The sequence below is a fragment of the Bradyrhizobium sp. LMTR 3 genome (assembly GCF_001693485.1).
In the GTDB taxonomy this organism is placed as follows: Bacteria; Pseudomonadota; Alphaproteobacteria; order Rhizobiales; family Xanthobacteraceae; genus Bradyrhizobium.
Window position 1 is genome coordinate 1 of record NZ_MAXC01000014.1, and the last position, 57,671, is coordinate 57,671.

Genomic DNA, 57,671 nt, shown 5'->3' on the forward strand with positions numbered 1-57,671 from the left:
ACTGGCTCATCTCGATAACTGCAACGAGTGTGTTATCCTGCTCAAAGGCGGTGAGGGACCTGCTGACGTCGAACGGTTGCGACATGGGGTGCTCCTTTGCGTGACCACGGCGCCCGAGGGTGTCCATCCCCTCGCCGCCGCTGACCCTGCCGCCACCCCCCTCATAGCATCTGGGTCACCCGCCTTCGCGGGTGACGACAACTGAATATGCGTCTGCATTCTCGCGACATGAATTGCCCGAGGTTTGCTGAAACTTCCCGCCCTCTCCGATGAGAGGGCGCAGGGAATGCCGGGTGCTTGCTGCACCCGCGGTCCCGTGTGCAAATGCACTTAAGAAGTGCGCACACGAGCATACAGGTACAGCCGGAGCAGCCCGGCATTCCCTGCGCGATGGGTTGACGGCTTATGCCGTGCTCTCCCTGGAGACGAATTCCTTTTGCCTCCATCGCCGGCGGATTGAAGGTTTTTGGAAACCCGGTCGGGTCTCGCAAACCTCCGCCGGCTTGACGCCAGCCACGGGCGCCAGGACCACACGGTTTTGCCGTACGCAGCTTCCTCTGCCAGAGACTTCAACCAGCCAAGTGCGTGCCGGCCGAAGTACTGGCGGAGGCGTTTAAGCGCCGTACGTCCTGCGCGCTGTGTTCGCTCACGGCAAAGCCGCCCTGCGACCCCATCCACGCGCCCGACGCTGCCGCGTCCACCGCAACCCGCCCCAACGTCAGTGACGATGGCCAACGCCCCTCTTCTCGGGACGGGATGGCCGGAGTTTTACCGGTGATTTGGGTCTGGCGCGAAGCGGAATATTTTTGATTCCAGGGCTTGACCTGATTTCTGAAAATCAGAAGTGATTTGCCCCATCGGCAGACCCGCCTGCTCAAGCCGGAGCTACACGCTCAACACATCTTCAATCCGGATCGGCAGGCTGCGCACGCGCTTGCCGGTGGCGTGAAAGACGGCGTTGGCGATTGCCGGTGCCATGCCGACGAGCGCGATCTCGCCGAGGCCTTTGACGCCAAGGGCATTGACGTGTGGATCGATCTCCTCGACGAAGTGCGCTTCGAGTTGGGGAATGTCGAGATTTACGGGCAGCAGGTAATCGGCCATATGGGCGTTGACCGGGCGGCCGTCGCGCGGATCGAGGACCGTGCGTTCCATCAGCGCCATGCCGATCCCGCCGATCATGCCGCCAATGCATTGGCTCCTCGCAAGTCGCGGATTTACGACACGGCCGATGCCGTAGGCGCCCACGGCGCGGCGCAGCCGGATCGTGCCGACATCGGGATCGACGGCCACCTCTGCAAAGACCGCTCCAAAGGAGTGCATCGAAAAGCGGGCCGCGACATCGGGGTCGCGCTGAGCCGAAGCCGTCGCCTCGACGGGGCGGCCGTCCTGAGGGCGTCTTGCGGCTTCCTCCTGCACGGCCATGCAGGCGGCGCGGATCGCAGAGCCGACCGAGGCCATCGTCCATGAGCCGCCATGGGATGGAGCCGGCGGATAGTCCGAGCGGCCAAGGCTCAAACGCACCCGTTCAACGGGCAGCCCCAGCGTCTCGGCGGCAACCTGCGTCATGGACGTGTAGGTGCCGGGACCCATGTCGCTTGCCGCAACTTCAACTTCGGCGGTGCCGTCCGGCAGCAGTCGCGCCCGCGCATTCGCAGGCGCATGGAAGGCCGGATAGCTCGCCGATGCCATACCCATGCCGACCAGCAGCCGGCCATCGCGCATCGAACGAGGTACGGGTAACCGCCGCGACCAGCCGAAACGTTCGGCGGCGAGGTCATGGCATTTCATTAGCGATCGGCTGGAGAACGGTTTGTTCTCGCCCTCATCGATCGCCGGCTCGTTGCGACGCCGCAGATCGATCGGATCGATTCCGAGCTTGTACGACAGTTCATCCACGGCACATTCGAGCGCAAAGACACCGCTTGCCTCGCCGGGGCCGCGCATATGGTTCGGGGTGCCGATATCGAGTGGCAGCAGCCGGTAGCGGGTCCGCACGTTCGGCGTGGAGTACAGGAAGGTCGTGACCGAAGTCAGGGCCTCCATGAACTCTTCGTAGCGGCTCGTCTCGCCGGTGCCTTCGTGCACAATGCTGGTGAGCTTGCCGTCCGCCGTGGCCCCGAGAGCCATCCGCTGCAGAGTGCGGGGCCGGTGGCCCGTCATGAAGAACATCTGCTTGCGCGTGAGAACGAGCTTGACGGGACGTTCCACTTGTCGCGCCGCCATGGCCGCAAGCGTCACATGCGGCCACGTCCTGAGCGACGTGCCGAAGGCACCGCCGATAAACGGACAGATCACCTGTACGTTCTCGGGCGGCAGGCCGAACACGGCCGCGATCTCGGCCTGTTCGTTGACGACGAACTGGCTCTTGCTCCACAGCGTCAGCCGATTGCCATTCCAGGCCGCGACGGTGGCGTGCGGCTCCATCGGATTGTGGTTTTCGCGCGCGATTTCGTAGATCGCGTCGACCTTCACTGGCGCGTCCGCGAGAGCGCTATCGGCATTGCCGCGCGCGGTGTCGGCCGGAAGCCTCGCATCCGGCTGCTTCCCGGCTTCCGGAACGACAGGTCGGGCTTTGGGGTCGGCAGGATCAACGAGCGGCCGCTCGGCCGTGTAGGAGACGCGCAGCGCCGCAGCCGCGCGCTCCGCCTGGTCGAGCGTATCGGCGACGACGATCGCTACCGGTTGCCCGTAGAAGCGCACCTGGTCGTCCTGCAGCACATGCAGCCGCTCGCCTGTTGCCGGATCGATATAGCTCTTGTGCGGCGCGTATGGCAGGCGCGGCGCATTGCGATGGGTGATAACGGCAACGACGCCCGGCATCTTCTCAACCGGCGCGGTCTCGATACCGGTCACGCGGCCAAGCCCCACCGTGGCACCGACGATCACCGCATAGGCCTGGCCGCCTTGGTTGAAATCGGCCGCATAGCGCGCCGCGCCCGTGACCTTGGCACGACCGTCCACGCGCGGCAGCGGGTTTCCGATCACGTTCGTGGTCATGCGGCTTCTCCCGTCATTTCAAAGGCGCGGACGATCGTCCGGGGCAGGAGTTCGAGCTTGTAGTGATTGCCCGACAAGGGACGGGCTCCTTCGAGTGCCAGCCGGGCGGCTGTTTCGAAGATTTTGCGATCCGGTGCCTTGCCGATCAGCGCTTTCTCCACCATGCGCAGGCGCCACGGCCGAGTGCCCACGCCGCCGACAGCGAGCCGCGCCTGACGGATCACGCCATCCTCGACATCGAGTGCGGCGGCGGCGGATACGAGTGCGAACTCGTAAGAGGCGCGGTCGCGCACCTTGAGATAGCGCGCCCGCCGGCTGGACGGGCCACCGGGGACCCGCACCGCGAGGATGAGCTCGCCAGGCAGCAGGGTGTGTTCGAGATGCGGCGTATCGCCCGGCAAGCGAAAGAGTTCCTCGACCGGAAAGCTGCGTTCGCCCCTCGGCCCCCTCACCTGCATCGTGGCATCGAGCGCGACCAGCGCGACGGCGACGTCCGAAGGATGCGTTGCCACGCAATGATCGCTCGTGCCCAGAATGGCGTGGCCGGCATTGAGGCCTTCGATGGCGGCGCAGCCGGAGTTCGGGGTGCGCTTGTTGCAGGGCGCGTCGTGCATCCGGAAATAGGGGCAGCGCACGCGCTGGAGCAGGTTGCCGCCGATGGAGGCCATGTTGCGCAACTGCGGCGAGGCGCCCTCGATCAGGCTTTCGGCGACAAGCGGGTGCAGGCGTTGCACGTCGGAATGGGCAGCGACATCGGCCATGCGGGCGAGCGCGCCGATCACGAGATCGGAACCCTCGATGCGGATTTCGGAAAGCGGCAGCGTGTTGATGTCGACGAGATGCGCCGGCTGCTCCACCTCCTCCCGCATGAGGTCGATCAACGTGGTGCCGCCGGCGATGAAACGTCGGCCGGACGATGCGGCGGCGATGGCGGCCTGGACGGAGGTCACCTTCTCGAGCGTGAATGGAAGCATGGTCAGGCCCTCTTGGCAGCGTCGGCGACCGCAGCGACGATGCCAGGATAGGCACCACAACGGCAGATATTGCCACTCATCCAAAACCTGATTTCATCTGGCGAAGCTGCATGGCCTTCTGCGATGCAGCCTATTCCCGACATGATCTGTCCGGGGGTGCAGAAGCCGCACTGCAAACCGTCGTGCTCGACGAACGCAGCCTGGAGCGGATGAAGCTCGCCATTCGTTTCAAGGCCCTCGATCGTCTTGATCTCAGCCCCCTCATGCATCGCAGCCAGCGTCAGGCAGGAGACGATCCGCCTGCCGTTGAGAAGGACGGTGCAAGCGCCGCAGGCGCCCTGATTGCAGCCCTTCTTGGTGCCGGTGAGACCGAGCGTCTCGCGCAGCACATCGAGCAGTGAGCGGCGGGGATCGACTTCGACAGAGACTTCCCTGCCGTTGACGACGAGCCGGACAGGGACAGTTGCGGTGGATCCGGCTGCCGGCGAGGTGCCGGTGGCGGCCGCGCGTGGCGCACTGACGGGCATCGTCGCGGCTAGTGCGGCACCACCGCCCAGAGCAAGCACTTCACGACGAACGAGACGAGGACCATCTGGCTGCTCGGCACCGGTCCCGCTGCTATCAGCAAGTTCGTGCATTTGCTTCTCCTCTCGTACACTTATGGAATACAACGGTCGAACCGCGCGTCCGGTAGCGCTCGGTGCGCGTTGAAGGCCGTGGTTGTGATTTCACAGATGATACCGCGAGAAGCGAACCGCACAATTGAGCCGGCGGTATAACTTGATGCCCGGAACTTATGGTGGGCCGTGACGGCGAGTAGAGCCGCCGCCCTACCGTGCGGCCATCAAGGCATCGACAAAGTCGCGCACGAGTTGGGACTTTGGCCGGTCGGAGGGAAGCAGCAGCAAGACCCGGACATCGACGCCTGGCTTGAATTGCTTCACCACGATTTTCGACCGATCGAAGCCGCCGATCGCATGCGGACTTGCAAGCGTAACACCCACGCCTGCGGCAACCAAAGCAAGAGCTGTGGGGGCAAAGGCGGTTTCGACAACGATTTTCGGGATTGCACCGGCAGCCGCCAACACCCCGTCAACCCTTTGCCTGAAACGGTCCTCCGGCAGGTAGGCAACGAAGGGTACGTCATGCAGGTCCATCGGCACGATGATCTTCCTGGAGGAGAGTTCATGTCCGATCGGAAGGGCGCAAAGCGCATCGCGAGCCATGAAGTTTTCATGCACGATGCCCGTCGTATCGATCATGTCTGCTGCCAGGCCCACATCAAATTGGCCAGACGCGATCAGATCGCGCACGTCGCGCGACGGCAGGACAAGCAACGTAATCCGAGCCTGCGGATGTTTCCTCCGAAATATCGCGACTGCTTTCGGTATGACCGAGTGGCTGGCCGCAAAGAGCGAAGCAATGCGAATCTCGCCAGAGCCGTGATCACGAATGCGGGCAGCGACGGCGCGGATCGCATCAATGCCGTGAAAGGCGGCCTTGACCTCCTCGTACAGCATGCGAGCTTCCGGTGTGGCGACCAGGCGATTGCGGATCCTGGCAAAGAGCGGGAAACCGACCGATCGCTCGAACTCACCAATACTCCGACTCACCGCGGGCTGTGTCACGCCCAGAACCTCCGCCGCTCGCGACGCGGTACCGCACCTCATCACCGCCGCGAACGTCTCGATCTGTCGAAGATTCATGCGGTCGAGCCCCTTTCGCGTCCTGACCAGCAATAGCGCACACCGAAGCAGTGGAACCGCCAAGCCGTTTCGAATTGAATTGAAATGGTAAACATCGCCGTAACGACGCACATCGCTTCATGAACAATCGCAACATCGACTTATTCCCGTCACGACACGCCCACGTTGAGTACGTAAGTGTGGTCTGCTGTTTCGCTTTGCACGAGTGAAGTGCTCACAAATTGTGCTGCGTCGAACATGCGGAACACGTGGTGAATTTGCGCGAACGACGGCGCCACCAACCAGCAACAGAAAACTGCAAGAGAAGAGGAGCTGTAGATGGCGGGCGTGTTTCCTGTTCAGGGATTTGGATTCCTCTCCAACTACAATGGTGCATTCGTCGCCGGTTCCGCGCTCACCGCCATGCAGGCGATCGCGGGCACCAATGCAAACTCGATCGAGCTCGCTCCACGGCTCTTCATGCAAACCAGGACGTCGAATGACGTCTTCGCCGATCCCAACAAGACCGAGAGCGACGCCAATATTCTCCAGGCCATGGCAAATGCGCAGGCGCTCGGCCTTTCGGTCACGCTGAAGCCCATGGTCTCGGCCCTCGATGGCACGCTCGCCTACGCACTCATTCCGAGCGATCCCGCTGCTTTCTTCGCTTCCTACAAGAACCACATGGTTCACATGGCTGAACTCGCCGAGCAAGCCGGCGTAACCATGCTCTCGATCGGCAATGAGCTGGGCAAACTCTCCGGACCCCAATATCGAAGCTACTGGGTCGACCTCATCGATTCCGTACGCGCCGTGTTCCACGGCGAGATCACCTATGCAGCCGCGACCGACGAAGCCATCAATGTCAGCTTTTGGGACAAGGTCGATGTCATCGGGATCAACGCTTATCCGCCGCTGACAACGACAACCGAGCCGACCGTCGAGGAGATGGTCAATGCGTGGAACAGCATGTCCACGGACGACTACTGGGCGAAGGTGATGAATCACATGTCGCCGGTCGATTTCTTCCATTCCCTTGCCTTGCAGTACGACAAGCAGGTGTTCTTCACCGAAACCGGTTATCGCAGCCTCGACGGAACCAATATCAGCCCGGGCGGCTGGGCCGAAGGCACGACGCAGGATGTCCAGGAACAATACGATGCCTTCAACGCCTTCTTTCAGGTGTGGGGATCGGAAGGCGGAAGCTGGTTCAGGGGCGCGTCGATCTGGAACTGGGATACGAACAATAAATATTCGCCGATCGGCTACTCGCCTCAAGGCAAGCCTGCGCAGGAGTTGATTACCGAATGGTACGGAGGTCAGCACCAGCCGCCCGGCCAGACGCTGACGGGTTCTCCGTCTGCCGATTTGATGGATGTCGGTGGCGGCAATGACGTGCTGTCGGGCGGGGTCGGCAACGACACGATCAAGGCAGGCGGCGGCGACGACACCATTACCGGCGGCCCCGATACCATTCCGAAACTCACGGAAACCACCGTCACGGTGACGGGCTACAGCTCCGTCGTCGACGGCGTCGGCGCCAAAATGCAGCTCCTGATCAACGGGCAGCAGATCGGCAGCACCGTCGAATTCCACGGCGCGACCGACCCATCGGGTTTCCAGACCTTCACGTTCACATTCGCCAACCCGGCCACCGTCTCCAGTCTCGATCTCGCCTTCATCAACGACATCGCCAACGCCAATGGCGACCGCAACCTTTACATCAAGGACATCACCGTCAACGGCGAGCACCTTGCTGTGTCGGAAGGCATCAATCCGAGTTCGCCGGGGACGTGGAACCTCTACCAGAACAAGTCCATCCACTATGACATGACCGGCCGCCAGGACCTGTTCTTCGGTTCGTCGACCGATAATGACGATCTGGAAGGAGGCCCGGGCAAGGACGTGATCAGCGGCGGCGCCGCGACTGACATGATCCAGGGTGGCGCGGGCAATGACACCATCAACGGCGGTCCCGGCGCCGATGTGATTCACGGCGGGGCGGACGACGACACGATCAACAGCGGCGCCGGCATCACCACGGCGACCGATCAGCTCTATGGCGACGACGGCAACGACGTCATCAAGGCCAGCACCGGCGATACCGGCGCCCTGCTCAACGGCGGCAGCGGCAAAGACCAGCTCTATGGTAGCTGGGTAGCCAATGTCCTGAATGGCGGCGACGGCAATGACTATCTCTCCGGCGGCGGCGGACCGGATACGATGCACGGCAACGCCGGCGACGACCAGCTCAAGGGCGGTCCGGCGGCAACCCAGATGTCCGGAGACGACGGCAATGACAGCTTGCAGGGCGGCACGGGCAGCGAGTTCCTGTATGGCGGCAGCGGCAACGACCGGCTGATCGGCGCTGGCGGAAACGATTATCTGGCCGGCGGCACCGGCAACGACACGTTCGTCTTTGCCCCCGGCTTCGGCAAGGACACCGTTGCCGATTTCGAGAATGCCAATGGCGTGCAGGATATCATTCAGTTCAGCAAAACGGTGTTTGCCGACTTCAGCGCGCTCCAACCGCACATGGCCGACGTCGGCACCAGCGTCGTGATCACGGTCGACGCCAACAATGCGATCGAGATTCAGAACAAGACAACGAGCCAGCTCCACGCCGGCGACTTTCTGTTCGTGTGAGGCTTATCGATCAGTTCTTCGGTGGTGACTCGAACTATCTCGGCCGTCATTGCGAGCCACCCGGTCGGCGCGAAGCGCCGCCGGATGACAGGCTCCGCGAAGCAATCCTTATCGCGGCATAACGGATGGATGGATTGCTTCGTCGCTTCGCCTCTCGCAATGACGCGGATAGTTCAGCGCCTTGCATCAGTCAGGCGTCATTCAGGACGCCAGCTTCAGCCGTTCCAGCGCTTCCTGCAGCTTTGCCTTGCGCGCGACCGCCGCCTCGCGCTTTTCCTTTTCCTCTTCGACGATCTCTTCAGGCGCGTTGGCCACGAATTTCTCATTGCCGAGTTTGGCGTCGACGCGCTTGATGTCGGCGTCGGCCTTGACGATTTCCTTGTCGAGCCTGGCCTTTTCGGCCGACAGATCGATCACGCCCTTGAGCGGCAGCGCCACGACCTCGCCGCGCACGAGCAACTGAACGGCGCCTTCCGGCGGGCGGTCTGCAAAATTGATCTCGGCCAGCCGCGCCAACCGCTTGACGATGTCGTTCCAGCGCTGCGCGCGTTCCTTTGTCTCCTCGGACGCACCCGACAGCACCACCGGGATCAATGTAGCCGGCGGGATGTTCATTTCCGAACGTACCGAACGGATGGCAGTGACGAGGTCGACGACCCAGCCGATTTCGGCCTCGGCGGCCGGATCGCTGAAATCGCCGGCATCGAGCGCGACCATGGCCGGTGCAAGCACTGGATCGCCGGGTCCTGCCAACGCCATCGCGGCGATCTGCTCGGCGGTAACCGAACTGACCTTGCGCGGCCATTCCGCCAACACCAGCAGGCCGTCGCGCTTGGCCGTGACCGCCCAGAGCTCCTCGGTGATGAAGGGCATGAACGGATGCAGCAATTTGAGGATCTCGTCGCGTGCCCAGGCGATCATGGCACGGGTCTCGGTTTTCGCCGCGCCCTCCTCGCCCATCAGCACCGGCTTTGCGAGTTCGAGATACCAGTCGCAATAGATGTTCCAGACGAAACGATAGATCGCATTCGCCGCATCGTTGAAGCGATAGCCCTCGATCGCCTCGGTGACCTCACGCGTGGCGCGCGAGGTTTCATGCGCGATCCAGCGGTTCAGCGTCTCCCTGGCATTCACAGAATCGAAGCCGTCCGGCTTCTCGCAGCCGTTCATCTCGGCAAAGCGGCAGGCGTTCCAGAGTTTGGTCGCGAAATTGCGGTTGGTTTCGACCAGTTGCGGCGAAAGCTTGATGTCGTGGCTGTGAGCCGCGCCGCGCGCCAGCGCAAAGCGCAGCGCGTCCGCACCGAAATCGTCGATGACGCCCAAGGGATCGATGACGTTGCCTTTCGACTTCGACATCTTCGCGCCCTTCTCGTCGCGAACCAGGCGGTGGATGTAGACGGTCGAGAACGGCGCGTCCTTCATGAAGTGCAGGCCCATCATCATCATCCGGGCGACCCAGAAGAAGATGATGTCCCATCCGGTAACGAGCACGTTGGTGGGATAGTAGCGCTTCACTTCCGCCGTTTCGTCGGGCCAGCCGAGCGTAGAGAACGGCCACAGCCCGGATGAAAACCAGGTGTCGAGCACGTCCTCGTCGCGCGTGATGAAGCCCTCGCGCTTGGCGGGATCCAGCGCCATCTCGCGGCCCTGCTCCGGCGTGATAACTTCCTGCTCGACGTAGTAGCCGAGTGCGTTGCCGACGGCTTCGTCTTCGGTCTCGGCGACGAACACCTTGCCGTCAGGCCCGTACCAGGCCGGGATCTGATGACCCCACCAAAGCTGGCGCGAGATGCACCAGGGCTGGATGTTTTCCATCCACTCGAAATAGGTCCTTTCCCAGTTCTTCGGCACGAAGCTGGTCGCGCCCGAGCGCACGGCCGCGATCGCCGGCTGCGCCATTGTCTTGGCGTCGACATACCACTGGTCGGTCAGATAGGGCTCGATCACCACGCCGGAGCGGTCGCCATGCGGCACCATGTGCGTGTTCGGCTCGATCTTTTCCAAAAAGCCGAAATCTTCCAGCCGCGCCACGATCTTCTTGCGCGCGGCAAAGCGATCGACATTGTGGAGCTCTTCCGCGAGCATCAGCGCGCCTTCCGGCAAGCTTCGCAGATAATCCTCATTGTCGACGAGGGCCATGCAGCCCTCGCGATCGAACACGTTGATCTGCGGCAGGCCGTGACGCTTGCCGACCTCGAAGTCGTTGAAGTCGTGCGCCGGCGTGATCTTGACCGCGCCTGAACCCTTTTCGGGATCGGCGTAGTCGTCGCCGATGATGGGGATGCGGCGGCCGACCAGCGGCAGGATCACATGCTGCCCGATCAGGTGCCCGATCCGCTCGTTCTCCGGATGCACGGCAACCGCGGTGTCGCCCAGCATCGTTTCGGGACGCGTGGTCGCGACCACGATGAAGGTCGTGGGATCGTCGGGGCTAAATGTCTTGCCCTCGATCGGATAGCGCAGATACCAGAGGCTGCCCTTGACCTCGACCTGCTGCACCTCGAGATCAGAGATTGCGGTGAGCAGTTTCGGGTCCCAGTTCACCAGCCGCTTGTCTTTGTAGATCAGGCCTTCGCGGTGCAGTTCGACGAACACTTTCACGACGGCGCGCGACAGCCCCTCGTCCATCGTAAAACGTTCGCGCGACCAGTCGCAGGAGGCGCCGAGGCGCTTCAACTGATTGACGATGGTGTCGCCGCTCTCCGCCTTCCACTGCCAGACCCGCTCGAGGAATTTGGCGCGGCCGAGGTCGCGGCGGCCCGGCTCCTGCCGTTCCATCAATTGCCGCTCGACCACCATCTGGGTCGCGATGCCGGCATGGTCGGTGCCCGGCTGCCACAGCACGTCGCGGCCGCGCATGCGCTCGAAGCGGCAGAGAATGTCCTGCAGCGTATTGTTCAGCGCGTGGCCCATATGCAGCGAGCCCGTCACGTTGGGCGGCGGGATCACGATGGTGAACGGTGCGGCATCTTTCCGTTCCGGGCGGCCGGCCTTGAACGCGCCGCTTTCCTCCCAGATCCGTGACATACGGCTTTCGATATCGGCGGGCTGGTAGTTTTTTTCGATCATGGCACTGCAATTGGGGATGTCGGGGGCGCTCTCGAGCAATCCGTCGCCGGTCCGCTTAGAGAATACGCATCAAAATAACGTGGGTCCCGCCCGGTTCTGATGTGATCGGCGCCGGGCCGGCCCCTAGAAAGCCGCCACAGCGCCTCAAGTCAACCTGACAACTTAAGTCCGGGGCAGCGGGAAGCCGCGATAACGCCGGTTTGACTGTCCGAATGGGATCGATCCGCCCGGAACTAGCGCCCGCGCGAAACCCGCTCGATTTCGGCCTTGACGATCCGCTCCACCAATCCCGGCAGATTGTCATCGAGCCAGGATTTCAGCATCGGCCGCAGCATTTCCTTGACCAAATCTTCCAGCGTCCGCGCGTTATTGCTCAGCACGGTATTGGCCAGCGAATTGAAGGCAGTTTCGACCGCGGAGACGGTCGAGCGCGACAAGATCGGCTGCTGCGGTGCTTCGAACGGCGGCGGCTCGTGGGCTGGCCGCCCCCTGTGGGACTCGCTGAACTCGATGTCGTCCTCCGGCTCGATCTTGTTGAAGGAGGCTTTCGGTGGCGGTGGCGCCGGATCCGGCAGCGCCATCTCGTCGGTGAGTTCGAACACGTCGGCTTCCGGCTGCGGCGCCGGCCTGATATCGGCCTCGGGCGTTGCCGCGTCGAGGCTCGCCAGCATCGCGTCGATGTCGTCCTGGCTGTTGCTGGCGACCGGTTCAGGCGCGGGTGCAGGCGGCGGCGGGGCCGGCGCAGGCTTCGGAGCAGCCGGCTTGGGAGCAATGGCCGACGGCGGGATGTCCTTCATCACCGGTTTCGGTGGCGGCGCCGCGGCGGCCTCCGGCTTGGCAGCGGCAGGCTTTGCCTCGTCGTCGGCAATGATGCGACGGATCGACGCCAGAATCTCCTCCATCGAGGGCTCTTGGACCTTTGCAGGCTGCGTCATCTCCGACTCCAAATCGAAACCATTTTACACCAAAGCCAAGAGGGAATTGCCGGTTCCGGAAATGCAGGCCGGGATTTTCATCGCACAAGCCTGACTTGTCCCCAGATCAAGCCCGCCCGCGGCATCGCGCGGGAGGTCTGCTCCCCTCAAAATACGACCCGGCGCGCGTCCGTGAGATGCAAAGACGCTGGCCGCGAATCGCTCAGCTCGCCCCGGAAACGGTACGTCATGGCCGTAAATGATTGCAAGCAAAGCGCCCGGCGCTTGAGGCGCCGGGCGATGATATTCGTCCCGTGTTGCGCGGGATTTACGCAGACGTCAGCGGCCGTCGGGTGTACGAACGCCGGCCCAGCTATCGCGTACCTGATGATAGTGCACGCTCGGGTCATAAACCGTCGTGGGCAGGTTAAGCACCTGCGGCGACAGACGCCCGATCGTGTTCAGCACGGAGTATGACGCCACCACGCGGTCATGCTGCGCAGTGACCAGCGCAACGCGCGCGTTCACCAGCGCCTGCTGCGCGTTCAGCACGTCCAGCGTGGTGCGCTGTCCGGCCTTGGCTTCCTCACGCACGCCGTTCAGCGCGATCTCGGACGCCTGCACCTGCGCCTGGGCGGAAGCCACCTGCGCCTTGCCGGCGACGAGCTGCCCCCATGCCGTGACTACGTTGGCGCGGGTCTGATCCCGAGTCTGATCGAGCACGAGACGTTGTTGCGCCGCCGTTTCCTTGGACTGGCGGATCAGCGAATATTCTGCGCCGCCCTGATAGATCGGCACCGAGAGCTGCGTAGTCACGGATGCGCCGAACGAGCGGTACTGGATCAGGCTCTGCTCATAGGCCTGCTGCACCGAGGCCTGCACCGTGACCGTCGGCAGCAGCGCGCCTTCGGCAACCTTCACCTGGAGGTAGCTGACATCGATGCCGAACATCGCCGCGGTGACGTTCGGGTTTTGGATCAAGCCAAGCTCGACGGCGGCCGGCAATGTCGACGGCAGGAAGCGGTCGACCGGCGAGCCCGGCGCAAGCGCTTGCGGCTCGTTGCCGATGATGCGGCGGAAGTTCGAGCGCGTCGTCGTCAGATTGGCTTCGGCGGTCAGGAGCTGCGTCTTGCCGGCGGCGAGCTGCGCTTCCGACTGCGCGACGTCGGTGCGGGTGACTTCGCCGACATTGAAGCGGTCGCGCGTCTGTTTCAGCGTCTGCTCGAGCACGCGAACGTTGCTCTTCTGCACCTCGACGATCGCGGAATCGCGCAGATAGTCCATGTAGATCGTCGCGGCACTGAGCAACACGGTTTGCTCGAGTGCGCGCAGCGCTTCGCGTGCGCCGGAGACCTGGCCCTCCGCGGCCCTGGTCCTGTTCGCGGTCTGCTGGCCGTTAAAGAGCGTCTGCGTGACGGTCCCACCGATGCTGCGCGGCGAATTGGCGCCGACAATAGGGGTTCTCACGAGATTGTCCGGGGTGCCGCCCTGCGTGCTCAGCGTATCCGTATATTGGACGCCCGCGCTTGCGGTGACCGCAACCCTGGGACGATAGCCCGACAGCGCCTGCGGCACGTTCTCGTCGGTCACGCGCACCTGCGCGCGCTGCGCGTTGAGCTGCGGATTGTTCTGATAGGCGCGCACCAGCGCTGCCTCAATTGTGTCGGCCAAGACGGGCGTCGAGCCCATACATACTAATAGAAGGGCCGAAGCCGCGGCCCCGGCAAATGCCTTCACCCCACGCATCCCAAGCAATCCAATCATTTTTGAACGCCCGGCCCATGAACATGATCGCACACGATCATTAACCGAACGTCGCTTCACTTGAAGTGAGTCCCGGCTCACCTTATTCCGCACGTAGGCCGGACGGAACACCCCCACGAGCAAACCGCCGACGAAACTCTTCACGTGGGGCAATCGGGCCACACTTCTGATTTCGAAGAGGATTTAGCTGGCCGCCGCGGGCGATTATTGGGCGTGGGAAGGGCTGAAAGGCTAGAAAACGAAGGCCGGAACAAGTTCCATGCCGGGCAGCACGGGGGCAGCGGCATCGAACAGCGTCCGGTGACCGAAATCGCCGTGCGAACAGGTCACCATGGTGGCCCGCGCCGGCTGCGACTTTGCAAAAACGCCTACCAATCGGCCACCATTCCGGAGTTGCCCGTACAGCCGTTCCGGCACGATCTCGGTTGCGCCGTTCAGCACGATGACATCATAAGGTGCGTTCGCCGGGTCACCATCGGCAGGCGCCGCGGTCCGAACTGTCACGTTTCCACAGCCATTGGCGGCCAGAATCGCCTGTGCCCTCGCCGCCAGCGCCGAATCGCTCTCCGTCGCGGTCACTTGGGTCGCGAATCGCGCGATCACGGCAGCGGCGTAGCCGGTGGCGCAGCCGACTACGAGGACGCGATCGGTCGCCCTGATCTCGGCCGCCTGCAGCATCTTCGCCAGTACTGCCGGCTTGATCAGGAAGCGCTTGGCCGAGCCCCCTTCGCTGACGTCGAGATCGAGATCCAGATAAGCCAGCGCCTGCTTGTTTTCGGGAACGAAGGCCTCGCGCGGCACCGCCAGCATGGCATCGATAATTCGGATATCGGTCACGTCGCTCGGACGCACCTGACCATCGACCATTTTCTGGCGCGGGGTCGCAAAACCGGACATAGGCGAAGACCTTGAAAGCATGCGGCGTTGCCGCCGGGGAGCTGAAACCGGGCCATCTTTGGTACAAGCTCCGGCAAAACGCAACATGCGGGCGCCTGTTGCGAGCCCACCGCCGCCGGTGCAGGAAAAGCCGCTGCTCTCGCCTACTCTATCGGGACGGCTAATCGAGCGATCAGCCGCGCCACCTCGTCCAGATGTTCGTTGTCATGTTCTTCGACGGCTTGCGCGAGCCGATGCAGGCATTCGTCGTCGCTCATGGCGGGAATGTCGCTCGGAACGATCGGAGGTGCCGCACGCGTCAGTTCGGTCACTTTGGCTGGCATCGAATCAGCTCCCGTGAAACCCGGCACCACGGAGGCTCCGGGCCAATTGAGTCGAATTGGCGGCCCGATCCAGGACCCCCATAGATGACGCAATTGCCTGCGCCCGGTTCCGTCCGCCGTCTGCCCCGGGGACGAAAGCAGCCACAAACCGTTGTAGTGCGGGGACTTTCCGGCGCTGCTTCAAGCAAATGCGCAGTCTGTGATTTGGTCCTTTGCAAGCCCGAAAGGCTTTGTTATACGCTGCCCGCTCGCGAACCTTTGTTTCGCCTATTCCTCGGTAGCTCAGCGGTAGAGCATTCGACTGTTAATCGAATGGTCGCTGGTTCGAATCCAGCCCGGGGAGCCAATCGGCCTATTTTTCCGTATCCGCCGTCCGCCTCCATCCCAAATACCCGAGAAACCCTTTAATTCGCAGGGGTTCGGGGCCGGATAGCCAACAGGGCCAACGTCCGGCGCAGGCGGCGTTTGCGGCCTGCCGTCTCGGTCACGTAGCGGAACCGTGATCCAGATCAAGATCGGCGCTTGACAGCCGCCCAAGGAATTCGAGCAATAAGTTGCTCAACCCGCTTTCTGGGCCGGACGCTTCGCGGCTGGGTCCCGCGCTTGTGTACGGTCGGCCGCCGCGATGCCGACCCGGCCGCTTGCTGCTCGGTGATCTGGAGCATGTCACCAATGAAACGCTGTCGCGCTGCTTTCGCAATCGCCGCCAGCTTGTTCGCACCAGTTGCGCAGGCCAATGATGCGTTGGAAGCCAAGGTGCGGGCCTACGTTCCGGTCGTCTCCCTCGCCAAAGTATGTGACATCAGGATCAATGACGCCACCTTGGATGACCACCGCGCCATGCATGAAGCGGTGAAATCCGACCCGAACGCCAACAAACTTGCCTATCGCCTCCATTATGAAACGCAGACGGCCTACATCAAGGCCCGCGACGGAGGTCAACGGGCCACCTTCTGCAAGGACTTCATCGCAGCCAACAGCCAATACGCCAAGGCGCGCTTCACCGCCGTGGTCGAGGACCACATGAGCGACGTCAGCACTAGTGTGCAGAAAGCGATTGCCCACAACGTCTGCGGTGCGCCCCCCGTCAAGCTGTCCAAGGCCGACTGGAAACCGTACGCGCAAATCAAAAAGATGCTTCAGATCGCGCAGAAGTTGGCCAAGGAAAACGCCGAGACGAACGGCTGGAACATCACCGAGGAAACGACGGCGGTCACGGAACAGTTCTGCGCGGCGGTAAAAACCCGATGAGCATCACCGCCGCCAAAGTCCGAGTCCCGCTGATGCGTCTTTGCGCGGCCCCGGTGGTCCCGGGGCCGAGTGCCCAGTCCGCTGTCTGCATCGTTGTCGTCTCCCATCGACATCAGGGGGTCATTGTGCATCGCGCGTCGTTAGGAAATCCCCCGGGGAGAAAATCCTGACCTCTGGGTGAGAGTTGAGATAGATCGCTCGATCTCGTGCGACAACTCCGGCGACGGCGAAGGACTGGTTGAACGATGTGTAGTACAGCATATGCTCTTGCTCTACGGGTGACGTGGCATACTCGAATTGGTCGGCGACGCTCTTTGTGCCCTGCTGAAGAGTGAGGCGGGTTGGCAGCATCGTGAAGAGCGACTCCGGTATCTCACCATTGAGCGCCTGTACGTTAGAGAACCACATCACCTGGACGCCTCCACCGTTTGGTACCCAGCTTCCGGTGACTTCCTGGTGCAACGCGAATCCGAGTTTGGCAGCGAACGTCAGAACGTGATGGTTCAACAGCGGACCGTCTGCGCGGAGTGGATGACCGTCACGAGGAATGTTCCTCCGTTTGCGAGCTAGTTTTTCCGCCGCGCGGCCCATGTACATCTCATGGAGAACTGCGGGCATGTTGTTGCTGACCGCCCTGTATAATCTCACGACGTCATCCCGAGCAGTGTCCGTTTCAACATTAGACCAGCTTCGCGCGAGCATCGCGGCGATCAAATCGGTATGACGGGTGTTGTAATTGCAGGCTTTGCAAGCTGGAAATTCTAGTCCTTTCGGGCGATGCTTTCCCACAAATACGATTTTCGGTGGCATGTGTTCGACGGTCGTCGCGACGTTCGCGCCAGCGCAATAAATGCAACCTGGCGCACCGGCGAGCATTGCCGCGAGCGTCTGTCGCTTTATTCGAGCTTGTCCCACGATTGGCACTCCGGCGATTCGAGGGTGGTAGTTTAGCTGACAACCTGATATTTTTTACCTTGTTCTTCGCGATGAAATCTTGGGTTGAACCCCATGATGGATTGCCTTCAGGATCGCCATCTGCGCCAGCATCATGATCCGCCGCTCTGCCGCGATGTCTTCGGAGGTAACCGACGATCTGGTCGGTTGCATCACGCAAGGTCCGCAGGCTGTGGCCTTCAACTGTTTTCGGATCGTCGAAGCGGTCCATCCTTAGTGGTCGGAATACGCTACTCCCTCTTAGGTCAAGAAACGGCTCTTGACGGTCGACGGCACAGTGCCTCCCCCCTCCCAATGAGGGCAAAAACGATTTGGCCGCACAAGGTGATTGTATCGTTTGCAGCCGCATTTAGCTCTGCATCCGCCAAGCGCGCCGTTCCGTGAAAACTTCAAGATCGAGGCCTACGAACAGATGTGGTCGGCGGCGACGCCGCTCTGAAACGGCCGGCACACATCATCGCCTTGATCGAATACGTCAGTGTCGGTGTCGGAGCCGACGCGCCGCTCCATCCGGCACAGGCCTGCTCAGTCATAGTCATAGGCCTCAGGGCGATGTTTCGTAGATCGCTCGCCCCGTGCGCATGATCCGCGCATCGTCCACGATCGCGATCGCGCGGCGCGCAATCGTGAAGATCGCATCAACGTCAGCGTCACTGAACTGATCGGCATGCAGCGATGCATCCGTCAGTCGTCACGGTAAAGGCCAAGCTGCTTGGTCTTATCGAGCGCGCCGCCGTGCACCTGGGACATGAGTTGTCCTTCCCGGCTCAGCCTAAAGGCCTCCGCGACGCGTTGAATAAGCTCCTCATCCGCATCATCAACTTCAGTCCCAAACTCGCTTACCGCGAATGACGCAAGAAGCAGTGAACTGACGGCAGCCTGCTTTCTGATATGAGCACTACGCCGAACCACGGGCTTTGAGAGAGTCGCAGTGCTCCCCCAAATATCGAGGATCACTTTTCCGATTTCTTCGACGCCAAGGACGGCAAGCGCAAAGGCGCTGGCGAAGCGGGTGTGGTCGAACAAAAGTTTTGCATCCTGCAAAAGCCGCGCAGCATTTGCGATGACCGCCGTGCGTTCGTGTGGTTCCATACTGATCCTTCCCGTCACCAGTCGTTGAGTTCGAGAATCAAATCAGAATCCGGACCCTGGTCGGGGTCTCTGCCGGTGAGCGCATTCAGTTGATCGCTCACGCCTGCTAGCCGTATCTGGATTGTCTTCAATCGCATTTCGAGTTCGCCCACCGTCCACACGGTGACCGCGCCCAGCCAGCATATCAGCGTGTCCGTCCGACCCAGATCGAGAAGCCACGGCGCGGAGATCGCACCGATTGCCATGATCGCCATGCCAGCGCGCCGCCACGATCGCATCCGGCGATATTTTTTCAGCGCGCCCTTAAGCTCGAACTCCATGTCGCCCCCTCCCGAAATTTAGTCGCAACCAGCGTAGACTTGTTTGCGGGCGGGGCACGGCTTGGTTTGCCAGTATCCACAGCGGACAGGCGTCGACGCCGTAGGAAGGCGCTACAGCGCGGCGGGAGCGCCCGGCTATCCGGACCACCGGCCAGCCCGAGCCAGCGCACAGGCGGCCACGCCGGGCACAGGCTAACGGGACGCCTGCCGCGCGATCCGGGCGGCCTATCCCCGGGCAGAACATACAGAGGCCATAGAGGCCCAATTTACAGTACCGATTTACAGTATCGGCGGGCCTCGAAAAGCGGAAACCCCTTGATTTATACGGCTTTTCCCTCCAACTGGGATCCAGCCCGGGGAGCCAAAATCATAGATTTTCAGCTATTTATAGACGAGAGGGTTGAGGCTGCTTTCTCGGGGCAACATTTTGCAAATTTTGATTTCTGAAGTTTCTTAGTTGGAGTCGTCGTTCCAACCGCGCCTCATCTGGCTTCATCTGCCGTCGCGAATACCACACGCCGACCGCGGCGACCGGTAGCGGCGAGGAACGCCGACCCCTTTCGTGCACTGGACGCGAAAGGAGGATGCCATGGTGCGGGATCCTTGGACTTTGCGGCGGCCTTTGCGTAGTGCACCCATCGTTGAGAGTAGTCGCCGTTACTGGAAGGGCGCGACTAAAGCGCAGACTGCGCCGGCAGCTAAAAGTGCCCACATAGACACTAAAACTACATCAATCGATCCCGGGTGTTCGCCATCTCGCACTAAATCGAAGTGCCGCGAATTCTGGTCGTCCTTGTAGGTGTGAAGGTGCATCGAAATACTCCTTCTTCGTAGCTGTGCCCACCAATCCGCGACCAGCACGCCGGTTCCCCCCGATGAGGTCCGCGATGCAATTTCATGTTCGCTCGCACATTCCTCCAACCGATGGCTATCCCTGACTGGCAACCGTAAAGTCGTGACTGCTGCTCTGCTTGTCGCCGTGGCGCTGTCGTCCCTGCCGCTGCAGGCAGGCGCGCAGGTTCGGAGTTTCCAGGCGCAGCCCCTGCAGCGCGCGACGTTCGCAGCCTGTGCGGTACCGCAGGCGGGCACCACCGACACGGTGAGTATTGCGGGCCCAACATCTTCGGAGATTGCCGGAAGCCCGTCGGCGCGATAGCCGAATGGACCGCCCCCAGAAAATCACCTTCGGAGAAATGCGGGAAGCCGGCGTGTCCGGTGTGGTCGTCTTCTGCGGCGGTTATCACTGTAGCCCCTCCACAGCCCTCACGACACTTTATAGGAATCATCCTGGCGTCCCTTCAGCTAATAGGAACCTGCGGCGGGGCGGCGGAGTCGAATCCCACCTCCGGCGCTGAAGCCCCCAGGCCGGAGGAAAACCTGCCTAGGTTGGCGGTCCCGGCGCTAGCGCGGTAAAGCGCTGGGGCCGTTTAGGGGCTCGCTGGATAGTGGCATGGCCCTGCACTTCAGCCGCGTTGCTCCCGCGATAGAGGAACTGGAGATATGGAGCGCGAGCGAGCGCGGCTTCTCATTTGTAATCAGTAACGAAAATACCAGTGGTCCTGGACTTCACGGGCGGCCTGGCTTTGTCGCTTCTTGGCGCCCCATCAGTTTAAACAGGCATGCCATTAAGGTAGGTGGATCACCCTTTAAGACGTTTGCCGAAGCTGAGAAGGCCTGTGAGGCCATACTGGCGCACCTGACCAAATAGCCTCGGATCTGGCGTCGCCCTTGCCCAGCCCGGCCGCCTCGGGTTGGATATCCCGGGGAGAGGAGATGGCAGAGCAAATCAGGCTGCAGCCGTGAGTTTGACGAGTCCATCGAGCTGCCGGACGGCCGGACGCTCGTCTACCTTCGGGCTCAGCATGTAGGTTGCTGCGTCACCCTGTCTCCCAATGAACGCGGCCTGCCGGAATGGCAAGCCGCGGCGGAAGCGCTGCTGCTCGTCGCCGGCTCGGCGGCCCTACGATGTTCGCGTGTATCGGCGTCATGCGGGCATTGAGCCGTCACGTCGAACGGGTCTTTGATCCCGGTCGCAAGCGTCATCATTGGGGCGGGCGGAAACTGAAGCACGACGAATGAAAGTGATGACGCGAAACTAGTTCATTCCCTCGTCTAGCTCTGGAACATCCCACAACGAAATTGCCAATATGATTAACGCGGGCGTCCAAGCTAGCATGGCTCCAAATGCAATGGCCTGCACTGTGGTCATGGATTGCTCCTAACCGTGCCCTTATCTGCGAACTCAACGAAAAACGGACAGAGAAGTTCCTTTCCACGGAACTCCTCGACGCAAAGAAGGCCGCGTGAATCACTGCCTGCGCCCGCGAATGAAAGAGGCTGCCTGAGTTAGCGGCCTCTTCGCAAAGGCTCTGCCCACAAATTGAAGCGCCCGTAAGACTCCGGATGTGGCTCTCAAATTAGACGAATCCTGTTGAAGCCGCAGTCCCCCCTCTTCACAGTGAAGTATGAGTAATAGTTAGTGAGGGTTTTTTAAAATGCCTTCTCTTCAGCCACGTATTGACGCCTACTCCACCCTGTCCGCAAATCTTCTGACTGAACTCCGCGATTTGGATTTATTGCGCGAGTTGGTCAGGCAAGCACATGTAGCGGCTGCGGTCCGTCGTCGAAGGTCCAGCAAGGAAGCCCGCCAGCATGAACCCCTTATCTCACCGGCCTAGCCGCCACCGCTCGAACTTGAGCCGGTAGCGGGCGATCAGCAGGCACGCACTAACCGAACACGCCGGGTTGCCAGTCCTGACGGCCGATCTGCTCCTGCAAGCCGTCATTATCGGCAATGCCACTCTCGGCCAGATCGAACTCGAAGTCTGGCAGGCAGTGCTCGCCGGCCGACCACGCCTCTTGGGACGTTTTTGTTTGCCGGTATTTCGAGCGCCCTACTTCGCCGCAATCGCGGCAATGAACAGCGCACAAGCCGCTGTCGATGAGACCGTCCGCACGTGGTTCCACCACGTCCAATCCGTCAGGTAGCGCGCCCATAGCGAGGCGGCCTCGTGGCTTGTGGGATCGGTCGCGGCAAGCGCGTTGTTCAGGGGCACGTTGAAGACCATCGTCACGACGAACATGCCGAGCACGTAGAGCACGCCGCCGGCCAGCATCGCCATCGCGCCGGGCTCGCTCCAGCGCAACAGCGCGGTCACCGCCAGCGCCGCACTCGCCGCCGTCGTTCCCAGGAAAATCGGCATGAACAGCGACTGCACGATCGTGACGTTGATTGCATTCATCGCCGCAATGCCGGAGGCCTGTCCGATCCGGCCGAACGCCGTCATGATGAAGGTCGAGAACGCGAAATAGAGCCCGGCGAGCAGACCGCAGCCGATGCCGCAAAACCACAGCAGACCGGTGATCAATACCTCCAGCATGATCATGTCCTCCAGACACCGGTCGCGGCGGTTCGGCGGGCATAGTCGGAAAAGTCCCGCGCCGGACGCCCGAGCGCCTGCTCGACGCCGTGCGCGACACCCGAATTGCGCCCGTCGAGCACGACGGTGAACAGTTCCAACATCAGTTCGATGACGTCGTCCGGCATATGGGGCCGCATGGCGGCCGCAAAATCTTCCGCTGCGATCTGCCGGTATCGGACCGGGCGGCCGGCGGCATCGGCGATCTCGGCGACCGCTTGCGCGAACGTCAGCGCGCGCGGTCCCGTCACCTCGTAGACCTTGCCGACATGGCGCCGATCCGTCAGCGCCGCGACCACGACTTCGGCAATGTCGTCGGCATCGATAAACGGTTCGGGCACGGCGCCGGCCGGCAACGCGATTTCGCCGGCGAGCACGCCCTCAAGCAGATAACCCTCGGAAAAATTCTGATCGAACCAGCTTGCGCGCACGATGGTCCAGGGAACGCCGGATTGCTGCAGCGCCGCCTCCGCCCGCTGCGCGCCCGGCTCGCCGCGTCCCGACAGCAATACGACGCGTTCGAGCCCATTGTCGCGCGCCAGCCGGCCCGCTTCCGCGATCGCATCAGCGGCACCTTCGACCGCAAGGTCCGGCTGGTAGGTGACATAGGCCATCGAGACGCCGGCAAACGCGGCCGGCCACGTCTCGGGCCGGGTCCAGTCGAACGGGACAGGCGCCGAACGCGATACTGGCCGCGTCGGGATTCCGCGCGCCTGCAGCAGTGCATCGACGCGCGCGCCGGTCTTGCCTGCGCCGCCGACGATCAGGATCGGGAGTTCTGACATGGATCACTCCTTTCGGAACATAATACGAGAATATATCGTATTTGCTAAACCCGATAAACTCTCGTATTGGTAACGTCAAGTCGCTTTTATGTGAGAGGACCGATGGCGAGGCGAAAAGCCGGACAGAAAGTGGCCGCAACGGCTGCGCCCGTGTTGGCGCGGCTGGTCCCAACCCAGCAGCGCAGCCGCGAGCGGTTCGAGAAAATCCTGCAATGCGCGGCAGAGCTGATGGCCGAGAAAGGCAGCGAAGCCTTCCGCATGAGCGACGTCGTCGAACGCAGCGGCGTGCCGTTCGGCTCGCTCTATCAATACTTTCCGGACAAGACCGCGATCATCGGCACGCTCGCGGAACGCTACAACGCGTTCGGCCGCGATTGCGTGCGGCGCGATCTCGCCGTGGTCAGGACTACCCGCGATCTGCACCCGGCCCTGTGCCGCATTACCGACAGCTATTATCGGATGTTCATGGAAGTACCGGTCATGCGCGACATCTGGCAGGCGACGCAGGCCGACCGGGCGCTGCAAAAGCTCGACGAGGAGGACGGCGTCTATCTCGCCGGGCTGCTCGGCGACACCCTGCGGCGGATCGCACCCGATGTATCAGCAACTGCGCTGGCCTCGTTTTCCCAACTGATGATGACGCTGATCGCGGCGACCGTCCGCCATGCCATCACGCAGGACACAAAGGAAGCCGCCCGCATCCTCACTCTGTTCAAGCGAATGCTGCCGAAGAATCTGGCGGCGCTGGAGATCTGAGAACGTCGGCGCGGGAATGCCGTGTCGCCGCCCCTACCGCTCGAACACCGCGGCACAAGCCGCGCTCAGGCTCGCCTTCTGCCGGCGCAGGCATGCGGTGATCGCACGCGCGTTCGGGATCTCGCCGGCACAGAGCCGGTAGACGTCGGGCGTGCAGGCCCTGCGCTGTTCGGGCGTGCCTTGCTGGGCATGAGCCGCACTGCTCGCCATCAGCGTCAGCAGGAAACCGAGCGTCGAAGCCCGGCGGGAACGACGGAGCAGTGCCGCACTTCGCGCAAACCTTGCCTTCATGACCGCGTCTTCCTGGACCATGCCCGCCTTGGCAAGGCGGGCGTCATCCAAGCCGAATACGCGAGTTGATTTCTGCAAAATGTGATTTTTCTCACACGCGCCGCGCGTGGGCGGACCTAGTGTTTGCGCGAGAGTTCAACACTTTAGTAACCAGCTTTGCCGCGGCCGCCGGATCGATAAAATTCGAACGATCCGCTCAATCTGGGAACAAAATGCTTTTGAGATCATCGCCTCTGGAACCCGGAGAGCGCGATGAGCGAAGTCGAATACGATCTGCTGCTGGAAACCGTGCAGACGGCCATTGCGCCAGCCCCGGAGGATGATTTCGTGGTCCAGACCCAGCGCCTTTATCCGTCGCCGCGCGCCGCCAACGACAATGGGACCTCTTGGCCGCTGGTTCCGTTTCCCGAGGGCTGGCACGCCGCCTGCTGATCGCGGCCGGCTTGCGGCGACCTCTCATATAATCGGTCTAAGTCATTGATTATATGAATGGAGGCCACGACCAGAATTGAACTGGTGTACACGGTTTTGCAGACCGTTGCGTAACCACTCCGCCACGTGGCCCCATCGGGAGCGGATCAATATAGAGTGTCAGGCACTTAGGCAACCACCCTCGCCCGCTCTCTCGCAAACTTCTGAAACTCGAAGACCGTGCCAGTTCTGAAACTGGCGTGCCCGATCCCGTTCGGGTCGATCGGATACTGTCCGTATTTGAGCCCCAGTGTCCTAAGTTGATTGTCCTAAGTTGATTTGGGGAGTGTCCTAATTTGCCATAACATCCCCGGTGGGAGAGGTACATGAGCGCACTCACCACACTAGCCATCTATCTCGGACCCTTCATCGTGCTCGGGATCGTCACGAAGCTTCTAATGAAGCGAAGGGCGGTTGATCTCAGCGACGTTCAATCGGAAGCGGGCCCGAACCGGAGACCGCGCAAGGTGTTCCTCCTCGGAGCATGGCGGACTGAAGATTAGGACCGCCTCAGTCGGCGGACGTATTGCCAAGACGATTGTTCCGCAGACCCAGCTTGGCCGTCCTTGCGCGGATGCCCCCGACTGTCCGCTTCATTTCCAGCGCGATGGCCCTCGGGGGCTTGCCGCTGCCGATCAGCGAGCGAAGCAGCGCATCGTCTTCCGCCGTCCACTCGGCGCCGCTCAGTTGAAAGCGGTCTTCGCAGCCCGTTTCCTTGGCCGGTGCCGCAAACCGCTCCCAATCCAGCGTCTCATGGAAAATGACGACAAAGGCGATCCAGAGAACGATGGCCCGCCCCTCGGACAGGGCGGCCGATTTGAGATGTTCTGCGCCGAACGTCGCGGGCCGCAAAGCGTCCAGCGCAGGCCAGATCTCTGAAGCGATCGAATTGACGAAATAGACGTATAGCGACACGAAGGGGCCGGAGACGACGGCACCGATGGCTGCGATCAGCCAAAGCGGGAGTTTTCCCTTGGCTCTTTTGCTCACCAATTGGGTGGCGAGGCCGGTCAGACACCACGGCACGATGGCAAGCGAGAGAACATAAAGCGTCGCGCCGGCACCTCCCATGGTGGCCGCATACGGTCCAAGAACGACCGAAAGCACCGCCAGCACGATCGGAACGCCGCAGAAGAAAACGAGATCGATCAAAGCCTGTTTCGACAGGCGCCAATGCGCCACAAGTTCCATCGCGCTGCTCCGCTAGCATCCGACGCGTCAGTCATAGTGCGAGCAGCGGAATGGAGCAACGTGTGTCCGCAATGGACGGCGCAGGGCCCTCGCCGCGCCGTCCAGACATCGTGCACTGCTCAGACCCGATCTATTGCGTGAAGCCGCCGCCGTCCGACGGCGGGGTCGAGCGAGCGCCGCAATTGCGCCTCCAGTTCATCAAGCAGGAAGAAGCTGACATCGTCGACGGAGCCCTGGCCCTTGGCGAAAGGCTGTTCGAGCAGTCGGATCAGATACAGGACGTAGACGAACATGTAGGTGATGAATCCAAACAACAGGGCCGCGGCCGGATCGCCCTCCGTCTTCAGCAGGAGCAACAGGACGATGATCGAGAACACCAGCGTTTGCACGAGCACATGCACCGATGGGACGAATTCGACGCGCTGGATGGTGTAGATGCGAAGCAGAGCCCTGCGGATCGCATCCTGATTGGTGCGAAGGCGTACGACGAAATTCGCAGCCATGCCCATGCCCTCCAGTCGTCCGAGGATGGGCGTCAGCTTGCTGAGCTCGTCGAGCACGGGGGCAATGTTCTTGTGGTCGTAGGCACGGTCCAGGCCTTCGCGCAGTTTTGCAATGACCCCGATCAGGATCAGCCTTGGTTCCCCAAGATTGAAGCGCTCGTTGGTTCGCGCAAAGCATTCCAGATCGCCGTCGATTGCTTCGGTCGCCGTGCGCAGTGCCGTCGGAATTTGTTCGGCTTCCTTGTAATCCTTGAGAATGCTCGACAGCAGGAAGCCGATGATGAAGATGGCGCCGCCAATGCCGCTGGTCACCAGCCCGTTGAGTTCGAGGAACTCGAATCCGAAATAGTGAACGATTGCCTTGGCGCCGCCGAGTAACAGGACGATGACGCCGACCGTGAAGAACAGGCGGAACTTCTTTCGCAGGCTGATTTCGGCGCCGCCGAAAGGCAGATGCGAGGTGATGGAAGACGGCAAAGCGGCGATATCCTTTCCCTGGAAGCGCAGAGCTGTGAAAGCGCTGAAGACGAGCGCGCCCGGCCCGCTCGCCTCCAGATGCATGGCGCAGATAATCGCTGAGGCTGTAAATGGGTTCCCGTTACGGGTGGCGGCGTTGGCGACATGTCGCCACATGGCATAGGGGTGCGGTACGGCGGGCCGTGGCCAGCCAATCTGACCGACTTGCCATCATCCGGACCGCGGCCCATTACGGCCGGACTCAGGCGCATTCCAGCGAAAGAGCTCAACAGCCAAACAATAAGCCGCCAAAGGTGAACTGTGCTGCGCCTGAATGCCCGGTACGCAATTACAACAGCATGCTGATGGCCACGACGATGAACGGCGCGGCCACCAGCAAGACCGGCCAGAGCCGGAACATCAGGCGGCGATACTACCGCCTGCGGCGATCTTCTTTTTGAGCGTCTCGCAGACACTGCGGACTTCGGACGTCATCAGGGAGCAATCCTCGATCTGCAGGAAGTAGCGCTTGCCTTCCTCGCGATAGTTCGCAGCCAATTCCTTGATCTCGGACACCATGGCGTGAACGCCGGCCACCATCGCTTCACATCGCTTGGCGGCGTCGGTTAGTTCCGCACCGAGTGCCTCAATCTCTTTCACTGCCGCATCGTATTCGCGGACCACAGCTTCGGCCGAGAGTTTGCCGACCTGATTGACCCCTTCCTTGTGCTCGACATAGTCGGGCATCGGGCCTTTCGGCAACGGGTGGTCATCGCTGTCGGGTATCTCCCGGATAACGGGCGCTCGCCGGGCATTGTAGATGAGAGTACCGATTTCCCCCTCGATTTCATCAGCGTCAAGTAATGGAGAGCGAGTGAGAATCTCTGTGGTTAAAGACATCGACTTTGCTCCAAATAGTTACGCGGAGAGCGGAGAATTTAGCATCGTCAATGGGAATGTCATCCTTGTCCACAGGTCGCTATGTCTCCTTGCAGACATTGGAACCGCGACGTTGGTATCATGGTCATGACGGATAACGGAGCAACGCTGCACAATTTCAGATGCAGCAACGTCGTCGACGCAGCTCTTGCTTGAGGACCAAGAGCTACCCGCGCTTGCGACGGCGGTAATCCCGCTTCTTCGGCTTCGGTGCAAGTTCCGGCATCGCCGCCTGCACTTGCCGATACCTCGCCAGCATGCGGTCAAAGCTGGCGTTGAGTGTCGCCGCGATCTCGGGCCGCTTCTCGAGCCCGGCGAGCAGCAGGCCGGCGGCCTCGATGGTGGAGAGGCCGTCGCGGCGCGGTTCCTTGCGGAGTTTGCCGTAAAGCGAGGGGCGCTTCGGGCCCAGAATGATCCGCTGGCATTTCAGCATCCACGCGTTGCGCCACCACAGCGCCTTGGCCTGGCTCCATGTGCCGTCCAGCAGCACGACGCCTTCGATGTCGGACAGGATGGCGCGCTGGTGCGGCTCGACCTCGCCCTTGCGGTTGATCGCCACGATCTCGGCATCGGTGTCGAGATCGCTGACCTTGGCCGAGCCGAGATAGAGCACCGCCCAACGGGAGGGATCGTCGACCTTCCGTCCCAGTGCCTTGGAGAGGCTCGGCCAGGACAGGCCGATTTTGACGACCGCGTCCTTGAAGTGCATCGCCGTCAGCCGCGCCGTGCCGAGCGCCCTGTCCTGCTCCTGCGGATGCTGCAGGATCAGGAGCGAGATATTGCTCTCGATCGGCTTGATGCTGTCGCAGATGCAGAGCGGTAGCGGCTTGCCGCAATGCGGACAGTCCGGAACGGCCTCCACCGCGGTTCCGGCCTCGGAATTGGATTGGTCTGGCATCCGCCCGCTATACGCTTTCCGCAGGCAGTAATCCAACTATTCGGCAGGCGCGGCGATCGCGGCCGGCCGGGATCGCCGCCGCAGCCGGTCGATCAGGAGATAGATCACCGGCGTCGTGTACAACGTCATGATCTGCGAGACGAACAGTCCGCCGATAATCGTGATGCCGAGCGGCCGGCGCAGCTCGGTGCCGGGGCCGGTGGCGATGACCAGCGGAATGCCGGCAAACAAGGCCGCCATCGTCGTCATCAGGATCGGCCGGAAGCGGGCGCGGCAGGCCTCGAAGATCGCGTCCGCCGACGACAGGCCGCGGTGGCGCTCGGCGTCGAGCGCGAAATCCACCATCATGATGCCGTTCTTCTTGACGATGCCGATCAGCAGGATAATGCCGACAAAGGCGATCACGGTCAGCGGCGTATTGGTCACCTGCAGCGCCAGCAGCGCGCCGAGGCCTGCGGACGGCAGGGTCGAGATGATCGTGATCGGATGGGCGAGGCTCTCATAGAGCACGCCGAGCACGATATACATCGCCACCAGCGCACCGAGGATCAGCAGCGGCTGCCGCCCACTGGTCTTGTTGAAATCGCCGGCACTGCCGTCGAAACTGCCGCGGATGCCCTCCGGCATATGCAGCTCCTCGACCGCGCGCTGGATATTGGAGGTCGCGACCTCCAGCGGCACATCGGGCAGCAAATTGAACGAGACCGTCGTCGAGGGGAACGATTGCGAGTGGTACACCGCAAGCGGCGACAGGCCGCGCTGGTAGCGCACCACGGCCGATAGCGGCACCTGGGCGTCGTTGGCGCCCGCCACGTAAATCCGCTCCAAATTGGAAGGATCACTCTGGAATTTCGGGTCGATCTCCAGCACCACCATGTACTGGTTGCGCTGGGTATAGATGATCGAAATCTGGCGCTGCGCGAAGGCGTTGTTCAGGGCGTTGTCGATGTCCTGGACGCTAACGCCGAGGCTCGAGGCGGTCTTGCGGTCAATCACCAGCGACAATTGCAGCCCGCCGGGGTCGCGGTCGCTGGAAATGTCGGTGATGCCCTCCACCGTCTCCATGCGCTTGGCGACCAGCGGCGCCCATTTCTGCAGGAGCTCGAGATTCGTGCTCGACAGCGTATACTGGTAATCGGAATCGCTTTGCCGGCCGCCGGTGCGGAGGTCCTGTGCCGCGAACATGAACAGGCGGATGCCGGCGACCCGATAGAGATTTCTGCGCAGGCGATCGATCACCTGCGCCGTCGACATGCCGGCTCGCTCCTCCGGCGGCTTCAGGCTGATGAACATGGTGCCGCGGTTGGAGCCGCCGCCGCCCGGACCGGCGGTGCCGCCGAGCGAAGAGCCGATGGCGGCGACCGCCGGATCGGCCATCACGATATCGGCCAGTTGCTGCTGCAGCCCGAGCATCGCCTGGAACGATGTATCGGGAGATGCGCGCGTGGCGCCGATCACAAGACCGCTGTCGTCGGTCGGGAAGTAGCCTTTCGGCGTCTTGATATAGAGCACCACCGTCAGCGCAATGGTGGCAAAGAACACGAGCAGGGTCAGGAACGGGAAGCCGAGCACCGCCCGCAGCGTCCAGGTGTAGAAGGAAACGATGCGCGACAGCGTGCCCTCGACCAGCCGGTCGAACCAGGTCGCGCGATCGGAAGTCGCTTCCTTGATATAATGCGCGCAGATCATCGGCGTGATCGTGAGCGACACGACAGTCGACACCACGATGGCAAAGGTCAGCGTCAGAGAGAATTCGCGCAACAGCCGGCCGACGATCCCGTCCATGAAAATCAGCGGCGTGAAGGCCGCGATCAGCGACAGGCTGATCGACAGCACGGTGAAGCCGATCTGCTTGGCGCCTTCCAGCGCCGCCGGATACGGCGCCATGCCGTGTTCGAGGTTGCGGTACATGTTCTCGATCATGACGATGGCGTCGTCGACCACGAAGCCGACCGAGATCGCCAACGCCATCAGCGACAGATTGTCGATCGAGAAGCCGGCGAGCCACATGCCGGCGCAGGTGCCGGCCAGCGCCAGCGGCACCGAAACGCCGGCCGCAATGGTCGGCGTCAGCCGCCGCAGGAACGCGAACACCACCACCATGACGAGAAATGCCGTCGCCAGCAGCGTGTACTGCATGTCGAGCACGCTGGCGCGGATGGTGCCGGTGCGGTCGACGAGCGTCGAAATTTCCACCCCTCCCGGCAGCCACTGCTTCAGTTCCGGCAACACCGCCTTCACCCGATCGACAGTATCGATCACGTTGGCATCGCCCTGCTTGGTGATCTGGATCAGGACCGCCGGCTGCTTGTTGAACCAGGCGATCGAGCGGCTGTTGCGGACGGAATCCTCGACCTCGGCGACGTCGGCGAGGCGGACGAAATTGCCGGCCGAGCTCTTGATGATGATGTCGCGGAATTCGGCCGCGGTGCGCATCTGCTTGTTGGTCGAGATCGTCTCGCTCTGGCGGCCGCCGTTGAAAATGCCGACTGGTCCCAGCGGATTGGCGTTGATGATGGCGAGCCGCACGTCGTCGGTGGCAATCCCGGCATTCGACAGCGCCACCGGGTTCAGCGCAATCCGTACTGCCGGCTGGTCGGCGCCGGTGACGTTGACTTCGCCTACGCCCGGAACCTGCGAGATGCGCTGCGCAATCACGGTATCGGCGACGTCGTACATCGCACTCGTCGTCAGCGTCTTCGACGTCAGCGCCAGCACGAACACCGGGGCGGCTGCGGGATTGGCCTTGCGGAATCGCGGCAACGACGGCAGGTCGGTCGGCAGATCGGCCAGCGAGGCGTTGATCGCCGCCTGCACGTCGCGCGCGGCGCGGTCGATGTTGCGGCCGATCGAGAATTGCAACTGGATGCTGGTGGTGCCGAGCGAACTGGTCGAGGTGATCCGGTCAAGGCCTGCAATCTGGCCGAGCCGGCGTTCCAGCGGCGCGGCAACCGTCGAGGCCATCACGGAAGGATCGGCGCCGGGACGGGTGGCGGACACCCGGATCATCGGGAAGTCGACGTTGGGCACCGACGAGACCGGCAGAAAAACATAGGCGACCATGCCGACCAGGAAGAGCCCGATCGCCAGCAGCGTGGTACCAACCGGCCGGCGGATGAAGGGCTCCGAGATCGATGCCATCTACTGCATCCCCTCGGTGGCACCGGCAACCGTGGGTCCGGGGGGCCCGGGGTCCGGCACCGCCTTCTCGATTTTCCGGTTGAGCCGGTCGAGCGCCAGGTAAATCACCGGCGTCGTATAGAGCGTCAGCAACTGGCTCAGCAGCAAGCCGCCGATGATGGAAATGCCGAGCGGAAAGCGCAATTCTGCGCCGGTACCGCTTTCGATCGCCAGCGGCAGCGCACCGAACAGCGCCGCCAGCGTCGTCATCATAATGGGGCGGAAGCGCAACAGGCAAGCCTGCACGATGGCTTCGTTCGGCGACATGCCCTGATGCCGCTCGGCTTCGAGCGCGAAGTCGATCATCATGATCGCGTTCTTCTTGACGATGCCCATCAACAGGATGATGCCGATCAGGCCGATCACCGACAGGTCCTGCCCGAACAGCATCAGCGCCAGAATGGCGCCGACGCCGGCGGACGGCAGCGTCGAGAGAATGGTGATCGGGTGAATGTAGCTCTCATAGAGAACGCCGAGCACGATGTAGATGGTAACGATCGCCGCCAGAATGAGCCATGGCTGGCCGGCCAGCGACTTGGAGAATTCGGCCGCATCGCCCGAGTAGACGCCGACGATGCTGCCGGGCATGCCGATCCTGGTCTCGATCTGCTTGACCGCCTCGACGGCATCGCCCAACGCCTCGCCGGGGGCGAGGTTGAAACTGAGCGAGACGGCCGGAAACTGCGCGAGATGCGAGATCGCCAGCGGCGCGGTGGTGCGGGTCAGCGTCGCCACCGCCGACAGCGGCACCTGGGCGCCGGGCGCGCCGGCGGTCGTGCTCGCGGCCCCCGGGAGATAGAGTTTCGACAGGATCGACGGATCGCGCTGGTACATCGGCATCGCCTCCAGCACGACGCGATACTGGTTGGCCTGGCCGTAGATCGTCGAAATCTGCCGCTGCGCAAAGGCGTCGTTGAGGGTGTCGTTGACCGCCTGGAGGCTGACGCCGAGCTGGCCGGCGCGTTGACGATCGATGTTGAGCGCGGCGCGCAAGCCGCCCTCCTGCGCTTCCGACGAGACATCGCGGAACAGCGGATCCCGGCGCATCTCGGCAATGAGCTTCTGCGACCACAACGAGACCTGCGCGGCATCGGTGCCGGTCAGCGTATACTGGTACTGCGAGCGGCTCGACTGGGTCGAGATCTGCACGTCCTGCACCGGCTGGAAATAGATCGTCATGCCGGGAATTTTCGCCGTACGCTGTTTCAGCCGGTCGACCACCACGGAAATATCATCGTGCCGCTCGCCGCGCGGCCTGAGCGTCATCACCAGACGTCCGACATTGGTGGTCGGATTGACCGATCCGGCCCCGATCACGGAGACGACGCCGATCACGTCCGGATCGGCCTGGATCGCGGCCGCCGCCGTCGCCTGCCGGCTTTGCATCTCGGCAAAGGAGACGTCGGGACCGGCCTCGGTCACTGCGGTGATCGAGGCCGTATCCTGCAGCGGCAGAAAGCCCTTCGGCGCGATCACGTACATGACTAGCGTCGCGGCGATGGTGGCGAACGTCACCACGAGGGTCGCGCGCTGGCGCTGCAGCACCCATAGCAGCGTGCGATGGTAGAAGGCGACCATGCGATCGATGAAGCGGCTGACGGCGGCAAGCCCCGGGACCGTCATCTCTTCCCCAACATGCTTCAATAGCCGCGAACACATCATCGGCGTCAGCGTCAGCGAGACGATCGCCGAGGTCACGACCGCAATCGTCAGCGTCAGCGCAAATTCGCGGAACATGCGCCCGACCAGCCCGGACATGAACAGCAGCGGGATGAAGACCGCGATCAGCGACACCGTCAGCGAGATCACGGTAAAGCCGATTTCACTGGCGCCCTTCAGCGACGCCTCCATCACCGACTCGCCGTCCTCCATGTGACGGACGATGTTCTCGATCATCACGATGGCGTCGTCGACCACGAATCCTGTGCCGATCGTCAGCGCCATCAGCGACAGGTTGTCGAGGCTGAAGCCGGAAAAATACATGATGCCGAAGCTCGTGATCAGCGACAGCGGCAGCGCCACGCCCGCGATCAGGGTCGCGCGCAGCGACCGCAGGAACAGCAACACCACCAGCGTCACCAGCACCACGGAAAGGATCAGCGTGAACTGGACATCTCGCACCGAGGCGCGGATGGTGACGGTGCGGTCGGAGACGATGGTCAGATTGACGCCGGCCGGAATCGCGCGCTGCACCTTGGGTATTTCGTCGCGGATCTGCCTGACGACCTCGATGACGTTGGCGCCGGGCTGGCGCTGGATGTCGATGATGACGGCCGGCGTGCCCTGATACCAGCCGCCGGTGCGATCGTTCTCCAGCCCGTCGATGATGGTGGCGACGTCGCCGATCGTGACAGGTGAGCCGTTGCGATAGGCGATGATGATGGGCTTGTAGGCCTCCGCCGCCGCAATCTGGTCGTTGGCGGCAATGGTGTAGGCCTGCTGTGCGCCGTCGAGTGATCCCTTCGGCCCTGAGACGTTGGCGCCCGCGATGGCGTTGCGCAGATCCTCCATCGAGATGCCATAGGCGGCGAGCCGCGCCAGATCGGCCTGCACCCGCACCGCAGGCTTGAGCCCGCCGAGGATCGCAACCCGTCCGACGCCGGAAATCTGGCTGAGCCGCTGTCCCAGGATCGTGTCGGCGATATCGCTCATGGCGCGCAGCGAAATCGTCTCCGACGTCAGCGCCAGTGTCAGGACCGGCGCATCCGCCGGGTTTACCTTGGCGTAGGTCGGCGGATACGGCAGATTCCTCGGCAGGATACCCGCCGCTGCGTTGATGGCCGCCTGCACGTCCTGGGTGGCGCCGTCGATGTCGCGGTTGAGGTCGAACTGCAGCGAGATCTGGCTGACGCCGAACGAGGAGGTCGACTGCATCGAGGACAGCGACGGAATCTGCCCGAGCTGGCGCTCCAGCGGCGCCGTGATGAGCGAGGCGACCACGTCGGGGCTGGCACCCGGCAGTTGCGTCGTCACCTGCACGGTCGGGAAATCGACCTGCGGCAGCGCCGACACCGGCAGCGCCCAGTAGCCCAGCGCGCCGCCGATCATCAGCGCGATCCCGAGTAGCGAGGTCGCGATCGGCCGGCGGATGAACGGTTCGGAGACGCTCATGGTTGCGTGCTCACTTTACGAATTCATTTCAGGCGCGCGGCGCAGCGATCATGGCTGCGACTTCGCAGCGCCGCCGCGCGCCGGCTCGACAGGTGCCGGGCCGGTTTGTCCCTTTTGATCGCCCTCGCCGCGCTCGCGCTTGCCTCGGCGCTCGCCATCGGTTGCTTGACCCTCCTTGCCCGGACCTGCCTTGGAGTCTCCCTTGGCATCGGGGCTGCGGCTGCGCTTGCGCGGCGCGAGGTCGGCGGTTGGCGCCCTGTCGTCGGTGCCAATCAAGACCTTGGCGCCGTCAGACAAATTGGCAAAGCCGGTGGTCACCACGCGGTCGGAGATCGAAAGCCCGCTCGCGATGACGGCATCGTTCTCGTTCTGCTGCGTCACCACGACCGGCTTGGCGGTCGCGACATTGTCGGGGCCGATCACATAGCTGAATGTCCCAAGCGGACCACGTTGCACCGCCGAGCTCGGCACCACGATCGCCTTCTCCAGCGTTTCGACCTTCAGCCGCACATTGACGAACTGTCCGGGCCAGAGCTGGAATTTGGCGTTGGGAAACTCCGCCTTCAGCTTCAGCGTGCCGGTGGTCGGATCGACCTGGTTGTCGATGCCTTTGAGCGTACCGGTGTCGATGACGGTCACGCCGTCATTGCCGAACACGTCCACCGCCAGCACGCCTCCGGCAGCGGCAGCGTTGACCCGCACGATCTGCTGCTGCGGCAGGCTGAACTGCACCGCGATCGGCTGCAGTTGGGTGATGATGACCAGCCCGGTGACGTCGGAGGCGCGGATGATGTTGCCCTGATCGACCTGGCGCAGGCCGGCGCGCCCAGACAACGGCGCGATGACCTTGGTATAGCCGAGCATCGCCTTGGCATTGTCGATCGCGGCCTGATCGGCCTGCACCAGCGCTTCCTGCTGGGCGACCACGGCGCGCTGCGTATCGGCCTGCTGCTTGGAGCCGGCATTCGAGGCGGCGAGCTGCTGATAGCGCGCCAGATCGAGCTTCTGGTTGGCGAGCAGCGCTTCGTCCTGCGCCTTCTTCGCCACCGCTTGATCGTACTGCGCCTGGTAGATCACGGGATCGATTTCGGCCAGCACGTCGCCCTGCTTGACGTCCTGACCTTCGACGAAGTTCACCTTGATCAGCTTGCCGTCGACCTGGGCGCGCACCGTCACCGTGTTCAGCGCGCGGACCGAGCCCACGGCATCGAGATATACAGGCACATCCTGCGTGCGGGGCATGGCCGCCAGCACCGGCACCGGGAGATCGGGACGTGCGCCGGGCCCGCCACGGCCGGTCTGCTTCTGCTGAAAGGCGTTCCAGCCGAGATAGCCGAGCCCGCCGAGGATCAACAGCGTGATCGAAAGCGACACCATCCGCCGGCCAATGCCGCGCACGACGCGCTTGCGCGCCGTCTTCGGGTCGTCCTTCACTTCCGGCTTAAAGAGCATCGACCGGCCTTTCCATCCTGGGCTCCCAGCCGCCCCCCAGCGCCTGATAGAGGCTGACAATTGCCAGCAGCCGGGCCAGTTGAGCCTGCGACAGCGCATCCTCGGCCTGGAATAATGTTAGCTGCGTATTTAGCACAACGACGATGTCGGCGGTCCCGGCCCGCAACTGCTGCTCGGACAATTCAAACGCCCGCCGCGACGACGCCACGACCTCGCGCTGCAGCCGCAGCCTCTCGGTGGTCTGGCGGATCGACATCAGGGCATTATCGACATCGGCAAAGGCTTGCACCACCGTCTTGCGGTAGGTCTGCAGCAGTTCATCCTGCAGCGCCTTGGTGAGCTCGAAATTGCCGAGGATCCTGCCGCCATCGAAGATCGGTTGGGTCAGGCTGCCGACCATGCTGAAGAACGCGGCTTGCGGCTGAAACAGCGCCGTCAACGCCGAGCTTTGATAACCGCCCTGCCCCGTCAGTTGAATGCTCGGAAAGAACTGCGCGCGGGCGCTGCCGACGTTAGCGGTGGCCGAGGCAAGCTGCGCTTCCTGGCGACGAATGTCGGGGCGTTGCGTCAGCAACTCGGAAGGCAGGCCCGGCGTGACGCGTGGCGCGGCAATCCGATTGAGGGTTCCGCCGGTGATACGCACGGATTCTGGCGGACGCGACACCAAGGTCGCCAGCGCGTTGATGTTCTGGTCGAGCGTCTGCCGCAACGGCGGCACCAGCGCGCGCTGGTTGGCCACCACGCTTTCCTGTTGCGCGACGTCGAGATCGGTACCGGTGCCGGCCTTAAATCGTTCCTTGATGGCGTTCAGGATGCGCTCGGCGCTCGCGATGTTTCGCTGTGCGGTACGAATCCGGTCCTGCGCGGCGAGCACCTGGAAATAGGCATTGGCGACCGTCGTCAGCGTGGTCAGCGCGATGACGTCGCGGTCAAAACGGCTGGCAGCCGCGGTCTCCTCCGCCGCCTGGGCGGCGTCGCGGTTCTTGCCCCAGAAATCCAATTCGTAGCTGGCACTGAGCGATGCCGAATAGTTGACCACCTCACGGCCGCCAGTGGACAGGCCGCTGGTACTCGAACGAGAGGTGCGGGAATAGCTCTCCGACCCGGAGCCGCTGAGAGTTGGCAGCAACGCGGCGCCGGCGATTCGTGCCTGCGCATCGGCCTGCCTGAACCGCGCGGTGGCGGCCGCAATGTCCAGATTGACGGTCTGCGCCTCCTCCATCAGGCCCGTCAGCTCCCGCGAACGAAAACCGCGCCACCAGTCGAGCGTCGACGGTGCGTCCGCGGCCTTGGAAAGCCGGGCCGCCTTGTAGCCTTCGGGAATGTCGAGTGCAGGGTCGGGAAGGTCCTTGGTCAGGATGCAACCCGCGGAGCTGGCGACGAGGCCAAGCACGGCAAGCGATCGCGCCAGCCGCTTGCCGCCCGGAATGAGAACAGGCCAACCTTCGATCGCAGCAGTTGCAATTCGCTGGGTCACACCCGTTCTCCACCGGGCAAATCCCGGCCCGGCGCAATTTGAGCGCTTCTCCTGTTGGGCTGCGACACGTTCACGGGGGTGATGCTTCCGTTGGAACCGAACCCCGATATTAGCCTTGCGCTCAGCACGCGGACAGCCCCGCGCAGCCTCTCGGCGATCGTGCGTTCAGGTCCGCAAAGCGGGCGACAAAGAGCTCACTTTCCCTTGTTTTATAGGGTCGGAACGATGTCGGGACGCCGCAGGACCGCCGAATTCTTACGAAGATTTCATGGGGTTTTTCCCCTGTTCTGACGTCCGACAACCGGCTCGTCGCACGGCGGAGCTCTGGCCTGTGGCCGATTCGAAACTCCGGGAACAGCCACTCCATATCGCACTGTGCGTGCATGCGCGGCTGCAGCCGATCGGCCATCGCTTCAGCTTTTCGCGTGACGAGCCTGCTGATCGATCTGGACGTGGCCGGGTTCGAACCGGCCATCGCTGCTGCTCTGCGTCAACCGCGCGGCGCTCTACAGCCTCCACGAGGCATGCGGCCGGTCCCACGGCAGGGGGCGGCCTTCAATACCGGCTTGGCGAGTGGAAAAATCAACGTTTATACTTCGCCAGCGTTGTCCACCCGTGCCAAGCATTGAAGCAGGGTCGATCGGCCATGCGAAGCCCGGGTAAACCGCAATTCGATGGATCGCACATGCCCGAGTTGATTTCGGTCAGATCGGAAACTGTAGACGCGACGTTTCCGGAATTGCCCCGCATGGTCCGGCTGGCGCTGGGCTTTGGTTCAAAGCTGCAACACGGCACGCTCGACGTAACCCTGGCCGACGGCCGCATTGTTCGGCTTGGCGGCAATGGCCCCGGCCCCGCCGCAGCCATGACGATCTATGATTACGGCTTTGCCTCGCGGCTTCTGCGCGGCGGCGACATCGGCATTGCGGAAGCCTATCTGCGCGGCGAATGGGACACGCCCGATCTCACGCAATTCCTCTATCTGTTCTGCGTCAACCAGGACTGGATGCAGACCATGCTGATCGGCAACCCGCTGACGCGCACCTTCCAGGCCGTCAGGCATTGGCTCAACCGCAACACAAGGCGGCAGGCTCGCCGCAACATCTATGCGCATTACGACATCGGCAACGCCTTTTATTCGGCGTGGCTCGATCCCAGCATGACCTATTCGTCGGCGCTGTTCGAGGACGACACACCCGACCTGACGGCAGCCCAACACAACAAATACCGGCGGCTCGCCGAGGCTATCGATCTGCGGCCGGGCCAGAAGCTGTTGGAGATCGGCTGCGGATGGGGCGGCTTTGCCGAATACGCTGCCAAGACGTTCGGCGCCAGGGTGGTCGGGCTCACCATCAGCAAGGAACAGCGTGAGTTCGCACAGGCGCGCATTCAGAACGCCGGACTCAGCGATAGGGTCGAGATCAAGCTGCAGGACTACCGCGACGAGCGCGACCGCTATGACCGGATCGCCTCGATCGAGATGATCGAGGCGGTCGGCGAGCAATTCTGGCCAAAATATTTTTCACAGTTGCGCGACCGCCTGCTGCCGGGTGGCCTCGCCGGCATCCAGGCCATCACCATCCAGGACAGCCTGTTCCAGACCTATCGGCGCGAAGTCGACTTCATCCAGCGCTACGTCTTTCCGGGCGGCATGCTGCCGTCGCCGCAGATCCTGAAAACGCTCGGTGAACGCTTCGGCGTTCCCGTCATCCGCGAACGTATCTTTGGGCAAGATTATGCCAAGACGCTCGCGATCTGGCGAAGCAATTTCCGTGCGGCCTGGCCGAACCTGACGCCGTCGGGTTTCGACGATCGCTTCCGGCGGCTGTGGGAATATTACCTCGCCTATTGCGAGGCCGGTTTCCTGTCCGGAAATATCGACGTGCGCCAGGTGGTGTTTGCGAAATCGGGCTGATCGCCCTGCCCCAACGCTGGCTTGTATGGCTGGCGGCCCTCCTTTAGGGTCGCCTAACGATTAGGCAAACAAACCGGCGATTTCAAAGACATGGCCTTCAACAAAGACGTCATCGAAGCGATCGGCAACACGCCCCTCATCAAGCTGAAGCACGCTTCGGAAGCGACCGGCTGCACCATTCTCGGCAAGGCCGAATTCATGAATCCCGGCCAGTCGGTCAAGGACCGCGCCGGCAAATGGATGATCCTCGAAGCCGAAAAGCGCGGCGATCTCAAACCGGGCGGGCTCGTGGTGGAATCAACCGCCGGCAATACCGGCATCGGGCTCGCCGTGGTCGCCAGCGCGCGTGGATACCGGACCTTGATCCTGATTCCGGAAACGCAGAGCCAGGAAAAGAAGGACATGCTGCGGCTGTGCGGCGCCGAGCTCGTCGAGGTGCCGCAACTGCCCTACGCCAACCCCAACAACTACCAGCATGTCGGGCGGCGGCTTGCCGACCAGCTTCGCAAGACCGAGCCGAACGGCGTCTTGTTCGCCGACCAGTGGAACAATCTGGACAATGCCAAGGCGCACTACGAGTCCACCGGACCCGAGATCTGGGAGCAAACCGGCGGCAAGGTCGACGGCTTCATCTGCTCGGTCGGCACCGGCGGCACGCTCGCGGGCGCCAGCCGCTTTCTGAAGGAAAAGAACAAGGACATCGTGACCGCCTGCGCCGATCCGCACGGCTTCGCGATGTACGAATTATTCAAGAATGGTACCGCCAAGTCGACGCCAGGTGACTCGATCACCGAAGGCATCGGGCTCGGCCGTGTCACGCCCATCATCGAGACCGCCGTTGTCGATGACGCTTTCCTGATTTCCGACGAGGAAGCCGTAACTGTCATCTACGAACTGCTCGAGCAGGAGGGCCTGTGCCTCGGCGGCTCCACCGGTATCAACGTCGCTGGCGCGATCCGATTGGCAAAGCAGCTCGGACCCGGCAAGACCATCGTCACCATCCTCGCGGACTCCGGCAACCGCTATCAGTCAAAGCTGTTCAATCCGGCATTCATGCGCTCGAAGAACCTGCCGGTGCCGGCATGGCTGGAAAAGCGTACCAAGATCGACGTGCCGTTCGAGAAGGTTTGAGTGGGCTGCGTATGCCCACCCCTCATGGTGAGGAGCGCGTCTTCGCGCGTCTCCGGACAACGCTTGCGCATCGCCGGGTGAACCATGAGGCGCCGGTGCCCCATCCTTCGAGATGCGGCCAATAGGCGCTCCTCAGCCGGCCTCTTTGCCGCCAACGTGCGACAGACGCTTTGAGGTCAGCCCCCGTTTGGGGGGCCGACCAATCTTTGATGAACTGCCAGCGCCTATCGGCGGCTTCCTTGGGTCGTTCCTGCGGCTGACATCTCGTCCGACCCGAGCTTCACCGTCAGCTTGTCGATCTTGCCGGTGAAGCGGAACGGCACCTGGTAGTCCTGGTCGTCCACCGGCGTGCCGCTGTCGAGGCCGACGTTGAAGGTCTCGTCCCACATGAGGGTGATCGGCAGACTGCGCGGCATGGGATGGCTGTCGACGACCTTGCCGTCCGCCTTCAGGGTGCCGGTGCCACCCTTGCCCAGGCCGGGGCCGTCGTATTTCCAATCGAACTCCAGCGTGTGTTTGCCCGGCGCAAGTGCCTCCTTGCCCTGCCACTTCACGCGCTCGAGTCCGACAAGGTTCCAGGTGAACACCGGCTTGCCCTTGAGCAGATAGAAGCCGTAGCCGGCGAAGCGGCCGCCGTCGGTTATCAGCATGCCCTCGGCACCGCCCTGGGGAATATCGACCTCGGCCATGATCGTGTACGACCGGTTCAGAAGGCTCGGTGCGTTGCCAGTCTCCGGGAACGGCACGTTGCTCAGTTCGCCCGAATAGGTGAAGAGGGTCCGGCCCGGCACATAGCTTGGCTTATGCGAGATGAACCTCTCGAGGCGAGAGTCGTCGAGCGGAAAGACCTGGTACTTCGTCGCCTCCAGCGTGAACAACTGCTGCATGGCGCGGAGCTTGTCCGGCATCTTGGCGGCGAGGTTGTTGGCCTGCGTCCAGTCCTCGGCGACGTTGTAGAGCTCCCATGGGAAGCCGTTCATGACATCCGCGGGCGGCTTGTCCAAGGTGAGGATCCAGGGCGCGTGGATGGGAGGCGCAGAGGCCATCCATCCGTCGTGGTAGATCGCGCGCGAACCAAACATTTCGAAATACTGCGTAGTCCGCTGGCCCGGCGCGTTCGCGTTGGCCTTGTCCCAGCTATAGGCCATGCTCACCCCTTCGATCGGCTTTTGCGCGATGCCGTTGACGCTCACCGGCTGCGGAAGGCTGGCCGCTTCGAGGATCGTCGGCACGATGTCGATCACATGGTGAAACTGATGGCGGATGCCGCCGGCGTCCTTGATGCGCGCGGGCCAAGCCATGGCCATGCCATTGCGGGTGCCGCCGAAGTGAGAGGCCACCTCCTTGGTCCACTGATACGGCGTGGCCCAGGCCCACGCCCAGCCCACCGCGAAGTGCGGGTAGGTCTGGTCGGTGCCCCAGGCGTCGTAGAATTTCATGTTCTGTTCGACCGTCGGGTTCACCGCATTCGCAACGGCGAACTCATTGAACAGGCCGTGCAGCGTGCCTTCGGGGCTCGCGCCGTTGTCGCCGCTGATGTAGATGACCAGCGTATTGTCAAGCTTGCCGGTGTCAGCGATCGCCTGGATCACACGGCCGATCTCGTGGTCCGTATAGGCCAGGAACGCCGCATAGATTTCGGCTTGGCGGATGTAGAGCTTCTTCGCCTCGGGTGAGAGCGTATCCCACTGTGGGATGTCGTTCGGCCAGGCGGTGAGCTTTGCGTTTGGCGGGATGACGCCGAGCTTCCTTTGATTGGCGAAGATGGTTTCACGCAGCTTGTTCCAGCCCTGGTCGAACAGGTGCAAGTCGCTGATCTTCTTGACCCACTCCGGCGCCGGGTGGTGTGGTGAGTGCGTGGCGCCGGGCGCGTAGTAGATCATGAAGGGCCGGTCGGGCTGGACGTCGTTCAGCATCTTGATGCGCCCGATCGCCTCGTCGGCCATGGCGGTGACCAGATTCCAGCCGGGGTTGCCAAGGAAGGGCTGGATCGGTGTGGTGTTGCGGAACAGGTTGTTCGGCTGCCACTGGCTAGTGTCGTCGCCGGCGAACCCGTAATAGTAGTCGAAGCCCTTGATGGGGCCGGTCGGCCAGTTGTGGAACGGGCCAGCCTGGCTCCCTTCCCACTGCGGCACGTTGTGGTCCTTGCCGTACGCATCACGACATGCCCTCGCGCCGGACGGCTAAGGCTTCGCGCTAATGAGGCCACGTTCTAGTGCCGCAATATCTGGCTCAGGAACAGCTTCGTGCGCGCGTGCTGCGGGTTGGCGAAGAATTCATGCGGCGTGTTTGACTCGATCACTTGCCCTGCGTCCATGAAGACGACGCGGTTGGCGACTTCGCGGGCAAATCCCATTTCGTGGGTGACGACCAGCATGGTCATGCCTTCCCTGGCGAGATCGACCATGGTGTCGAGCACTTCCTTGACCATTTCCGGGTCGAGCGCCGAGGTCGGCTCGTCGAACAGCATCACCTTCGGATTCATGGTCAGTGCGCGGGCAATGGCGACGCGCTGCTGCTGACCGCCCGACATCTGGCCGGGATATTTGTTGGCCTGATGCGGGATCTTGACCCGCTCCAGGAATTTCATCGCGGTCGCCTCGGCGTCCTTTTTCGGAATGTTGCGTACCCAGATCGGCGCCAGCGTGCAGTTCTCAAGCACGGTCAGGTGCGGAAACAGGTTAAAGCTCTGGAACACCATGCCGACCTCGCGGCGGACTTCATCCACCCGCCGCAGGTTCGGACCGAGTTCGATGCCCTCGACCACGATCTGGCCTTCCTGGAATTCCTCCAGCGCGTTGATGCAGCGGATCAGCGTCGACTTGCCCGAGCCCGAGGGGCCGCAGATCACGATGCGCTCGCCCTTGGCGACATCGAGGTTGATGTCGCGCAGCACGTGAAAATCGCCGTACCATTTGTTGAGTGCGTTGATGCCAACGATCGAGTTTGCGGTCATGGTGATGTACTCAGTTGCGACGATGTGCGTTCAGCCGGTTCTCGACGAACAGCGAGTAACGCGACATCCCGAAGCAGAAGACGAAATAGATCAGTCCAGTGAAGGCAAAGCCGGTGAACAGCGTCGTCGGCGTCGACCAGACCGGATCGCTGAAGGAAGCCCTGAGCTGCCCCAGGAGATCGAACAGCGCGACGATCGAGACCAGCGAGGTATCCTTGAACAGCGCGATGAAGCTGTTGACGAGACCGGGGATGACGTGGCGCAGCGCCTGCGGCATCACGATCAGCGCCGTGGTTTTGGCCCAGGACAGGCCAAGCGCGCTCGCCGCCTCCGCCTGCCCCCGCGGGATCGCCTGCAGGCCACCGCGGATCACTTCGGCCTGGTAGGCGCCGGCGAACAGCGCAATGCCGATCAACGCGCGCATCAGCCCATCGATGGTGAAGCCGGCCGGGACGAATAGCGGCAGCATATAGGTTGCGAAGAACAGCACCGTTATCAGCGGAACGCCGCGCCAGAACTCGATGAAGGCAATCGAGAAAATCCGGATCAGCGGAATGGTCGAGCGCCGCCCGAGCGCCAGCGCAATGCCGACCGGCATCGAGGCGACGATGCCGGTGACGGATACCACCAGCGTGACCAGCAGGCCGCCCCACAACCGCGTGTCGACCTCCGGAAGTCCACCGTTGTCGAGCCCCATCACCGCGATCACCAGCGCGATAGCGAAAAAGACCCCAAGACAGGTGACGAGCGGACGCCAGCCGGAGCGCAAGCCGCCACCAAGCCAGAACAAGAGCGCCGAAACGATCAATGTGGTCGCGCCGAGATCTGCCCAGACCGGCTGGCCGGAGGCCTGGATCTGGTCGCGCAGCCAGGTCAACGGCAGCAACACCCAGCCAACCACCGTGCTCACCAGCACGATCAGCTTGCCGATGACCCACAACAGCGGGCCGATGATAGCCGTCGCCTCGCCGGAGGCCACCAGCTTCCTGCCGCCGTCGCCGATACTGTCGTTGAAGCCCGAAAGAAGCCCGGCCGTCCAGCTCACGCCGAAGCCGCCGATCCCGCCGCCGCGCAGCAGGAAGAAGGCAATGACGGGAAGTGCCAGGAAGAACAGGATGGCGTTCGGACCTTTGGCCGGCAAACGCGGAATCAACAGCGGCACCAAGAGGATCGCGGCAAGAATGAAAGTCAAATTGACGCGCCAGCGTTCCGGCTCCGGATAGAATCCGTAGATAAACTGCGAGAACTTGGCCTGAATAAAGGGCCAGCAGGCGCCAACCACGTCGGTCGGATTTTTCGGGAGGCAGGCGGTGCGGTCCTTGCCGATCCAGACTGCATCGACGAACGCGAATTTCAGCGCGGGCACCAGGATGACCCACAGCAGTAACACACTGACGATCGTGATCAGGATATTGGTCGGCGAATTGAACAGCCGCGTGCGCAGGAAGCCGATGAAACCGGTGGTCTTCACAGGCGCGGCCCGCTCGGGCACGAGGTCCTGGCGGACGAAAATGGATGAAGTCGTGTCGCTCATCCGCCCATGCTCCGGCTGATCCGCCACCCATAGAAACTCATGATTGCGCTGGTGACCAGCGAGATCAGGAGATAGACGCCCATGGTGATACCGATGATTTCGATCGCCTGCCCGGTCTGGCTCAGCGTGGTTCCGGCGAACACCGAGACCAGATCGGGATAGCCGATCGCGACCGCCAGCGAGGAGTTCTTGGTCAGGTTGAGATACTGGTTGGTGAGCGGCGGCAGGATCACGCGCATCGCCTGCGGGATCACGATCAGCCGCAACACCGAGCCGCGCTGCAGTCCGAGCGAGGAGCCGGCTTCCATCTGGCCCTTGTGCACGGAGAGAATGCCCGCGCGCACGATCTCGGCAATGAAGGCCGCCGTGTAGGTCGACAGCGCCAGCGTCAACGCAACGAATTCCGGTATCAGGCGTGAGCCGCCGGCGAAGTTGAAGCCCCTGAGGACAGGCACTTCAAACGTGACGGGTTTGCCGAAGATGAGCACGCTGAGCAACGGCAGGCCGATCACCATGCCGAGCGCATAGGGCCATACCTTGATCACCTTGCCGCTTTGGAAGAGCTGACGGCGCGCGTATCGCCACAATACGATCGCGGCGGCGATCGCAACCAGCAAGGCGACAACGAACGGCTCAAAGCCGGGCTCACCGATGGGCTTCGGAATGACCAGCCCGCGATTGCTGAGGAAGAAACTGTCGAAGACCGAGATGCTCTGCCGCGGATTGGGCAAAGCGGCGAGCACCGCGAGATACCAGAACAAGATCTGGAACAGCAGCGGCAGGTTGCGGATCAGTTCGACATAGCCGCCCGAGATTCGCGCCAGTAGCCAGTTCGGCGACAGCCGGCCGAGTGCGACCAGGAAGCCGATCACGGTGGCGAAGAAGATGCCGATCACCGAGACCAGCAACGTGTTGAGCAGGCCAACCACAAAGACGCGCGTGTAGGGATCGGACCCCGAATAGGGGATCAGGCTCTGGCTGACGTCAAAGCCGGCATTGTTGGCAAGGAAGCCGAAGCCCGCCGTGATCCGCTGCGCCTGCAAATTGGCGCGGGCATTGGCGACGATCTCGTAGGAGATCCAGGCGAGCGCGGCGACGAACAGCAGTTGGAGGACGAAGCCGCTCCAGCCAGCACGGCCGCCGAGCGCGCGCTGCAGCCTGGGAAGTAGCTGCGATGGTGGTTTTCGGGGATCGATGGCCATCGCCGCAGCCCCTCTCGCTGGCGCTTAGCGGATCGGCGGCGCGTACTGGATACCGCCCTTGCTCCATAGATTGTTGAGGCCGCGGGCGATGCCGAGCTTGGAGCCGGAACCGACGTTGCGCTCGAAGGACTCGCCGTAATTGCCGACCGCCTTCACGATCCGCACCATCCAGTTCTTGGTCAGGCCGAGTTGCTCGCCCAGATTGCCGTCTGTGCCGACGGCGCGCTTGACCTCGGGTTTGTCGGACTTGGCCATCTCGTCCACGTTCTTCTGTGTCAAGCCGAGCTCTTCGGCACCGACCATCGCGTAAAGCGTCCATTTCACGATATCGAACCACTGATCGTCGCCATGGCGGACCATCGGCCCGAGCGGTTCCTTCGAGATCACCTCGGGCAGCACGACGTGATCGGCTGGGTTGGCGACCTTCAGGCGTTCGGCATAGAGCTGGGAGACGTCGGAGGTGAACACGTCGCACCGGCCGGACTCATAGGCCTTGACGGTCTCGTCGGCGGTCGCGAACGCGATCACCTCGTACTTCATGTTGTTGCCCTTGAAGTAGTCGGCGAGGTTCTGCTCGGTCGTGGTGCCGGTCTGCACGCAAACCGACGCACTGTTGAGCTCCAGCGCCGAATTCACCTTCAGCGACTTCTTCACCAGGAAGCCTTGGCCGTCATAATAGGTAACGCCGGTGAAATTGGCGCCCAGCGAAGTATCGCGCGACAGCGTCCACGTGGTGTTGCGGGACAGCACGTCGATCTCGCCCGACTGCAGCGCGGTGAAACGGTCCTTGGCCGAGAGCGGGACGAACTTGATCTTGGACGCGTCGTTGAAAATGGCAGCGGCGATCGCCCGGCAGATGTCGACGTCGAGCCCGGTCCAGTTACCCTTGTCGTCCGGCGTCGAGAAGCCCGGCAGACCTTGGCTGACCCCACAGGACAGCATGCCCCGGTCCTTGACCGTCTTGAGGGTTTGCGCCGAGGCGGCCTGGGCCGAGAGGCCGGCGGCAAGGGCAAGGGTGACAACCAGAGATACGCGTTTCATGGGTTAGGCCTTTCAAGGGGACGTCCGGAGATCGTTTTTTAGGCAACGCCTGACGTTGTGGGGCCAACCCGCTGATCCCGCGCTCAAAAGCGTCATCCCGACCGTGCATTTTGCGTGCCATTCCGGTCAGGCGGTGGATCCGATCGCAGCAGGCCCCTCAACTTGCGGCGATGATAGTTGAAACGCATCACAGAACGACTGGCGTGCCGGGTCAAGGGGTTGACTGCCGTCTTCTGTGTCTTGTTATTAACTCGCCGGCCCCGAGCCGCCGCCCGGTGGTGTTTTTCGCGATCAAGTTGTGGCTGCGGCATAACGTCTTGGATAATGCAAACGCATGAGCTTTTCGAACGACGGACCGTCCAACCCGCAAAAGCCCGAAACCAGACTGGTCACCGGGGGCCGCGACACCAAGGGACAAAGGGGTTTCGTCAATCCGGCGGTGTACCACGGGTCGACCGTGCTCTATCCGACCGCCGAGGACCTGCACGCCCACCGCGCCGAATTCTCCTATGGGCGTCACGGGAGCCCGACCACTCTGGCGCTGCAGGACGTGCTGATGTCACTGGAGGGTCCGCAATGCGCAGGCGTAGGCCTCGCGCCATCGGGACTTGCCGCAATCACCACCACACTCCTGTCGGTCTTGAAGGCCGGCGATCATCTGCTGGTGACCGATAATGTCTACAGGCCGTCGCGCAACTTCTGCAACGGCATGCTGGCCCGTTACGGCGTCGAGGTCGGCTATTTCGATCCGCTGGTCGGCGCCGGGATCGAGAAACTGTTCAAACCGAACACCAGGGCGGTGCTGGTCGAGGCGCCCGGCTCGCAGTCGTTTGAAATGAGCGACATTCCCGCCATCGCTGAAGTCGCGCATGCAAGGGACGCGCTCGTCATCGACGACAACACCTGGGCGACGCCACTGTATCACCGCTCGCTCGACCAGGGCGTCGACATCAGCATGCAGGCCGCCACCAAGTATATCGGCGGCCATTCCGACATCATGTTCGGCACGATTTCGGCGAACGCGAAAGCCTGGCCGCTGCTCACCGAGGGTATCCGCCTGCTCGGCGTCTGCGCCGGACCCGACGACGTATTCCTGGCGCTGCGCGGCGCCCGCACGCTTTCGGTGCGGCTCGCGCAACATTACCGCTCGGGCCTGGAAATGGCGCGTTGGCTCGCCGGCCGCCCCGAAGTCCTGCAGGTCTTGCATCCGGCGCTCGAAAGCCATCCCGGCCACGCGATCTGGAAGCGCGACTTCACCGGCGCCTCCGGCCTGTTCAGCATCGTGCTGAAGCCGGTCGCCCAAAAGGCGGTCGATGCCCTGCTCGATGCCGTCAGGCTGTTCGGCATGGGCTATTCGTGGGGCGGCTTCGAAAGCCTCATCATCCCGTTCGACTGCGATCCCTACCGCACCGCGACCAAATGGTCCCCCGGCGGGCCGACGCTCCGGCTCCACGTCGGCCTGGAGAATGTCGACGACCTCAAGGCCGACCTCGAGCGCGGCTTTGCGGCGTTGAGGGCTGCCGCCTAGGGGGCGCTTCACGCCGCCCGATTCCCCGCCCCGGCCGCGCCCGCCATCTCAGCGGCGAGCAACAGGGCCGCGCGGCTGGCGCCAACCGAGGCGACGCCCTGGCCGGCGATGTCATATGCCGTGCCGTGCGCCGGCGTACAGATCGGAAACGGGAAGCCGCCGAGAATTGTCACCCCGCGATCGAAGCCCATCAGCTTCATCGCGATCTGGCCCTGGTCGTGGTACATCGTCAGCACCGCATCGAACGCCCCGTTCTTGGCGCGCAGGAAGACCGTATCGGCCGGAAACGGCCCTTCCGCCGCTATTCCTTCGGCACGGCCGGCCATGACGGCAGGTTCGATCACATCGATCTCCTCGCGGCCGAAATTGCCGCCGTCACCGGCATGCGGGTTGAGCCCAGCCACCGCGATACGGGGCTCGGCAAAGCCGGCCTGTCGCATGCAGGCATCGGTCAGTTTCAGCGCGCGATGAATGCGTTCGACGGAGAGACGCGAGGCCACGTCCTTGAGCGCGATGTGCGAAGTGACGCGGGCATTCCAGAGCCTGTCGAGCACGTTGAATTCGCTGGCTGGCGTTTTCAGGCCGGCGACCTCGGCGGAGAACGCGATCTCGTCGTCATACTCCGCGCGCGCGAGCCGCATTGCCTTCTTGTTGAACGGCGTGAAGCAGACAGCGTCGGCCTGCCCGTCACGCGCCAGCGTGAGCGCGCGACGATAATTCTCCAGCGCGAACGCGCCGCCGGCCTGGCTCGCGACACCACGTTCGATGGTCCCCGGATCGAGATGGCCAAGATCCATAAAAGCGGCGTCACTGCCGATTGTTCGCGGGTCCGCGGAAGGCGCTACATTTGGCAGGTCCGTCCTGACGCCGGCCACGCGCACGCCTTCGTCGAAAACGCGGCGGTCTCCGATCACGATCAGGCGTGCGCAGGAACGGATTTCATCGAGGCAGGCGAGTTTTGCGGTCAGCTCCGGGCTGATGCCGGCGGGGTCTCCCATCGCCAGCGCGATCACCGGCTTGCCGGGGCTATGCAGCTTCATATGATCCTCACCTTTTCACCAGCGGCTTCGTCCGGCTTTCGCAGCAGACGCACAATCTGCAGGGCGAGCGGAAGCAGCAGCAACGCCATCCCGGCCAGAACGAGGGTCGTCACCAGCCGGTTCGCAAAGAATATCCCGAGCGATCCCTTCGACATCAGCATGGCCTGCCGGAACGCGTCCTCGGCCTTGTCGCCGATCACGATCGCAAGCACCAACGGCGCCAACGGATAGTGCAGCTTCTTGAAGAGATAGCCGACGACACCGAAGCCGAGCATCAGGACGACGTCGAGATAGGAGTTCGAGACCGAATAGGCGCCGACGACGCAGATGATGACGATCAGGGGGGCGATGACGGCGAAGGGAATGCGCATCAGGGCGGCGAACACGGGAACGGTCAGCAGCACGAGCGCAACCGCAACGATGTTGCCGACATACATTGAGGCGATCAGCCCCCAGACGAAATCCTTCTGGTCGACGAATAGCATCGGTCCGGGATTCAATCCCCAGATCATCAGTCCGCCCATCATGACAGCAGCCGTGGCCGAGCCGGGAATGCCGAGCGAGAGCATCGGCAATAGCGCGCTGGTGCCGGCGGCGTGGTCGGCCGTCTCCGGCGCGACGATGCCCTCGGCCTCGCCGGTGCCGAAACGCGCGCCATTGCGCGAGAAGCGCTTGGCGATACCATAGCTCATGAAGGAAGCTGCGGTCGGACCGCCCGGCGTAATGCCCATCCAGCAGCCGATGGCCGCGCTGCGGAGCAATGCAACGCCGTGCTGCGGCAGACGGCCCAGCGCCCGGAAGACTTCCTTCCAATCCACCCTCGACGATACCGCGCGGGCCTGAAACTCCTCCTCCACCGCAATCAGCAACTCGCCGATACCGAACAGCCCCATCACGGCAACGACGAAGCTGACGCCCTTCACCAGCTCGTCGATACCCATGGTGAGCCGCACGCTGCCCGAAACCGTATCGATGCCGATCGCGGCGATGGCAAAGCCGATCGCGAGTGCCACCACCGTCTTGATCGGCGCCGCACCGCCCATGCCGACGAAACTGGCGAAGGCGAGGAAATAGACCGCGAAGTATTCGGGCGGTCCGAAGGCGAGCGCCACCTGTGCCACCCACGAAGCCAGAAACGTAATCAGGATCACGCCGACAAGCGCGCCGAACGCCGCCGAGCCGAAAGCGGTGGCCAGCGCCGTTGTCGGCCTGCCGTCGCGCGCCATCGGATAGCCGTCGAAGGTGGTGGCGACCGACGAAGGTTCGCCCGGAATGTTGAACAGGATCGACGTCACCGAACCGCCGAACAACGCGCCCCAATACATGCTCGAAAGCAGGATGATCGCCGACACCGGCTGCATGCCGAAGGTCAGCGGCAGCAACAGCGACACTCCGTTTGGCGCACCAAGGCCGGGCAGAACGCCGACGAGAATGCCGAGCAGAACGCCGATCACCATCAGCGTCAGGTGCGGAACGGTGACCGCGATGGTGAAGCCGTGCAGCAGCGATTGAAGGTTTTCCATCGCCCGCCCCTTCAGTAACCGAACGCGGCGGCGAGCGCGCCGTGCGGCAGCGACACCTGGAACATGCGCTCGAACACGACGTAAAGCGCAAGCGGCGTTGCCGCGGCGATAACAAGCGCGCGCAAAACCGATTGCCGCCTCGGCAGCGCCAGCACCGCGAAAACATAGCCCGCCGAGGCAAGATACATTCCAACCAGTGGAATGACGGCGACGAAAATCGCGGCTGGAACGAACAACCCCGCCAGGCGGCGCAATTCGGACGGCGTGACGGCTATCCTGACCATTGCAAGGGTGCCGCGCCCCATGGCGCCCTGCCCCATGTTGTAAAGGCTGCCGAGCACGATGATGATGCCGGTGAGAAACGGAAACGTGCCGGCGTCGACGCCGGCGCTCGACCAGCCGATGCCGTTGTCGATGCTGGAAACAACGACAACGACGCCAAAGATTCCGGTCAGCGCCGCGGCGGCTATCTCGAGCGCGCGTCGTGATATCATCGGTTGCGGCCCTACTTCACCAGCCAGCCCTGTTCGCCCGCGACCTGCTTTACGTGTTCGAGGTCCTGCTTGATGAAATTGTCGAACGCAGCGCCGGTTAGGAACGTATCAACCTGCGAGGTCTTTTCGATGTAATCCTTCCATTCCGGCGTCGCCTGCACCTTCTTCAATAGATCCACGTAGAACGCCGCCTGCTCCGGGCTGACCTTGCCGGGCAGCCACACCGTGCGCGGCTGCTCATATTGCGAGATCGCAAGCCCCTGCTCGACACAGGTCGGCACGTCGCTCCAGCCTTCTGACGTCGTGACCTTCGGCCCCTGCGGCAACCGCTTCGGGCTGAACGCGCAGAGCGGGCGCTGGGTGCTGCCGCGCCATTGCCCAAGGCTCTCGGAGGGATTGTTGACGTGGGCATCGATATGGCCGCCGGCCAGTTGCACGGCAGCCTCAGCACCGCTCTTGAAGGGGATGTAGGTGAACTTGACCTTCGCCGCCTTCTCGATCATCCGCGTCAGCACCTCGTCGGTGTCCTTGGACTGCGCGCCGCCCATCTTGAACTCGGTCGCGGCCGCCGCCTTGAGAAAGTCGCCCGCAGTCTTGTAGGGCGCGTCCTGTTTCACCCACAGCAGGAACTCGTCCTGTGCCATCGCGGCGATCGGGGTGAGATCGGTGTAGTTGAAGGCGACCTTGGAGACGAGCGGTTGCTGCCACGCGTTCGAAGTACCGAAGATCACCTTGTAGGGATCGCCGGCGGACGCCTTGCCGTAGACATAGCCTTCCGCCCCGCTGCCGCCGCCCTTGTTGACGACCACGATCGGCTGGTCGGTCAGTTTGTATTTGGTGACGATGCTCTGGACGGCGCGCGCAAGATTGTCGGTGCCGCCGCCCGGCCCCGCGGTAGCGACGAACTCGATCGGCTTCTGCGGCTGCCAGGCCGCGGTGGCCGGAAGCGCGCCCGCGAGCATGAAAGCCGTCGTGGACAGCAGCAGTTTTGACGTGATCTTCATGGTTTCCTCCCCGTAGGCATTTCTTGTTGTCGTTCGTATTCTCGTTTTCTCGTCAGGCGACCTGCTCCTTGCGGCCGGCCGAGGCGGCAACGATCGCACCCTCCCGCTCGAATGCGTCGATCTGCGCCTGATCAAAACCATGTTCGCGCAGCACCTCGCGCGTATGCTCGCCATAAACAGGCGCGCCCGAACGCACCTTGCCTGGCGTCGCCGAGAATTTGACCGGCAACCCGATCGTCTTCACCGGTCCGAGCGTCGAATGTTCGACCTCAACCACCATCTCGCGCGCGAGCGTCTGCGGATCGCTCAGCGCTTCCAGCATGTCGTGCACGGGGCCGCAGGGCACACCCTTCTCGTCAAGTGCCGCCAGCCAATGCGCCCGCGTCTGTTTGCGGAAACGCCCGCTCAATTCGGCTTCGAGCTCCTTCAGATTCGCCATGCGGTCGGAGCCGTTGACGAAGCGCGGATCGGAAGCCAGTTCGAGCGCGCCAAGCGCTTCGAGCATCAATAGCCAGTGCTTCTTGTTGGCGCCGCCTACCACGAGCCAGCCATCGGATGCCTCGAACGCCTGATACGGTGCGTTGAGCGGATGGGCCGAGCCCATGGCGCGCGGCGCCATGTTGCTGGCGAGCGCAATCGTCGACTGCCAATAGGTCTGAACCAGCGCCGCCTCGTAGAGCGAGGTCTCCACCCATTGCCCTTCACCAGTCTTGAGCCGGTGCGAATAGGCGGCCAGGATCCCCATGCTGGCGAGCAGTCCGGCCGTGATATCGGAGAGCGGCGGGCCGCATTTCACCGGCGGACCATCCGGCCGTTCGCCCGTGAAACTCATGATACCGCTCATCGCCTGGGCGACCAGATCGAAGCCCCGGCGATGCTTGTACGGGCCGGTTCGGCCGAAACCGGAGAGCGAGCAATAGATCAGCGCCGGAAAATCCCTATGCAGTTCCTCATAGCCGAAGCCTAACCGCTCCATCGCGCCCGGCGCGAAATTCTCGACCAGCACGTCGGCGTCCGCGATCAGCCGCCGCAGCACTTCCTTGCCGCCTGCGGTCTTCAGGTCGAGCACGATGCCCCGCTTGTTGCGGTTCATCATCAGGAAGGAGGCCGCCTCGTCACCGATCTTCGGTGGCACCGAGTGTCGCGTGTCGTCGCCATTTGGCCATTTCTCGATCTTGATGACATCGGCGCCCATGTCGGCGAGCATCAGCGTGCAGGTCGGTCCCGCCATCACATGGGTGAGATCGATGACCCTGAGGCCGGCAAGCGGCCCCGAACGCGGCGTCGTGTCGTCTTGAAGGGACATGCGGGCTCCTATTGGCCGCGCCATTGCGGCGCGCGCTTGGTGAGAAACGCGTCGAGCCCTTCACGGAAATCCTGGCTGGTGTAGCACATCAGGATGAGGTCCTCGCCCTCCTCGCGCGTCAGCCGTTTCTGCAGCCGGGCGACTGCCTGCTTGGTCGCGCTCAGCGTCAGCGGCGCGTTGCCGGCAACGAGCCGTGCGATCTCGTCGGCGCGCCTGTCGAGCGCGGCCAGATCATCGACGACCTCGTTGAGCAGGCCCACCGAGGCCGCCTCCTCGGCTTCGACAAGCCGTGCCGTGAAGATCAGATCCTTGACGCGCGCCGGGCCGATCAACGCGGTGATGCGGCTGACATTCGACATCGACAGGCAATTGCCGAGCGTACGCGCGATCGGAAACCCTATCCGCGTGCTCCGGGTGCCGATGCGAAGGTCACAGCAGGCCGCGATCCCCGCGCCGCCGCCGGTGCAGGCGCCGTTGATGGCGGCAATGGTCGGCACCCGGCATGTTTCGAGAATGCCGAGCACGCGGTCGATGCGGTTCTCGTAGTCGAGCCCGTCCTGCGGCACCTTGAAGGCCCGGAACTGGTTGATGTCGGTGCCCGCGGCGAACGCTTTGTCGCCGGCTCCCCGCAGCAGCAGCACCTTGATCGCTTGGTCGCGGTTGGCGCGTTCGCAGATCTCGGCCAGCCGCTCGTACATCGCGAAGGTGAAGGCGTTGCGCGCCTGCGGTCTGTTGAAGGTTATCCGGCCGATCCCGTCATCGAGGGCAAACAGGAGGTCATCCTCCCCTACAGTCACGTCCTGATCCATGCCGCCGGCCCTTTCTTAATCGACTTTAACCAATTCTGAATGCAAAACTATGGTTTATCAAGCTGGAACTGGCAAAATTCCGATGATATAACCATTTTTGCATTCAAATTGGATGTTTACGGGATGCTTCATGAGGAAGTCGTAGGCCGCGTCCGCGCCATGTTGCTCGATGGCGAGATCCCGCCGGGCGCGCGGATTCCCGAGCGCGACCTCTGTGAAAAGCTGCAGATCTCGCGCACGCCGCTGCGCGAGGCCCTCAAGGTGCTCGCCGCCGAGGGCCTGGTTCAATTGCTGCCGAACCGCGGCTCGCGCGCGGCCAGGCTGACCGACAAGGACATGCGCGACCTGTTCGAGGTGTGCCAGGGGTTAGAGGCGCTGGCCGGCGAGCTCGCCTGCGAGCGCATCGCGGATGCCGAGATCGCCGAGATCGCCGCCGTCCACGCCGCGATGGTGCAGCACTACGGCGATCGCGACCTCCTCCAGTACTACCGCTGCAACCGCACCATCCACGAGGCGATCATCACCGCGGCCGGCAACCCGGTGCTGTCAGGCCTATATGAATCCGTCACGGCCCGCATTCGGCGTGCGCGTTACGTCACGCCGATGACACCGCGGCGCTGGGCGCTGGCGGTGCAGGAGCACGAAGCGATCCTCAATGCACTTCAACGCCGCGACGGCGTTGGGTTGTCGCATATCCTGCGCGCGCATCTGCGCCACAAGCGCGAGGAGGTCTTGCAGGCCGGCTTCGCCGAGACCGAGCCTCAAGATCAGGCTCGCGCGTCATAGCAGCGTCTAGCCTGACGCGGATTCGCATCCGAAGCGCCCGTCCATCTCTACCCGCATTCGCGCCGTCGCTACACGCCGAGACGACCCCGGGTTTTTGCGGAGCGGTTTTCCCAAAACGATAACCACCCGTTCACCATGACGGCGAATCCCGCCGTGCGATCGACCAAATAATTCAACCCTCAAGTTCCCTTATACCTTTGATGCCTAGTCATACCTCCGGGGATGGCTGCCATTGCCGTGCAGTGGGGCTTCCCTGCGTAAGAGTAGTAAAGCGTATGAACATCGCACGTGTCGTCGTTCTGACCATCGCATTGAGTGCCGGCGGTGTTGCCGCCTATCTCGCCCGTGGCACGGAAGAACAGTCCCGCCCGGCGGCTGAACCGGTCGCACACTTGCCGACGGTGGAAATTCTCGTCGCGAAATCCGACATCGGGCTCGGCGAGCCGGTCAAGCCCGAGAACCTGCAATGGCAGGCCTGGCCAGCCGCGACCGCCGGCAGCAACCTGATCAACCGCGCCAGCCAGGCCGAGGCCATCAAGGAAATCGCCGGTTCGATCGCGCGCAGCCCGTTCTTCGCTGGCGAGCCGATCCGCGAACAGAAGCTGGTCAGAGCCAATGGCTCCGGCTTCATGGCAGCCATCCTGCCGACCGGCTTGCGGGCGCTCTCGACCGAGATCTCGCCGGAAACCGGCGCCGGCGGCTTCATCCTGCCCAACGACCGTGTCGACGTCATCTTCTCCAGGCGCGAAAAGAATCCGGACGGCAATGGACCCGACGTCGTCCAGTCGGACATCATTCTCGCCAACATCCGCGTGCTGGCGATCGATCAGGCACCGAAGGAAAAAGAGGGCAGCAATTCCCTCGTCGGCCGTACCGCCACACTCGAACTGAAGCCCGAGCAGGCCGAGACTCTGGTGCGTGCGCGCCAGAGCGGCACGCTGTCGCTCGCGCTGCGCAGCATTACCGATGTCAACGCGGCCGAAGGCCGTTCCGAGGCTCAAAAACGAAACGAGAGCGTCAACGTGGTTCGCTACGGAGTCGCCAATCAAACGACGGCACAGAAGTGACCGAAAGGACGCCCGATATGAAGTTTGGGGAAAATCAGTCAGCGATGCGAACCGTGGCGGTGCGCACCCTGTTATTGTCGGCTGTCGCCGCGCTGACGCTCGGGCCGCTGCTGCCCGTGGTCGCAGCCGAGTCCGACAAGGATCCGGTGACGACCTCCGCAATCGGCCCGGTCAAGATGCGCTTCCTGTCGCTCGGTGTCGGCAAGTCGGTGATCGTCGATCTGCCGCGCGATGTGAAGGATGTGCTGGTCGCCGATCCGAAGATCGCCAATGCCGTCATTCGCTCCCCGCAACGGGCCTATATCATCGGCGGCGCCGTCGGCCAGACCAACGTGGTGTTTTTCGACGGCGACGGCCAGCAGATCGCGTCCTACGACATCGCAATCAAGCGCGATCTCAACGGCGTGCGCGCCGCGCTGCGGCAGTCGTTGCCGGGGGTTCAGATCGAGGGCGTCGGCGACAGCGTGCTGTTGACCGGCTCGGTGTCGAGCCCGGTCGAAGCCCAGCAGGCCGGCGA

At 62.8% G+C, this 57,671-nt stretch carries 47 protein-coding genes, 2 tRNA genes and 1 pseudogene (1 of these 50 running past the window's edge); 14 read left to right on the plus strand and 36 right to left on the minus strand.

What is annotated here, in order from left to right:
* Positions 1-885 precede the first annotated feature (885 nt).
* From LMTR3_RS14525 to LMTR3_RS14540, 4 genes are all read right to left on the minus strand, one after another.
* Positions 886-3,000: a xanthine dehydrogenase family protein molybdopterin-binding subunit gene (locus tag LMTR3_RS14525; RefSeq protein ID WP_065745777.1), complete on the minus strand. Its 2,115-nt coding sequence runs from the start codon at positions 2,998-3,000 to the stop codon at positions 886-888.
* Positions 2,997-3,974 carry an FAD binding domain-containing protein gene (locus LMTR3_RS14530; protein ID WP_065745778.1) on the minus strand — a complete coding sequence of 326 codons (978 nt, stop codon included), beginning with the start codon at positions 3,972-3,974 and terminating at the stop codon, positions 2,997-2,999. Before LMTR3_RS14530 ends, LMTR3_RS14525 begins: the two co-directional genes overlap by 4 nt.
* Positions 3,975-3,976: 2 nt before the next feature.
* Complete coding sequence (locus LMTR3_RS14535) at positions 3,977-4,612, minus strand: (2Fe-2S)-binding protein (protein ID WP_065745779.1); 636 nt, start codon at positions 4,610-4,612, stop codon at positions 3,977-3,979.
* Between the two features lie 192 nt (positions 4,613-4,804).
* The gene (locus LMTR3_RS14540) at positions 4,805-5,680 is read right to left on the minus strand and encodes a LysR substrate-binding domain-containing protein (RefSeq protein ID WP_065745780.1); all 876 of its coding nucleotides are present in this window, start codon (positions 5,678-5,680) and stop codon (positions 4,805-4,807) included.
* Positions 5,681-5,998: 318 nt separating this feature from the next.
* Here LMTR3_RS14540 and LMTR3_RS14545 point away from each other — a divergent pair, with 318 nt between their 5' ends.
* On the plus strand, positions 5,999-8,305 hold the full coding sequence (locus LMTR3_RS14545; RefSeq protein ID WP_065745781.1) for a glycoside hydrolase family 113: 2,307 nt from the start codon (positions 5,999-6,001) through the stop codon (positions 8,303-8,305).
* A 201-nt stretch (positions 8,306-8,506) separates the two neighbouring features.
* Here the strand turns inward: LMTR3_RS14545 and LMTR3_RS14550 are convergent, their stop codons facing one another.
* The 5 genes from LMTR3_RS14550 to LMTR3_RS14570 form a co-directional block, all read right to left on the minus strand.
* Entirely contained in the window at positions 8,507-11,374 is a 2,868-nt protein-coding gene (locus tag LMTR3_RS14550; protein ID WP_065745782.1) for a valine--tRNA ligase, read from the minus strand.
* Between the two features lie 233 nt (positions 11,375-11,607).
* A complete protein-coding gene (locus LMTR3_RS14555; protein ID WP_065745837.1) occupies positions 11,608-12,309 on the minus strand; it encodes a PopZ family protein in 702 nt (233 codons plus the stop codon).
* A 318-nt stretch (positions 12,310-12,627) separates the two neighbouring features.
* Positions 12,628-14,034 carry a TolC family outer membrane protein gene (locus LMTR3_RS14560; RefSeq protein ID WP_065745783.1) on the minus strand — a complete coding sequence of 469 codons (1,407 nt, stop codon included), beginning with the start codon at positions 14,032-14,034 and terminating at the stop codon, positions 12,628-12,630.
* A gap of 249 nt (positions 14,035-14,283) precedes the next feature.
* Positions 14,284-14,949, minus strand: coding sequence for a protein-L-isoaspartate O-methyltransferase family protein (locus LMTR3_RS14565; RefSeq protein ID WP_065745784.1), 666 nt, complete (start codon positions 14,947-14,949; stop codon positions 14,284-14,286).
* A gap of 143 nt (positions 14,950-15,092) precedes the next feature.
* Positions 15,093-15,272 carry a hypothetical protein gene (locus tag LMTR3_RS14570; protein WP_065745785.1) on the minus strand — a complete coding sequence of 60 codons (180 nt, stop codon included), beginning with the start codon at positions 15,270-15,272 and terminating at the stop codon, positions 15,093-15,095.
* A gap of 271 nt (positions 15,273-15,543) precedes the next feature.
* Here LMTR3_RS14570 and LMTR3_RS14575 point away from each other — a divergent pair.
* Positions 15,544-15,618, plus strand: a tRNA-Asn gene (locus LMTR3_RS14575).
* Positions 15,619-15,944: 326 nt separating this feature from the next.
* A complete protein-coding gene (locus tag LMTR3_RS14580) occupies positions 15,945-16,523 on the plus strand; it encodes a hypothetical protein (protein WP_065745786.1) in 579 nt (192 codons plus the stop codon).
* A gap of 120 nt (positions 16,524-16,643) precedes the next feature.
* Here the strand turns inward: LMTR3_RS14580 and LMTR3_RS14585 are convergent, their stop codons facing one another.
* From LMTR3_RS14585 to LMTR3_RS14595, 4 genes are all read right to left on the minus strand, one after another.
* Positions 16,644-17,114, minus strand: coding sequence for a hypothetical protein (locus LMTR3_RS14585; protein WP_141686621.1), 471 nt, complete (start codon positions 17,112-17,114; stop codon positions 16,644-16,646).
* An 88-nt stretch (positions 17,115-17,202) separates the two neighbouring features.
* The gene (locus LMTR3_RS37585) at positions 17,203-17,688 is read right to left on the minus strand and encodes a hypothetical protein (protein ID WP_141686622.1); all 486 of its coding nucleotides are present in this window, start codon (positions 17,686-17,688) and stop codon (positions 17,203-17,205) included.
* A gap of 473 nt (positions 17,689-18,161) precedes the next feature.
* On the minus strand, positions 18,162-18,569 hold the full coding sequence (locus tag LMTR3_RS14590) for an AbiV family abortive infection protein (RefSeq protein ID WP_065745788.1): 408 nt from the start codon (positions 18,567-18,569) through the stop codon (positions 18,162-18,164).
* Between the two features lie 14 nt (positions 18,570-18,583).
* Positions 18,584-18,889, minus strand: a complete 306-nt coding sequence (locus LMTR3_RS14595; protein ID WP_065745789.1) for a hypothetical protein — start codon at positions 18,887-18,889, stop codon at positions 18,584-18,586.
* 955 nt (positions 18,890-19,844) lie between these two features.
* On the opposite strand from LMTR3_RS14595, the gene LMTR3_RS37590 reads away from it, so the two are divergent.
* Entirely contained in the window at positions 19,845-20,045 is a 201-nt protein-coding gene (locus tag LMTR3_RS37590; protein WP_141686623.1) for a hypothetical protein, read from the plus strand.
* Between the two features lie 294 nt (positions 20,046-20,339).
* Positions 20,340-20,597 carry a hypothetical protein gene (locus LMTR3_RS36410; RefSeq protein ID WP_084029634.1) on the plus strand — a complete coding sequence of 86 codons (258 nt, stop codon included), beginning with the start codon at positions 20,340-20,342 and terminating at the stop codon, positions 20,595-20,597.
* Between the two features lie 1,186 nt (positions 20,598-21,783).
* Here LMTR3_RS36410 and LMTR3_RS14600 read toward each other — a convergent pair.
* The gene (locus LMTR3_RS14600) at positions 21,784-22,269 is read right to left on the minus strand and encodes an anthrone oxygenase family protein (RefSeq protein WP_065745790.1); all 486 of its coding nucleotides are present in this window, start codon (positions 22,267-22,269) and stop codon (positions 21,784-21,786) included.
* 2 nt (positions 22,270-22,271) lie between these two features.
* Positions 22,272-23,093: an NmrA family NAD(P)-binding protein gene (locus LMTR3_RS14605; protein WP_065745791.1), complete on the minus strand. Its 822-nt coding sequence runs from the start codon at positions 23,091-23,093 to the stop codon at positions 22,272-22,274.
* A 102-nt stretch (positions 23,094-23,195) separates the two neighbouring features.
* Here LMTR3_RS14605 and LMTR3_RS14610 point away from each other — a divergent pair, with 102 nt between their 5' ends.
* A complete protein-coding gene (locus LMTR3_RS14610; RefSeq protein ID WP_065745792.1) occupies positions 23,196-23,849 on the plus strand; it encodes a TetR/AcrR family transcriptional regulator in 654 nt (217 codons plus the stop codon).
* Between the two features lie 33 nt (positions 23,850-23,882).
* On the opposite strand, the gene LMTR3_RS14615 is transcribed toward LMTR3_RS14610, so the two are convergent.
* On the minus strand, positions 23,883-24,140 hold the full coding sequence (locus LMTR3_RS14615) for a hypothetical protein (protein ID WP_065745838.1): 258 nt from the start codon (positions 24,138-24,140) through the stop codon (positions 23,883-23,885).
* A 252-nt stretch (positions 24,141-24,392) separates the two neighbouring features.
* Here LMTR3_RS14615 and LMTR3_RS14620 point away from each other — a divergent pair, with 252 nt between their 5' ends.
* Positions 24,393-24,572: a hypothetical protein gene (locus LMTR3_RS14620; RefSeq protein ID WP_065745793.1), complete on the plus strand. Its 180-nt coding sequence runs from the start codon at positions 24,393-24,395 to the stop codon at positions 24,570-24,572.
* 58 nt (positions 24,573-24,630) lie between these two features.
* Here the strand turns inward: LMTR3_RS14620 and LMTR3_RS14625 are convergent.
* Positions 24,631-24,704, minus strand: a tRNA-Cys gene (locus LMTR3_RS14625).
* Positions 24,705-24,937: 233 nt separating this feature from the next.
* Here LMTR3_RS14625 and LMTR3_RS38550 point away from each other — a divergent pair.
* The gene (locus tag LMTR3_RS38550; protein WP_176721907.1) at positions 24,938-25,114 is read left to right on the plus strand and encodes a hypothetical protein; all 177 of its coding nucleotides are present in this window, start codon (positions 24,938-24,940) and stop codon (positions 25,112-25,114) included.
* 7 nt (positions 25,115-25,121) lie between these two features.
* Here LMTR3_RS38550 and LMTR3_RS14630 read toward each other — a convergent pair whose 3' ends face one another.
* The 8 genes from LMTR3_RS14630 to LMTR3_RS14665 all read right to left on the minus strand — a co-directional run bounded on the left by LMTR3_RS14630 (position 25,122) and on the right by LMTR3_RS14665 (position 37,791).
* Positions 25,122-25,802, minus strand: a complete 681-nt coding sequence (locus LMTR3_RS14630; protein WP_065745794.1) for a hypothetical protein — start codon at positions 25,800-25,802, stop codon at positions 25,122-25,124.
* Between the two features lie 119 nt (positions 25,803-25,921).
* Positions 25,922-26,866, minus strand: coding sequence for a hypothetical protein (locus LMTR3_RS14635; protein ID WP_245319889.1), 945 nt, complete (start codon positions 26,864-26,866; stop codon positions 25,922-25,924).
* Positions 26,867-27,181: 315 nt separating this feature from the next.
* Positions 27,182-27,661, minus strand: coding sequence for a hypothetical protein (locus LMTR3_RS14640; RefSeq protein WP_210184700.1), 480 nt, complete (start codon positions 27,659-27,661; stop codon positions 27,182-27,184).
* Between the two features lie 205 nt (positions 27,662-27,866).
* Positions 27,867-28,598, minus strand: coding sequence for a tRNA-uridine aminocarboxypropyltransferase (locus LMTR3_RS14645; RefSeq protein WP_065745795.1), 732 nt, complete (start codon positions 28,596-28,598; stop codon positions 27,867-27,869).
* A gap of 36 nt (positions 28,599-28,634) precedes the next feature.
* A complete protein-coding gene (locus tag LMTR3_RS14650) occupies positions 28,635-31,739 on the minus strand; it encodes an efflux RND transporter permease subunit (RefSeq protein WP_065745796.1) in 3,105 nt (1,034 codons plus the stop codon).
* A complete protein-coding gene (locus LMTR3_RS14655) occupies positions 31,740-34,889 on the minus strand; it encodes an efflux RND transporter permease subunit (RefSeq protein ID WP_065745797.1) in 3,150 nt (1,049 codons plus the stop codon).
* 48 nt (positions 34,890-34,937) lie between these two features.
* A complete protein-coding gene (locus tag LMTR3_RS14660; RefSeq protein WP_065745798.1) occupies positions 34,938-36,341 on the minus strand; it encodes an efflux RND transporter periplasmic adaptor subunit in 1,404 nt (467 codons plus the stop codon).
* Positions 36,331-37,791 (minus strand): efflux transporter outer membrane subunit, encoded by a 1,461-nt coding sequence (locus LMTR3_RS14665; protein WP_245319890.1) that lies wholly within the window; start codon positions 37,789-37,791, stop codon positions 36,331-36,333. The genes LMTR3_RS14660 and LMTR3_RS14665 overlap by 11 nt, the downstream gene beginning before the upstream one ends.
* A 712-nt stretch (positions 37,792-38,503) precedes the next feature.
* Here LMTR3_RS14665 and LMTR3_RS14670 point away from each other — a divergent pair.
* Complete coding sequence (locus LMTR3_RS14670; RefSeq protein WP_065745799.1) at positions 38,504-39,733, plus strand: SAM-dependent methyltransferase; 1,230 nt, start codon at positions 38,504-38,506, stop codon at positions 39,731-39,733.
* Between the two features lie 90 nt (positions 39,734-39,823).
* The gene (locus tag LMTR3_RS14675) at positions 39,824-40,864 is read left to right on the plus strand and encodes a cysteine synthase A (RefSeq protein WP_065745800.1); all 1,041 of its coding nucleotides are present in this window, start codon (positions 39,824-39,826) and stop codon (positions 40,862-40,864) included.
* Between the two features lie 224 nt (positions 40,865-41,088).
* Here the strand turns inward: LMTR3_RS14675 and LMTR3_RS14680 are convergent.
* From LMTR3_RS14680 to LMTR3_RS14700, 5 genes and pseudogenes are all read right to left on the minus strand, one after another.
* Positions 41,089-43,017 (minus strand): annotated as a pseudogene (locus LMTR3_RS14680) (sulfatase-like hydrolase/transferase); the annotation flags it as partial.
* A 59-nt stretch (positions 43,018-43,076) separates the two neighbouring features.
* A complete protein-coding gene (locus LMTR3_RS14685; protein WP_065745801.1) occupies positions 43,077-43,820 on the minus strand; it encodes an amino acid ABC transporter ATP-binding protein in 744 nt (247 codons plus the stop codon).
* Positions 43,821-43,830: 10 nt separating this feature from the next.
* Positions 43,831-45,354, minus strand: a complete 1,524-nt coding sequence (locus LMTR3_RS14690; protein ID WP_065745802.1) for an amino acid ABC transporter permease — start codon at positions 45,352-45,354, stop codon at positions 43,831-43,833.
* Positions 45,351-46,556 carry an amino acid ABC transporter permease gene (locus LMTR3_RS14695; RefSeq protein WP_065745803.1) on the minus strand — a complete coding sequence of 402 codons (1,206 nt, stop codon included), beginning with the start codon at positions 46,554-46,556 and terminating at the stop codon, positions 45,351-45,353. Before LMTR3_RS14695 ends, LMTR3_RS14690 begins: the two co-directional genes overlap by 4 nt.
* Before the next feature lie 24 nt (positions 46,557-46,580).
* Positions 46,581-47,597 (minus strand): amino acid ABC transporter substrate-binding protein, encoded by a 1,017-nt coding sequence (locus LMTR3_RS14700; protein WP_065745804.1) that lies wholly within the window; start codon positions 47,595-47,597, stop codon positions 46,581-46,583.
* A gap of 334 nt (positions 47,598-47,931) precedes the next feature.
* Here LMTR3_RS14700 and metC point away from each other — a divergent pair, with 334 nt between their 5' ends.
* Positions 47,932-49,125, plus strand: coding sequence for a cystathionine beta-lyase (metC, locus tag LMTR3_RS14705; RefSeq protein ID WP_065745805.1), 1,194 nt, complete (start codon positions 47,932-47,934; stop codon positions 49,123-49,125).
* 8 nt (positions 49,126-49,133) lie between these two features.
* Here metC and LMTR3_RS14710 read toward each other — a convergent pair whose 3' ends face one another.
* The 6 genes from LMTR3_RS14710 to LMTR3_RS14735 are packed head-to-tail and all read right to left on the minus strand — an operon-like array spanning position 49,134 to position 55,301.
* Positions 49,134-50,165, minus strand: a complete 1,032-nt coding sequence (locus LMTR3_RS14710) for a 4-hydroxythreonine-4-phosphate dehydrogenase PdxA (protein ID WP_065745806.1) — start codon at positions 50,163-50,165, stop codon at positions 49,134-49,136.
* Positions 50,162-51,688 carry a tripartite tricarboxylate transporter permease gene (locus tag LMTR3_RS14715; RefSeq protein WP_065745807.1) on the minus strand — a complete coding sequence of 509 codons (1,527 nt, stop codon included), beginning with the start codon at positions 51,686-51,688 and terminating at the stop codon, positions 50,162-50,164. The genes LMTR3_RS14710 and LMTR3_RS14715 overlap by 4 nt, the downstream gene beginning before the upstream one ends.
* Positions 51,689-51,699: 11 nt before the next feature.
* Complete coding sequence (locus tag LMTR3_RS14720) at positions 51,700-52,182, minus strand: tripartite tricarboxylate transporter TctB family protein (RefSeq protein ID WP_065745808.1); 483 nt, start codon at positions 52,180-52,182, stop codon at positions 51,700-51,702.
* A gap of 11 nt (positions 52,183-52,193) precedes the next feature.
* A complete protein-coding gene (locus LMTR3_RS14725; protein WP_065745809.1) occupies positions 52,194-53,186 on the minus strand; it encodes a Bug family tripartite tricarboxylate transporter substrate binding protein in 993 nt (330 codons plus the stop codon).
* Positions 53,187-53,238: 52 nt separating this feature from the next.
* The gene (locus tag LMTR3_RS14730; protein WP_065745810.1) at positions 53,239-54,492 is read right to left on the minus strand and encodes a CaiB/BaiF CoA transferase family protein; all 1,254 of its coding nucleotides are present in this window, start codon (positions 54,490-54,492) and stop codon (positions 53,239-53,241) included.
* Positions 54,493-54,500: 8 nt separating this feature from the next.
* Entirely contained in the window at positions 54,501-55,301 is an 801-nt protein-coding gene (locus LMTR3_RS14735; protein ID WP_065745811.1) for an enoyl-CoA hydratase/isomerase family protein, read from the minus strand.
* 123 nt (positions 55,302-55,424) lie between these two features.
* On the opposite strand from LMTR3_RS14735, the gene LMTR3_RS14740 reads away from it, so the two are divergent.
* The 3 genes from LMTR3_RS14740 to LMTR3_RS14750 form a co-directional block, all read left to right on the plus strand.
* Complete coding sequence (locus LMTR3_RS14740) at positions 55,425-56,087, plus strand: GntR family transcriptional regulator (RefSeq protein WP_176721909.1); 663 nt, start codon at positions 55,425-55,427, stop codon at positions 56,085-56,087.
* A 275-nt stretch (positions 56,088-56,362) separates the two neighbouring features.
* Entirely contained in the window at positions 56,363-57,154 is a 792-nt protein-coding gene (gene cpaB, locus LMTR3_RS14745) for a Flp pilus assembly protein CpaB (protein WP_065745812.1), read from the plus strand.
* A gap of 17 nt (positions 57,155-57,171) precedes the next feature.
* Positions 57,172-57,671 carry the beginning of a type II and III secretion system protein family protein gene (locus LMTR3_RS14750; protein ID WP_065745843.1) on the plus strand. It continues 970 nt past the right edge of the window, so only the first 500 of its 1,470 coding nucleotides appear in the window; the start codon lies at positions 57,172-57,174; its stop codon lies off the right edge, out of view.

What these genes read in the sequence shown, in the direction of transcription:
- LMTR3_RS14525 (WP_065745777.1), bottom strand. Translation starts at nt 3,000, where the DNA reads ATGACCACGAACGTGATCGGAAACCCGCTGCCGCGCGTGGACGGTCGT.
- LMTR3_RS14530 (WP_065745778.1), bottom strand. Translation starts at nt 3,974, where the DNA reads ATGCTTCCATTCACGCTCGAGAAGGTGACCTCCGTCCAGGCCGCCATC.
- LMTR3_RS14535 (WP_065745779.1), bottom strand. Translation starts at nt 4,612, where the DNA reads ATGCACGAACTTGCTGATAGCAGCGGGACCGGTGCCGAGCAGCCAGAT.
- LMTR3_RS14540 (WP_065745780.1), bottom strand. Translation starts at nt 5,680, where the DNA reads ATGAATCTTCGACAGATCGAGACGTTCGCGGCGGTGATGAGGTGCGGT.
- LMTR3_RS14545 (WP_065745781.1), top strand. Translation starts at nt 5,999, where the DNA reads ATGGCGGGCGTGTTTCCTGTTCAGGGATTTGGATTCCTCTCCAACTAC.
- LMTR3_RS14550 (WP_065745782.1), bottom strand. Translation starts at nt 11,374, where the DNA reads ATGATCGAAAAAAACTACCAGCCCGCCGATATCGAAAGCCGTATGTCA.
- LMTR3_RS14555 (WP_065745837.1), bottom strand. Translation starts at nt 12,309, where the DNA reads ATGACGCAGCCTGCAAAGGTCCAAGAGCCCTCGATGGAGGAGATTCTG.
- LMTR3_RS14560 (WP_065745783.1), bottom strand. Translation starts at nt 14,034, where the DNA reads ATGCGTGGGGTGAAGGCATTTGCCGGGGCCGCGGCTTCGGCCCTTCTA.
- LMTR3_RS14565 (WP_065745784.1), bottom strand. Translation starts at nt 14,949, where the DNA reads ATGTCCGGTTTTGCGACCCCGCGCCAGAAAATGGTCGATGGTCAGGTG.
- LMTR3_RS14570 (WP_065745785.1), bottom strand. Translation starts at nt 15,272, where the DNA reads ATGCCAGCCAAAGTGACCGAACTGACGCGTGCGGCACCTCCGATCGTT.
- LMTR3_RS14580 (WP_065745786.1), top strand. Translation starts at nt 15,945, where the DNA reads ATGAAACGCTGTCGCGCTGCTTTCGCAATCGCCGCCAGCTTGTTCGCA.
- LMTR3_RS14585 (WP_141686621.1), bottom strand. Translation starts at nt 17,114, where the DNA reads ATGGGCCGCGCGGCGGAAAAACTAGCTCGCAAACGGAGGAACATTCCT.
- LMTR3_RS37585 (WP_141686622.1), bottom strand. Translation starts at nt 17,688, where the DNA reads ATGGACCGCTTCGACGATCCGAAAACAGTTGAAGGCCACAGCCTGCGG.
- LMTR3_RS14590 (WP_065745788.1), bottom strand. Translation starts at nt 18,569, where the DNA reads ATGGAACCACACGAACGCACGGCGGTCATCGCAAATGCTGCGCGGCTT.
- LMTR3_RS14595 (WP_065745789.1), bottom strand. Translation starts at nt 18,889, where the DNA reads ATGGAGTTCGAGCTTAAGGGCGCGCTGAAAAAATATCGCCGGATGCGA.
- LMTR3_RS36410 (WP_084029634.1), top strand. Translation starts at nt 20,340, where the DNA reads ATGGCCCTGCACTTCAGCCGCGTTGCTCCCGCGATAGAGGAACTGGAG.
- LMTR3_RS14600 (WP_065745790.1), bottom strand. Translation starts at nt 22,269, where the DNA reads ATGCTGGAGGTATTGATCACCGGTCTGCTGTGGTTTTGCGGCATCGGC.
- LMTR3_RS14605 (WP_065745791.1), bottom strand. Translation starts at nt 23,093, where the DNA reads ATGTCAGAACTCCCGATCCTGATCGTCGGCGGCGCAGGCAAGACCGGC.
- LMTR3_RS14610 (WP_065745792.1), top strand. Translation starts at nt 23,196, where the DNA reads ATGGCGAGGCGAAAAGCCGGACAGAAAGTGGCCGCAACGGCTGCGCCC.
- LMTR3_RS14615 (WP_065745838.1), bottom strand. Translation starts at nt 24,140, where the DNA reads ATGAAGGCAAGGTTTGCGCGAAGTGCGGCACTGCTCCGTCGTTCCCGC.
- LMTR3_RS14620 (WP_065745793.1), top strand. Translation starts at nt 24,393, where the DNA reads ATGAGCGAAGTCGAATACGATCTGCTGCTGGAAACCGTGCAGACGGCC.
- LMTR3_RS38550 (WP_176721907.1), top strand. Translation starts at nt 24,938, where the DNA reads ATGAGCGCACTCACCACACTAGCCATCTATCTCGGACCCTTCATCGTG.
- LMTR3_RS14630 (WP_065745794.1), bottom strand. Translation starts at nt 25,802, where the DNA reads ATGGAACTTGTGGCGCATTGGCGCCTGTCGAAACAGGCTTTGATCGAT.
- LMTR3_RS14635 (WP_245319889.1), bottom strand. Translation starts at nt 26,866, where the DNA reads ATGCATCTGGAGGCGAGCGGGCCGGGCGCGCTCGTCTTCAGCGCTTTC.
- LMTR3_RS14640 (WP_210184700.1), bottom strand. Translation starts at nt 27,661, where the DNA reads ATGTCTTTAACCACAGAGATTCTCACTCGCTCTCCATTACTTGACGCT.
- LMTR3_RS14645 (WP_065745795.1), bottom strand. Translation starts at nt 28,598, where the DNA reads ATGCCAGACCAATCCAATTCCGAGGCCGGAACCGCGGTGGAGGCCGTT.
- LMTR3_RS14650 (WP_065745796.1), bottom strand. Translation starts at nt 31,739, where the DNA reads ATGGCATCGATCTCGGAGCCCTTCATCCGCCGGCCGGTTGGTACCACG.
- LMTR3_RS14655 (WP_065745797.1), bottom strand. Translation starts at nt 34,889, where the DNA reads ATGAGCGTCTCCGAACCGTTCATCCGCCGGCCGATCGCGACCTCGCTA.
- LMTR3_RS14660 (WP_065745798.1), bottom strand. Translation starts at nt 36,341, where the DNA reads ATGCTCTTTAAGCCGGAAGTGAAGGACGACCCGAAGACGGCGCGCAAG.
- LMTR3_RS14670 (WP_065745799.1), top strand. Translation starts at nt 38,504, where the DNA reads ATGCCCGAGTTGATTTCGGTCAGATCGGAAACTGTAGACGCGACGTTT.
- LMTR3_RS14675 (WP_065745800.1), top strand. Translation starts at nt 39,824, where the DNA reads ATGGCCTTCAACAAAGACGTCATCGAAGCGATCGGCAACACGCCCCTC.
- LMTR3_RS14685 (WP_065745801.1), bottom strand. Translation starts at nt 43,820, where the DNA reads ATGACCGCAAACTCGATCGTTGGCATCAACGCACTCAACAAATGGTAC.
- LMTR3_RS14690 (WP_065745802.1), bottom strand. Translation starts at nt 45,354, where the DNA reads ATGAGCGACACGACTTCATCCATTTTCGTCCGCCAGGACCTCGTGCCC.
- LMTR3_RS14695 (WP_065745803.1), bottom strand. Translation starts at nt 46,556, where the DNA reads ATGGCCATCGATCCCCGAAAACCACCATCGCAGCTACTTCCCAGGCTG.
- LMTR3_RS14700 (WP_065745804.1), bottom strand. Translation starts at nt 47,597, where the DNA reads ATGAAACGCGTATCTCTGGTTGTCACCCTTGCCCTTGCCGCCGGCCTC.
- metC (WP_065745805.1), top strand. Translation starts at nt 47,932, where the DNA reads ATGAGCTTTTCGAACGACGGACCGTCCAACCCGCAAAAGCCCGAAACC.
- LMTR3_RS14710 (WP_065745806.1), bottom strand. Translation starts at nt 50,165, where the DNA reads ATGAAGCTGCATAGCCCCGGCAAGCCGGTGATCGCGCTGGCGATGGGA.
- LMTR3_RS14715 (WP_065745807.1), bottom strand. Translation starts at nt 51,688, where the DNA reads ATGGAAAACCTTCAATCGCTGCTGCACGGCTTCACCATCGCGGTCACC.
- LMTR3_RS14720 (WP_065745808.1), bottom strand. Translation starts at nt 52,182, where the DNA reads ATGATATCACGACGCGCGCTCGAGATAGCCGCCGCGGCGCTGACCGGA.
- LMTR3_RS14725 (WP_065745809.1), bottom strand. Translation starts at nt 53,186, where the DNA reads ATGAAGATCACGTCAAAACTGCTGCTGTCCACGACGGCTTTCATGCTC.
- LMTR3_RS14730 (WP_065745810.1), bottom strand. Translation starts at nt 54,492, where the DNA reads ATGTCCCTTCAAGACGACACGACGCCGCGTTCGGGGCCGCTTGCCGGC.
- LMTR3_RS14735 (WP_065745811.1), bottom strand. Translation starts at nt 55,301, where the DNA reads ATGGATCAGGACGTGACTGTAGGGGAGGATGACCTCCTGTTTGCCCTC.
- LMTR3_RS14740 (WP_176721909.1), top strand. Translation starts at nt 55,425, where the DNA reads ATGCTTCATGAGGAAGTCGTAGGCCGCGTCCGCGCCATGTTGCTCGAT.
- cpaB (WP_065745812.1), top strand. Translation starts at nt 56,363, where the DNA reads ATGAACATCGCACGTGTCGTCGTTCTGACCATCGCATTGAGTGCCGGC.